This is a genomic window from Bacteroides sp. D55t1_190419_B8 (assembly GCF_015558905.1).
GTDB lineage: Bacteria > Bacteroidota > Bacteroidia > Bacteroidales > Bacteroidaceae > Bacteroides > Bacteroides vicugnae.
In genome coordinates this window covers 1-57,671 of the sequence record NZ_JADMOU010000018.1, presented here as the reverse complement: position 1 = coordinate 57,671, position 57,671 = coordinate 1, and the positions used below count along the sequence as shown (strand labels likewise).

The 57,671-nt window shown below is 41.3% G+C and carries 47 protein-coding genes and 1 pseudogene (1 of these 48 running past the window's edge); 25 read left to right on the top strand and 23 right to left on the bottom strand.

Annotated features, from left to right (window positions below):
- A protein-coding gene (locus I2I13_RS15525) for an aminopeptidase P family protein (protein WP_195649931.1) crosses the window boundary here: on the bottom strand, positions 1-666 show its 5' portion. 708 nt of this gene lie to the left of the window's left edge; 666 of the gene's 1,374 nt are visible here — the first part of the coding sequence; it begins with the start codon at positions 664-666; its stop codon lies beyond the left edge, outside the window.
- Between the two features lie 138 nt (positions 667-804).
- On the opposite strand from I2I13_RS15525, the gene rpoN reads away from it, so the two are divergent.
- The 5 genes from rpoN to I2I13_RS15500 all read left to right on the top strand — a co-directional run bounded on the left by rpoN (position 805) and on the right by I2I13_RS15500 (position 5,946).
- Positions 805-2,292 carry an RNA polymerase factor sigma-54 gene (gene rpoN, locus I2I13_RS15520; protein ID WP_074636450.1) on the top strand — a complete coding sequence of 496 codons (1,488 nt, stop codon included), beginning with the start codon at positions 805-807 and terminating at the stop codon, positions 2,290-2,292.
- A gap of 44 nt (positions 2,293-2,336) precedes the next feature.
- Positions 2,337-3,008, top strand: coding sequence for a phosphatase PAP2 family protein (locus I2I13_RS15515; protein ID WP_074636447.1), 672 nt, complete (start codon positions 2,337-2,339; stop codon positions 3,006-3,008).
- 29 nt (positions 3,009-3,037) lie between these two features.
- Complete coding sequence (gene gcvH / locus I2I13_RS15510; protein ID WP_074636444.1) at positions 3,038-3,418, top strand: glycine cleavage system protein GcvH; 381 nt, start codon at positions 3,038-3,040, stop codon at positions 3,416-3,418.
- A gap of 51 nt (positions 3,419-3,469) precedes the next feature.
- A complete protein-coding gene (gene purE / locus I2I13_RS15505; RefSeq protein ID WP_004296231.1) occupies positions 3,470-3,979 on the top strand; it encodes a 5-(carboxyamino)imidazole ribonucleotide mutase in 510 nt (169 codons plus the stop codon).
- A gap of 122 nt (positions 3,980-4,101) precedes the next feature.
- The gene (locus I2I13_RS15500) at positions 4,102-5,946 is read left to right on the top strand and encodes a 4-hydroxy-3-methylbut-2-en-1-yl diphosphate synthase (RefSeq protein ID WP_195649930.1); all 1,845 of its coding nucleotides are present in this window, start codon (positions 4,102-4,104) and stop codon (positions 5,944-5,946) included.
- 76 nt (positions 5,947-6,022) lie between these two features.
- On the opposite strand, the gene I2I13_RS15495 is transcribed toward I2I13_RS15500, so the two are convergent.
- Complete coding sequence (locus I2I13_RS15495; RefSeq protein ID WP_074636440.1) at positions 6,023-7,345, bottom strand: ATP-binding protein; 1,323 nt, start codon at positions 7,343-7,345, stop codon at positions 6,023-6,025.
- A gap of 1,637 nt (positions 7,346-8,982) precedes the next feature.
- On the opposite strand from I2I13_RS15495, the gene I2I13_RS15490 reads away from it, so the two are divergent.
- From I2I13_RS15490 to I2I13_RS15465, 6 genes are all read left to right on the top strand, one after another.
- Positions 8,983-9,618 (top strand): porin family protein, encoded by a 636-nt coding sequence (locus I2I13_RS15490; RefSeq protein ID WP_148367076.1) that lies wholly within the window; start codon positions 8,983-8,985, stop codon positions 9,616-9,618.
- Between the two features lie 66 nt (positions 9,619-9,684).
- Positions 9,685-11,631: a heavy metal translocating P-type ATPase gene (locus I2I13_RS15485; protein ID WP_195649929.1), complete on the top strand. Its 1,947-nt coding sequence runs from the start codon at positions 9,685-9,687 to the stop codon at positions 11,629-11,631.
- Between the two features lie 7 nt (positions 11,632-11,638).
- Positions 11,639-12,061 (top strand): Fur family transcriptional regulator, encoded by a 423-nt coding sequence (locus I2I13_RS15480; protein ID WP_195646102.1) that lies wholly within the window; start codon positions 11,639-11,641, stop codon positions 12,059-12,061.
- A 251-nt stretch (positions 12,062-12,312) separates the two neighbouring features.
- Entirely contained in the window at positions 12,313-13,557 is a 1,245-nt protein-coding gene (locus tag I2I13_RS15475) for a hypothetical protein (RefSeq protein WP_195649928.1), read from the top strand.
- 98 nt (positions 13,558-13,655) lie between these two features.
- Complete coding sequence (locus tag I2I13_RS15470; RefSeq protein WP_195649927.1) at positions 13,656-15,722, top strand: TonB-dependent siderophore receptor; 2,067 nt, start codon at positions 13,656-13,658, stop codon at positions 15,720-15,722.
- A gap of 2 nt (positions 15,723-15,724) precedes the next feature.
- Positions 15,725-16,603 (top strand): DUF4249 family protein, encoded by an 879-nt coding sequence (locus tag I2I13_RS15465; protein ID WP_195649926.1) that lies wholly within the window; start codon positions 15,725-15,727, stop codon positions 16,601-16,603.
- 104 nt (positions 16,604-16,707) lie between these two features.
- On the opposite strand, the gene I2I13_RS15460 is transcribed toward I2I13_RS15465, so the two are convergent.
- Positions 16,708-17,709 (bottom strand): malate dehydrogenase, encoded by a 1,002-nt coding sequence (locus tag I2I13_RS15460; RefSeq protein WP_195649925.1) that lies wholly within the window; start codon positions 17,707-17,709, stop codon positions 16,708-16,710.
- 185 nt (positions 17,710-17,894) lie between these two features.
- Here I2I13_RS15460 and I2I13_RS15455 point away from each other — a divergent pair, with 185 nt between their 5' ends.
- The 4 genes from I2I13_RS15455 (at position 17,895) to I2I13_RS15440 (ending at position 21,571) form a co-directional block, all read left to right on the top strand.
- On the top strand, positions 17,895-18,734 hold the full coding sequence (locus I2I13_RS15455; RefSeq protein ID WP_195649924.1) for a S1 RNA-binding domain-containing protein: 840 nt from the start codon (positions 17,895-17,897) through the stop codon (positions 18,732-18,734).
- A 115-nt stretch (positions 18,735-18,849) separates the two neighbouring features.
- Complete coding sequence (locus I2I13_RS15450; RefSeq protein WP_195649923.1) at positions 18,850-19,521, top strand: DUF4476 domain-containing protein; 672 nt, start codon at positions 18,850-18,852, stop codon at positions 19,519-19,521.
- A 26-nt stretch (positions 19,522-19,547) separates the two neighbouring features.
- Positions 19,548-20,231 carry a DUF4476 domain-containing protein gene (locus tag I2I13_RS15445; protein ID WP_195649922.1) on the top strand — a complete coding sequence of 228 codons (684 nt, stop codon included), beginning with the start codon at positions 19,548-19,550 and terminating at the stop codon, positions 20,229-20,231.
- 14 nt (positions 20,232-20,245) lie between these two features.
- A complete protein-coding gene (locus tag I2I13_RS15440; protein WP_195649921.1) occupies positions 20,246-21,571 on the top strand; it encodes a hypothetical protein in 1,326 nt (441 codons plus the stop codon).
- A 30-nt stretch (positions 21,572-21,601) separates the two neighbouring features.
- Here I2I13_RS15440 and I2I13_RS15435 read toward each other — a convergent pair whose 3' ends face one another.
- A complete protein-coding gene (locus tag I2I13_RS15435; protein WP_195649920.1) occupies positions 21,602-23,551 on the bottom strand; it encodes a transglycosylase domain-containing protein in 1,950 nt (649 codons plus the stop codon).
- Between the two features lie 360 nt (positions 23,552-23,911).
- On the opposite strand from I2I13_RS15435, the gene I2I13_RS15430 reads away from it, so the two are divergent.
- The gene (locus I2I13_RS15430) at positions 23,912-24,427 is read left to right on the top strand and encodes a DUF3836 domain-containing protein (protein ID WP_195649919.1); all 516 of its coding nucleotides are present in this window, start codon (positions 23,912-23,914) and stop codon (positions 24,425-24,427) included.
- A gap of 138 nt (positions 24,428-24,565) precedes the next feature.
- Here the strand turns inward: I2I13_RS15430 and msrB are convergent, their stop codons facing one another.
- The 6 genes from msrB to I2I13_RS15400 all read right to left on the bottom strand — a co-directional run bounded on the left by msrB (position 24,566) and on the right by I2I13_RS15400 (position 31,571).
- Positions 24,566-25,594, bottom strand: a complete 1,029-nt coding sequence (gene msrB / locus I2I13_RS15425) for a peptide-methionine (R)-S-oxide reductase MsrB (protein ID WP_148367099.1) — start codon at positions 25,592-25,594, stop codon at positions 24,566-24,568.
- Positions 25,595-25,679: 85 nt separating this feature from the next.
- The gene (locus tag I2I13_RS15420; protein WP_195649918.1) at positions 25,680-27,020 is read right to left on the bottom strand and encodes a TolC family protein; all 1,341 of its coding nucleotides are present in this window, start codon (positions 27,018-27,020) and stop codon (positions 25,680-25,682) included.
- Between the two features lie 19 nt (positions 27,021-27,039).
- On the bottom strand, positions 27,040-28,140 hold the full coding sequence (locus I2I13_RS15415) for an efflux RND transporter periplasmic adaptor subunit (protein WP_122136268.1): 1,101 nt from the start codon (positions 28,138-28,140) through the stop codon (positions 27,040-27,042).
- A gap of 129 nt (positions 28,141-28,269) precedes the next feature.
- Positions 28,270-29,511: an ABC transporter permease gene (locus I2I13_RS15410; protein ID WP_195649917.1), complete on the bottom strand. Its 1,242-nt coding sequence runs from the start codon at positions 29,509-29,511 to the stop codon at positions 28,270-28,272.
- 4 nt (positions 29,512-29,515) lie between these two features.
- Complete coding sequence (locus I2I13_RS15405) at positions 29,516-30,775, bottom strand: ABC transporter permease (protein WP_117512777.1); 1,260 nt, start codon at positions 30,773-30,775, stop codon at positions 29,516-29,518.
- A gap of 79 nt (positions 30,776-30,854) precedes the next feature.
- Positions 30,855-31,571 (bottom strand): ABC transporter ATP-binding protein, encoded by a 717-nt coding sequence (locus I2I13_RS15400; protein WP_117512775.1) that lies wholly within the window; start codon positions 31,569-31,571, stop codon positions 30,855-30,857.
- Positions 31,572-31,750: 179 nt separating this feature from the next.
- Between I2I13_RS15400 and I2I13_RS15395 the strand changes: the two genes are divergently transcribed.
- Entirely contained in the window at positions 31,751-32,731 is a 981-nt protein-coding gene (locus tag I2I13_RS15395; protein WP_117512773.1) for an ROK family protein, read from the top strand.
- A 270-nt stretch (positions 32,732-33,001) separates the two neighbouring features.
- Here I2I13_RS15395 and rplS read toward each other — a convergent pair whose 3' ends face one another.
- Positions 33,002-33,355, bottom strand: coding sequence for a 50S ribosomal protein L19 (gene rplS, locus I2I13_RS15390; protein ID WP_022011470.1), 354 nt, complete (start codon positions 33,353-33,355; stop codon positions 33,002-33,004).
- Between the two features lie 155 nt (positions 33,356-33,510).
- Here rplS and I2I13_RS15385 point away from each other — a divergent pair, with 155 nt between their 5' ends.
- From I2I13_RS15385 to I2I13_RS15375, 3 genes are read left to right on the top strand one after another with little or no spacing between them, the layout of a single operon-like run.
- Positions 33,511-34,296: a 5'-nucleotidase C-terminal domain-containing protein gene (locus tag I2I13_RS15385; protein ID WP_148367103.1), complete on the top strand. Its 786-nt coding sequence runs from the start codon at positions 33,511-33,513 to the stop codon at positions 34,294-34,296.
- A 27-nt stretch (positions 34,297-34,323) separates the two neighbouring features.
- Positions 34,324-35,163: a bifunctional UDP-sugar hydrolase/5'-nucleotidase gene (locus I2I13_RS15380; protein WP_148367104.1), complete on the top strand. Its 840-nt coding sequence runs from the start codon at positions 34,324-34,326 to the stop codon at positions 35,161-35,163.
- The gene (locus I2I13_RS15375) at positions 35,160-38,171 is read left to right on the top strand and encodes a glycoside hydrolase family 3 N-terminal domain-containing protein (RefSeq protein WP_195649916.1); all 3,012 of its coding nucleotides are present in this window, start codon (positions 35,160-35,162) and stop codon (positions 38,169-38,171) included. The genes I2I13_RS15380 and I2I13_RS15375 overlap by 4 nt, the downstream gene beginning before the upstream one ends.
- Positions 38,172-38,258: 87 nt before the next feature.
- Here the strand turns inward: I2I13_RS15375 and I2I13_RS15370 are convergent, their stop codons facing one another.
- From I2I13_RS15370 to I2I13_RS15355, 4 genes are all read right to left on the bottom strand, one after another.
- Entirely contained in the window at positions 38,259-38,885 is a 627-nt protein-coding gene (locus I2I13_RS15370) for a porin family protein (RefSeq protein WP_004307005.1), read from the bottom strand.
- Positions 38,886-38,900: 15 nt separating this feature from the next.
- A complete protein-coding gene (locus I2I13_RS15365; protein WP_074558601.1) occupies positions 38,901-39,536 on the bottom strand; it encodes a DUF4136 domain-containing protein in 636 nt (211 codons plus the stop codon).
- Positions 39,537-39,759: 223 nt separating this feature from the next.
- Complete coding sequence (locus tag I2I13_RS15360; RefSeq protein WP_148367106.1) at positions 39,760-40,113, bottom strand: MarR family winged helix-turn-helix transcriptional regulator; 354 nt, start codon at positions 40,111-40,113, stop codon at positions 39,760-39,762.
- Positions 40,114-40,144: 31 nt separating this feature from the next.
- The gene (locus I2I13_RS15355; RefSeq protein ID WP_195649915.1) at positions 40,145-42,652 is read right to left on the bottom strand and encodes an FAD-dependent oxidoreductase; all 2,508 of its coding nucleotides are present in this window, start codon (positions 42,650-42,652) and stop codon (positions 40,145-40,147) included.
- 129 nt (positions 42,653-42,781) lie between these two features.
- Here I2I13_RS15355 and I2I13_RS15350 point away from each other — a divergent pair, with 129 nt between their 5' ends.
- Positions 42,782-44,122 (top strand): sigma-54 dependent transcriptional regulator, encoded by a 1,341-nt coding sequence (locus I2I13_RS15350; protein WP_195649914.1) that lies wholly within the window; start codon positions 42,782-42,784, stop codon positions 44,120-44,122.
- A gap of 36 nt (positions 44,123-44,158) precedes the next feature.
- On the opposite strand, the gene I2I13_RS15345 is transcribed toward I2I13_RS15350, so the two are convergent.
- Complete coding sequence (locus tag I2I13_RS15345) at positions 44,159-45,472, bottom strand: aspartokinase (RefSeq protein WP_195649913.1); 1,314 nt, start codon at positions 45,470-45,472, stop codon at positions 44,159-44,161.
- 215 nt (positions 45,473-45,687) lie between these two features.
- Here I2I13_RS15345 and I2I13_RS15340 point away from each other — a divergent pair.
- Together I2I13_RS15340 and I2I13_RS15335 are read left to right on the top strand one after the other, a co-directional pair.
- Positions 45,688-46,143: pseudogene (locus tag I2I13_RS15340) on the top strand (MATE family efflux transporter); the annotation flags it as partial.
- A 42-nt stretch (positions 46,144-46,185) separates the two neighbouring features.
- The gene (locus I2I13_RS15335; protein ID WP_195649912.1) at positions 46,186-46,893 is read left to right on the top strand and encodes a TIGR02757 family protein; all 708 of its coding nucleotides are present in this window, start codon (positions 46,186-46,188) and stop codon (positions 46,891-46,893) included.
- Between the two features lie 93 nt (positions 46,894-46,986).
- Here I2I13_RS15335 and I2I13_RS15330 read toward each other — a convergent pair whose 3' ends face one another.
- The 3 genes from I2I13_RS15330 to I2I13_RS15320 form a co-directional block, all read right to left on the bottom strand.
- Entirely contained in the window at positions 46,987-48,273 is a 1,287-nt protein-coding gene (locus I2I13_RS15330; RefSeq protein ID WP_195649911.1) for a leucine-rich repeat protein, read from the bottom strand.
- An 11-nt stretch (positions 48,274-48,284) separates the two neighbouring features.
- Complete coding sequence (locus I2I13_RS15325) at positions 48,285-48,689, bottom strand: hypothetical protein (protein WP_195649910.1); 405 nt, start codon at positions 48,687-48,689, stop codon at positions 48,285-48,287.
- 162 nt (positions 48,690-48,851) lie between these two features.
- Entirely contained in the window at positions 48,852-50,507 is a 1,656-nt protein-coding gene (locus I2I13_RS15320; RefSeq protein ID WP_148367112.1) for a hypothetical protein, read from the bottom strand.
- A gap of 264 nt (positions 50,508-50,771) precedes the next feature.
- Between I2I13_RS15320 and I2I13_RS15315 the strand changes: the two genes are divergently transcribed.
- Entirely contained in the window at positions 50,772-52,658 is a 1,887-nt protein-coding gene (locus I2I13_RS15315; protein ID WP_195649909.1) for an McrB family protein, read from the top strand.
- 3 nt (positions 52,659-52,661) lie between these two features.
- Positions 52,662-54,968, top strand: coding sequence for a DUF2357 domain-containing protein (locus I2I13_RS15310; protein WP_195649908.1), 2,307 nt, complete (start codon positions 52,662-52,664; stop codon positions 54,966-54,968).
- A gap of 13 nt (positions 54,969-54,981) precedes the next feature.
- Here I2I13_RS15310 and I2I13_RS15305 read toward each other — a convergent pair whose 3' ends face one another.
- From I2I13_RS15305 to I2I13_RS15290, 4 genes are all read right to left on the bottom strand, one after another.
- Entirely contained in the window at positions 54,982-55,665 is a 684-nt protein-coding gene (locus I2I13_RS15305) for a hypothetical protein (protein ID WP_229128654.1), read from the bottom strand.
- A 12-nt stretch (positions 55,666-55,677) separates the two neighbouring features.
- Complete coding sequence (locus tag I2I13_RS15300; RefSeq protein WP_195649906.1) at positions 55,678-56,511, bottom strand: hypothetical protein; 834 nt, start codon at positions 56,509-56,511, stop codon at positions 55,678-55,680.
- The gene (locus I2I13_RS15295) at positions 56,471-56,728 is read right to left on the bottom strand and encodes a DUF1653 domain-containing protein (RefSeq protein WP_009000142.1); all 258 of its coding nucleotides are present in this window, start codon (positions 56,726-56,728) and stop codon (positions 56,471-56,473) included. Before I2I13_RS15295 ends, I2I13_RS15300 begins: the two co-directional genes overlap by 41 nt.
- Before the next feature lie 122 nt (positions 56,729-56,850).
- Positions 56,851-57,360 (bottom strand): hypothetical protein, encoded by a 510-nt coding sequence (locus I2I13_RS15290; RefSeq protein WP_195649905.1) that lies wholly within the window; start codon positions 57,358-57,360, stop codon positions 56,851-56,853.
- Between the last annotated feature and the right edge of the window lie 311 nt (positions 57,361-57,671).

Here is a 57,671-nt window from a genome sequence, read left to right as displayed (position 1 = left end):
AGTGGCGATGGTGGCGAATGAAAGTTGGCAGTTGTTAGATTCGGCCACCCGGTTCATTTCAGCTACCACTTCATATTCATACATACCCGGACGAAGTACCTTCATGGCTGTAATATGCATATCGGCAGTAACATCGCAAGCCTTTTCTATCTCTGCGATTTCTTCTGCAGATTTATAGTTGCGTTGAGCGATCACGGCACGGATGAATGGAACAGAACCTTCCTGATGTGCGGGAGGAATACCCAGCCAGTCCATCAGCTTCAGCTTATGTTCGGGGCGGTAAGGAGGCAGATAGTGAACTGCTTTCCCTTTCTGTACACACTGATGGAGATAGCTTACAATGTCAGCAGACGGCATCAGATTTTTTACGCCTACACGTTCGCATTTTTCGTGCAATGTCGGTTGTGACCCCATCCATACGATTGCGTCGATAGACAACTCATCACCAAAGATGATTTCTTTGTCTTCATCTATATCGATAATAGCCGAAAGTCCGGCACATGAAAGTCCGAAATAATAAAGGAAAGTGGAATCCTGACGATAACGGAACGTGTTATCTTCGTAATTCAGTCCGCACTCGTCATTTCCGAGAAATAACAACACTCCGGAGCCTAAGTTCTTTTTCAGCAGGGCTCTCCGCTGCATATACGTTTCTTTGGCAAACATATGGTCCTAGTTTTTAAGTTCGTGCAACAAAGATAACGAATTTTGTGTTATAGGATTAAAAATTATCTCCCTAATCTGTGTAATCTCTCGTTAAAAAGTTACTTTTGTAGCGAGAAACAGTAGAAAGCAAAAACGAATATGGCACAAGGTTCCCGTCAAATACAATCTCAGGCGCAACAGCAGGTACAGACGCTCTCGCCCCAGCAGATTCTGGTCGTGAAACTGTTGGAGCTTCCCGCAGTAGAGCTGGAAGACCGTATCCATGCTGAACTGCTTGAAAATCCGGCACTTGAAGAAGGTAAAGAAGAGAATGCTACGGATGATGAATATTCTGATACCGACAATGCAGAGGATGGCATGGATAGCGATGCCAACGACTATGATTCTTTGAGTGACTATCTGACAGAAGATGATATTCCCGATTATAAATTGCAAGAGAACAACCGTTCGAAAGATGAACAGGCGGAGGATATTCCATTTTCCGACTCCACCTCTTTTTATGAAATCCTGAAAGAACAGTTGCGTGAACGTAACCTGACAGAGCACCAGTGTGACTTGGTGGAATATCTGATCGGTTCATTGGATGATGACGGATTGCTTCGCAAATCTTTGGAAAGTATCTGCGACGAACTGGCGATTTATGCCGGTATCGAATCGACCGAGGAGGAACTGGAAGAAGCATTGAGCATCTTACAGGACTTCGATCCGGCAGGTATCGGTGCGCGTAGTCTTCAGGAATGTCTGTTGATACAGATTTGCCGGAAAAAAGAAGAAGAGAAAACTCCCAGTCCTATCTTGAATCTGGAAGAAAGGATTATCAGAGAATGTTACGAAGAATTCACCCGTAAACATTGGGAGAAGATTATAAAGAAACTGGATATTGATGAAGAGACTTTCCGGGAAGCCATTACTGAAATAACCAAACTGAATCCACGTCCGGGTGCTTCTTTGGGAGAAGCAATCGGCAGGAATCTCCAACAAATAGTTCCCGACTTTATGGTGGAAACGTATGATGACGGAACCATTAATGTAAGCCTCAATAACCGCAATGTTCCCGAACTCCGTATGAGTCGTGATTTCACGGAAATGGTGGAGGAGCATACAAAAAACAGGGCCAACCAGTCTAAGGAATCTAAAGAAGCGATGATGTTTCTGAAACAGAAAATGGATGCGGCACAAGGATTTATCGATGCTGTCCGTCAGCGTCAGAATACCTTGATGACTACCATGCAGGCGATTATCGACCTGCAACGTCCTTTCTTTTTGGAAGGAGATGAATCGCTGTTAAAACCGATGATTCTGAAAGACGTGGCGGAACGTACGGGATTGGATATTTCGACCATCTCCCGTGTGAGTAACAGTAAATATGTACAGACGAATTACGGTATCTATCCGCTCAAATACTTTTTCAGCGACGGATATACTACAGAGGATGGCGAAGAGATGTCTGTCCGTGAGATTCGTAAGATTCTGAAAGAGTGTATTGAAGGCGAGGACAAGAAGAAACCCCTGACCGATGATGAATTGGCGGATATATTGAAGGAGAAAGGGTATCCCATTGCCCGCAGGACAGTAGCCAAATACCGTCAACAGCTGAATATCCCCGTAGCACGACTGCGGAAATGAGAGTTTTTTAAGTATTAAGTATAAAGTATTAAGTATTAGTGCTGATGGACAGAGAGAGAGAACATATCATAGCGGATAAGACGATGTTGCAGGTGGCGAGAGTCACTTCGATGGTCTTTACTCCATTTTCTATTCCGTTTTTATCGTTTCTGGTGTTATTCCTGTTTTCTTATCTTCGTATCATGCCGATACAATATAAGTTGATAGTGTTGGGAATCGTTTACTGCTTCACCATACTGACACCTACTATTACCATTTTCCTGTTTCGTAAAATCAATGGATTCGCCCGTCAGGAGTTGAGTGAACGTAAGAAACGTTATGTGCCTATCCTGCTGACCATCATCTCGTATGTGTTCTGCCTGCTGATGATGCGCAAGCTGAATCTCCCGTGGTATATGACCGGTATCATTCTTGCTTCTCTGGTAGTGTCCATCATTTGCATTGCGGTAAACCTGAAATGGAAGTTGAGCGAACACATGGCAGGAATGGGCGGAGTGATCGGGGGATTGATTTCTTTCAGCGCCTTGTTCGGTTACAATCCGGTCGCATGGCTATGCCTGTTTATTTTGATTGCCGGTATATTAGGTTCTGCGCGCATTGTGTTGGGGCATCACACGCTGGGTGAGGTTCTTTCCGGTTTTGCTGTCGGTCTGATATGTGCCCTTTTGGTACTTCATCCGGTGAGTAACATCTTATTTCGAGTATTTTTATTTTAAAACAGTATAAATCCTAAAAACTAATCATTATGAATTTTCCACAGAATTTGAAGTACACGAACGAACACGAATGGATTCGCGTTGAAGGAGACATTGCATACGTTGGTATCACCGATTATGCACAGGAACAATTGGGCGATATTGTGTTCGTAGATATCCCGACTGTTGGTGAAACGTTGGAAGCCGGTGAAACTTTCGGAACGATTGAAGTAGTGAAAACTATTTCCGATCTTTTCCTGCCTGTAGCAGGTGAGGTGCTCGAACAAAATGAAGCATTGGAAGAAAACCCGGAACTGGTAAATAAAGATCCTTATGGCGAAGGTTGGCTGATTAAAGTGAAACCGGCCGATGTAAAAGCGGTAGAAGATTTGCTGGATGCCGAAGCCTATAAAGCTGTGGTAAACGGATAATTCTTACCGTACTTAAATTGTAAATAGTAAATTGTAAAATAGTAAATTGAAATGACTCCAATTGTAAGTATTATCATGGGCAGCACGTCCGACCTTCCTGTTATGGAGAAGGCTGCACAGCTGCTGAATGATATGCATGTACCGTTCGAAATGAACGCTCTTTCTGCTCACCGCACGCCAGAGGCTGTGGAAGAGTTTGCGAAGAATGCCCGCAACCGTGGCATTAAAGTAATTATCGCTGCTGCCGGAATGGCTGCCGCCCTTCCCGGTGTGATTGCGGCTAATACTACATTGCCGGTGATCGGAGTACCTGTAAAAGGTTCCGTGCTCGATGGAGTGGACGCACTTTATTCTATCATTCAGATGCCTCCGGGCATTCCTGTAGCAACGGTTGCCATTAACGGAGCGATGAATGCCGCTATCCTTGCCATCCAGATGCTGGCATTGAGCGATGAGAAACTGGCAGAAGCTTTTGCTGCTTACAAGGAAGGACTGAAAAAGAAAATCGTAAAAGCAAACGAAGAACTGAAAGAAGTGAAGTTTGAATATAAAACAAACTAATGTGATTTACGATTTGACAATTTACGATTTACGATTGAAATATCTTCGTGAATCGTTTATTGTCTGCACATTTGTTATACTCAAAGTGCTTTTAATCGTAAATCGTTAAATCGTAAATTAAAATGGTTGATCTATTCAATTATTTTCGAAGAGAAACCACAGAAGTAAATATTGGGGCTGTGCCGTTGGGCGGCCCCAATTCTATTCGTGTCCAGTCGATGACAAACACGTCTACGCAGGATACACAGGCTTGTGTGGAACAGGCGAAACGTATTGTTGATGCAGGTGGAGAGTATGTCCGCCTCACAACCCAGGGCATCAAAGAAGCCGAGAACCTGATGAACATTAATATCGGACTGCGTAGCCAGGGATATATGGTTCCGTTGGTTGCCGATGTGCATTTCAATCCGAAAGTGGCGGACGTGGCTGCTCAATATGCGGAAAAGGTGCGAATCAATCCGGGAAATTATGTAGATGCTGCGCGTACTTTTAAGAAACTGGAATATACAGACGAGGAGTATGCGCAGGAAATACAGAAAATCCATAACCGGTTTGTCCCGTTCCTGAATATCTGTAAAGAGAATCACACGGCTATCCGGATCGGAGTAAATCATGGCTCTCTGTCCGACCGTATCATGTCCCGTTATGGCGATACCCCCGCAGGAATGGTGGAGTCCTGCATGGAGTTTCTCCGTATCTGTGTAGAGGAAAACTTCACAGATGTGGTGATTTCCATCAAGGCCTCCAATACGGTGGTCATGGTAAAAACCGTCCGTCTGTTGGTAGACGTCATGGAGAAAGAAGGGATGGCTTTCCCGTTACACCTCGGAGTGACAGAAGCCGGAGACGGAGAGGATGGGCGTATCAAGTCCGCCCTTGGCATCGGTGCATTGTTGAGTGACGGATTGGGAGATACCATTCGGGTATCTTTGAGTGAAGCTCCTGAAGCTGAAATCCCGGTGGCCCGCAAATTGGTGAATTATGTTCTGTTGAGGCAGGACCATCCTTATATCCCGGGATTGGAAGCGCCGGAATTTAATTATTTGTCTCCCGAACGCCGCAAGACAAAAGCTGTCCGTAATATCGGAGGTGAACATGTGCCTGTGGTTATTGCCGACCGCATGGACGGGAAGACAGAGGTAAACCCGCAATTCACACCGGACTATATTTATGCCGGAAGAGCTTTGCCCGATCAACGGGAAGACGAAGTGGAATATATTCTTGATGCGGATGTATGGCAGGGAGAAGACGGAACTTGGCCTGCATTCAATCATGCACAGTTGCCGTTAATGGGAGAATGCAATGCGGAGCTTAAATTCCTGTTTATGCCCTATATGGCACAAACGGACGAAGTGATAGCCTGCCTGAAACATCATCCGGAAGTGGTGGTGGTTTCCCAAAGCAATCATCCGAACCGTTTGGGTGAGCACCGTGCACTGGTTCATCAACTAATGACGGAAGGTTTGCAAAATCCGGTTGTCTTCTTCCAGCATTATTCGGAAGATGATGCGGAGAATTTGCAGATAAAGTCCGCAGCCGATATGGGAGCCTTGATTTTTGACGGTCTTTGTGATGGCATCTTCCTGTTCAATCAGGGTAACTTGAGCCATGCCGTCGTTGATGCTACTGCTTTCGGAATCTTGCAGGCCGGACGTACCCGTACCTCCAAAACGGAATATATATCTTGTCCCGGTTGCGGCCGTACACTTTACGACTTGGAAAAGACCATTGCCCGTATCAAGGCAGCCACTTCACATTTGAAGGGACTGAAGATCGGTATCATGGGATGCATCGTGAATGGTCCCGGTGAGATGGCAGATGCAGACTACGGCTATGTAGGAGCAGGACGGGGGAAAATCAGTCTCTATAAAGGTAAGGTGTGCGTAGAGAAAAATATTCCTGAAGAAGAGGCGGTGGAACGACTTCTGGAGTTTATCCGGACAGATCGGGAAGAAAACCAACAATGATATTATATTGGGCACGGAATGCAGGTGATGAGGTACTGATCTCATAGAAAACCTGTAATCCGTGCCTGACTAAGTACTACATATCTTCCAACGACAAACACATTGTTTCAATGGTATAACGAGGCAGTAGCTTTTTCTTCAAATGTTCAACTTTCTGTTCCAGCAACTCCGGCTTAAAGTTTTTACGTTGGCGTTTTACTTCAGCAACTACTGCTTTGTTTTTTTCAAGACAGAGTGCAACAATATCTATCTCGTTTTGATTCCCTTTGGCTTCCCACCATGACCCGATAGCACGGAATTGATAACTTTCAGCGAATTTCTGTTTGAAGTAAAGTTCTAATATCTTTCCGCTGTAGGTTGGATAATCAGCTTCTATGATATTACGCAGCCCTACAAAGTTTTTAATTTCTATCAATGAACGGTTACGGTCGAAGTAATTGAACCAAAACCTAATAAAATTATCGCATATTTCATATCGGACAGTTGTTGAGCTTTCTTTAGCTAAAATGGGACGTTGGCGTATGATAATATTATAATCGTCTATCAAGCGTTTCAGATAGCCGCCTACGCTTTTTTCTCCTAGTGTTGCCTCAATTTCTGCTTGTGTATTTCTACCTCCGGCAATTGCACTTAAAATAGAAAAGTAGGTCCCGTAATTTTTCCCAAATTCTTCTATCAACAGATTTTTTCCTTCTTCGGTAAAGGGAGAATTGTCGCGAGCCATAAAATGGATCATGCTTTCCACGTGGAGCGTATGGTTGTCACAAAAAAGTTCCACGTATTTAGGTACCCCGCCAGTAAAAGTATAAAGTGCTAAAAGATCATCATTCGAATGTGCCGGGGCATATTCACACATGATTTCTTTCAGAACAGAGAGCTTGAATGCTGACAGCTTGATTATGTTATCAGCTCTTCCGAAGAGCGGCTCTTTATTGTCTTGGAAAATTCTCTGCATCAGAGAATAGATGGAACCACTGACGATCAAATTCATGTGTGAGGACTTCCGATATTGGTCCCAAATATTTTGCATATCGCTGAATATGGATTCATTAATAGTATAGAATTCCTGAAATTCATCAATAACCAGATTGAAAGTCCGTTGAGTCGAAAGCTGCATTAGGTATTGGAATAAGTTTCGGAAACTTCTGATTTCTGTCGGAACAAAGATTTGCAGGGCTTGTGCGATAAGTGGGATGAATTCTTCGCACAAGGTTGCCTCATTTTTACGTCCTATAAATAGATAGACAGTGGGAGTCTGTTCAACAGCTTTCATGATGAGGCTTGTCTTCCCAATTCTACGGCGACCGGTAACGACTGTCATTCTTGAACTTTCCTCAAATGCCAATTTCTGAATTCGTTTTAACTCTTTTAGTTCTTCTTCTCTATTATAAAACCTCATAGTCTGTGAATTGTATTAGTAACCGTGGTTACTGTAACCACGGTTACAAAGATATTTATTCTTAAGAGAACGGCAAACTTTTTCTTTCTTTTTATAAATTCTTTGCCCTTCCCTATTAAAAACTTTATGATTATCTCTATTGATTTATACCTGTTTTATTGTCAAACTGTCAGGATGATATTTAAGTGTATGAATATCAGTATTATATCACCTGACAATAGATGCTGATAATAGGCTGACAATAAAATATATCTACTTTTACTGTCAGCCTGTTTTTATCTCTTATGCTACCTTTAATAACTTGATAAACAATAGCTTTATGGGCACCTTTCGAAATAATACCACATTTTTATAACAGCTTTCCAAAGTGATATCCTTTCATTAATATACCTGTATAGTTCCGCTAACACGCCAGTATAGTTCCTCTAAAGTGTTAGTATTGTTCCACTAAAGCACCGGTATCTTTAGTTCGTCACAGCCGTGGTAACTTCTTCTCACGGCCGTGACAAATTCCTACCACAGCCGTGGGAAGATCTCGTCACGGCCGTGGGGAGTTAACAATACCGACACTTTAATGAAACAATACCTGCTTGGTAAGTGAAAGATACCGGCTATATAGCATTCATTTAATAGGGGCATACTCATTTTATAAAGCGTATGTGTTTCTTATGTCGATGATATTGTTACTGTAGACAATGATAGTCTTCAGTAGTTTATAACATGGATCAAGCTGGGAATTAAGTCAGAGTATATCGACACATTGGAACGAATCCCATAATCTTGCCCCAAAGGGGTCAAAGAACAGGCTGACAATAAAAGTTCTAATTTTTTATTGTCAGCCTATTGTCATGGCTTATTGTCAGCATGTAAACCGATGATAATCATTATACTATCGGGAAAAAACTTTGGTTGACAATAAGAATCATTAATTTTATATGTAAATCTGATATCTGTCTTTCCAATAGTACACATCTTTACAAAAATAGAGGGGAACTCCTGGATGAATCCATTTGTTCCCCTTGCAGGTGTAGCTAGCCTCTGTCTCTTATATTTTTAAAGGCAAGTAGCAACATATAGATGTTACGTTTTCGACTTTGCAGTCGTTCAAGTGCCGCTCCACTCGAATTGACTTGCCTTTGTAATTATTACTAATTTGTTGTTTGTATCTATTGCAGCAAATTTATAGGCACAAAAAAAGCGGAGAGCATTTGCCTATCCGCCAGTGAGGGAGTCCAAGCCCTAAACACACAAACAGGAAACACTCCCCGCATATTGCAAGGAGCATTTATCTGCTTCTCTGTGTGTTTGGAATTTTTGGACTTTTCACTAGCACAGAAATCAGCTAAACGCTTTTTTTCTTAAAACAAACAATACAGTCGCGCTACGACTGATTGTGCAAAGATAACAATTAATTAAGTTATACAGTCTTTCATTCTTTGTTTTTTCTCTGTACGGAGTGTTTTTGTTCTATATCTCGTAAAATCGTTTGAAATAGTCCGGTTCCCTTGCTATGACTATACCTCATAAGATTCATATCGTTTATTTTTTATATTTTCACCAAATCTCTCGGAGTTATGCGAATTATTGTTATTTTTGCCTCACATAATTTCTAAACAATAATTAAATTATTTATTCGTATGAAAAAGGCCTTATTATTATTCGCTTTAGTAGCGATAAGTGCGGTGAGTATCAATGCTCAAGATAATCTGAAATGGGGTGTGATGGCAGGTATGAATGTTAGTAAATACACCATTACAGGTTTTGACAGCAGGATAGGTTTTCACGCAGGTGTTAAAGCAGAGTTGGGATTGTCTCAGGATGCGAATGGTAGTGGTGCCTATATGGACTTCGCTGCATTGCTTACATTGAAAGGTGCTAAAATTGATGGAGGATCACTTGCGAGCATAAAATTTAATCCATACTATTTAGAAGTACCGGTACGTGTCGGGTATAAATATGCTGTCAATGATGATTTTTCGTTATTTGGTAGTGTCGGTCCTTATATGGCTGTCGGTCTGTTTGGAAAAGCAAAATTGAAAGTGGACGGTGATATTGCAGATATTGCGGAATTAGGAGATAACTCCATGTCTGAAGATATATTTGGAGATGATGGTCTGAAACGATTCGATTTCGGTCTTGGACTGAAAGCCGGAGTTGAGTTCAGTAAGAAATATCAAATTGCCATAAGCTATGATTTCGGACTTGTTGAAGTGGCAAAAGATTTAGGAATGAAGAACAGAAACCTGATGATCTCATTGGGATATATGTTCTAAAACCGATTTTGCAACTTTGTTGCATGAATCATTTGCTACCTTTGCATCAACTAAATGATGAATGTTATGGGACATTGTAGTTGTGGCGCTCATTCATGCGCAGCAGAAAAAAAGGTTGATGCAAAGGTTTCGGTATTTCATGAATATGGGAAAGTGATATTCTCTCTCCTGCTTCTGGCAGGTGGAATAATTATGAATGCTCTCGATTTAGCATTCTTCCGTGAAGGATCTGTTGCTTTGATATGGTATATCGTGGCCTATCTTCCGGTAGGAATACCGGTGATGAAAGAAGCCTGGGAAAGTATCAGGGAAAAAGACTATTTCAGTGAGTTCACTCTAATGATTATAGCTACTTTGGGAGCTTTTTATATTGGTGAATATCCGGAAGGAGTAGCCGTGATGTTATTCTATACAGTAGGAGAACTGTTTCAGGATAAAGCGGTAGATAAGGCCAGGCGTAATATCGGAGCCTTATTGGACGTAAGACCTGAAAAAACATTAGTGTTCCGGGAAGGCAATCTTGTTATTGAAAGCCCTAAAAAGATAAAAGTCGGTGAAATCATAGAAATAAAGGCAGGCGGACGGGTACCATTGGACGGAGCCATGCAGAATGAAGTGGCTGCCTTTAATACAGCCGCATTAACGGGCGAAAGCGTTCCTCGTAATATTCGGAAAGGTGAAGAAGTGCTTGCCGGAATGATTGTAACTGACAAGGTTATCCGGATCAAGGTAACGAGACCTTTTGATAAGAGTGCACTTGCCCGAATATTGGAACTTGTTCAGAATGCCTCCGAACGTAAGGCTCCGGCTGAATTGTTTATTCGTAAGTTTGCACGCATTTACACACCTATTGTTATAGTGCTTGCAGTATTAATTGTGTTGTGTCCATTTGTCTATTCACTTATTAATCCTCCATTTGTATTTGCATTTAATGACTGGCTATACAGGGCTTTGGTCTTTCTCGTGATTTCGTGTCCCTGTGCGTTGGTGGTTAGTATTCCGTTAGGCTACTTTGGGGGGATTGGAGCAGCATCCCGATTGGGTATTTTATTCAAGGGTGGTAATTATCTGGATGCTATCACCAAGATCAATACGGTGGTATTCGATAAAACAGGAACCCTGACAAAAGGAACCTTTGAAGTACAGGCTTGTAAAAGTGCAGGTGAGATTTCTGAAGAAAAATTAGTGAAACTGGTTGCTTCGGTAGAAAGTGATAGCACACATCCGATTGCCAAGGCTGTTGTGAATTATGCGAAAGAACAAAATATTGAATGTGTAGCTGTTACCGGTACGAAAGAATTTGCCGGCTATGGTCTGGAGGCGACGATAAACGGGACTACGGTTCTGGTCGGTAACTGCCGGTTACTTTCTAAGTTTGATATATCCTACCCGGAAGAACTGTTGGAAATAACGGATACCATCGTAGTCTGTGCCGTTGGAAACCGTTATGCAGGTTATCTGCTGTTGGCTGATGCCCTGAAAGAGGATGCAAAGGCAGCTATTGACAATTTAAAAGCTTTAAATATTGAAAACATCCAGATACTATCCGGTGATAAACAGAGTATTGTTACTAACTTTGCAGAGAAGCTCGGTATATCGGAAGCTTATGGCGACTTGTTGCCGGAAGGAAAAGTGAATCATCTGGAAGAATTGCGGCGGGATGAGGCAAACCGGATCGCGTTTGTCGGTGATGGAATGAACGACGCACCGGTGCTCGCTCTAAGTCATGTCGGCATTGCTATGGGAGGACTGGGTAGTGATGCGGCTATTGAAACAGCCGATGTCGTGATACAGACAGACCAACCGTCGAAAGTAGCCGAAGCTATCAAAGTTGGAAGGCTGACACGAAGAATCATTTGGCAGAATGTATCACTGGCATTTGGAGTGAAATTGCTTGTATTGATTTTGGGAGCCGGTGGAATCGCTACTCTTTGGGAAGCTGTCTTCGCAGATGTAGGCGTTGCGTTACTTGCCATAATGAACGCCGTCAGAATACAGAAAATGATAAAATAGGAGAAAGATGGAAGAAGATATTTATTTGGATAAACTGGTCAGAAGAGACATCAAGCCAACTGCAATAAGGCTTTTGGTGATAAAAGAGATGATGCAGGCAGAGCGTGCAGTGTCATTGCTTGACCTCGAAACATTGCTCGACACAGTCGATAAATCGACCATATCCCGTACTATTGCTCTCTTCTTGTCTCATCACCTCATACATAGCATAGACGATGGAAGCGGCTCGTTGAAGTATGCCGTTTGCGACAACTCTTGCAATTGTGTGGTACAGGATTTACATTCGCATTTTTATTGTGAGAAATGTCATCGTACATTCTGCCTGGAAGGCACCCATATCCCGGTGATTGATTTGCCTGAAGGATTTACTTTGCACAGCATTAATTATGTCCTTAAAGGGATTTGTCAGGAATGTTCTTCTCCAAAATAAGAAAACTTCTATGATGATGTAGCAGAAAGCCTGGAGCTATTTATTAATTTGGACATAATAATCACTGTTTTATATGACTTAAGCGCCTAAAATGTCTATATAGGCACTTTCTTTGTTTTAATCATTTTTTTATTCTATAAAATATTCTCACCTTTGCGAAGTAATTGGGGAAGCCGATGTTCTATATGAAAAATATGAATAATAAAACGGCAATAAAAAATGCAAACATAACATTTTAAATCCATTAAAATATGACTAGAAAATTGTATTATTTAATTCCTTGCCTGATAATGGCAATGATAACATTCACGGGGTGTGGTGACGATAATAATGATGGACCGACAGGCGGTGATGTATTATCAGCCGAGAAGAGTAAAGAGAAGTTGAGTGAAATTGGACAGAACTTAATCAATCTGGTAAATGCTGACGATCAGAAACAGTTGGCACAAGTAGGGAATTACTTCTCGGAAATCGTAGGCTCTTTGGAAATTCAGGAAAAAGCAAATGTACAGCAAATGGTACATTCTTTAGTAGCTGCTTCACAGGGTGATATGGCTAAAGTGTACGCTATGGCGGCTGTCAACAATGAAATGTATCAGGCCAGTGACTATTATGGTGTTTATACCTATAATGACAGCAAAGACAAGTGGGAACGTACCGATTCTGATTCTGAACTCGCATTGAAGTTTGGTTGTGAGGGTCAAACAGCTGAAATCAAGATTGCAGCTACCGGCAATACAACAGATTTTACTTATGATGGCGTTATAGTGAAAGTTCCGGCTAAACTTACTTCTACTATTAAACTAGGAACAACTATTTTGACTTCTCTTGAGATTGCTACAGCAAACGTAAGCAGCTCTCCAAGAAAAGCAGATATTACAGTAAATATAGATGCCAACGGTTACAAAGTATCTACTTCAGTAAGCGCAACACCGCAAGTTGTGAAAGCTAACTATTCAATCAACATAAAAGGAACAGAAGCCGTAAAAGGTGAAGCTTATCTGAATGGTAGCAACATGACAGCAGACGAAGGCGCAAACGAGAATGTTGGAGACCGTTTTAAAGATGCGCGTATAGAGGCAAATATTATGGGTGAAGCTGCTGTGCTTATGCAATGTAGCAGTTACAAGGATTTAGCTCGTGAACTGGAACAAGTGGATGACCAGTATGATAATGCTACTGGAATGTGGGGTGAATCTCATGAAGCTGCACAAGCTACTGCAAATGTATTTAAGAAGTATCTTAGTGGAAGCCTGACATTCGGAGGAAGCAATGAAGCGTCTGCTACTTTGACATTCCAACCTTATATTGACTATTCATACATAGATTCTCAGGGAGTGAAGCATGAATACTGGTATACAGAGCCTCTGTTACAGTTTGAAGATGAATCTCTGATTAGCTTTGAAGACTATTTTGATACTGCTTCCGGACCATTCAAATCATTAGCTGACAGCTTCGATGCATTGGTTAGAAGTTTTGAAGGATTCATAGAATAAGCATGGGGTATAGATAAATGTGAGTAAATTGACGAGGACCGAGGAAGGGAATAATTCTCTTCTTCGGCTTTCTTTTTTATAGGTAAAGTGAATTGAATGTGATAAGATACATATTGGTGCTGTTTGCGGTATTGGGAAATATAAGTGTATATGCCCAAACGGAAACGCGTGACGATGATACGATTCGAACCGATTCTATTTGGAGGATTCAGGAGGTGGAAGTGGTGGCGTCCAAGAAATCTCCTGCGTTGCAGCGTAGTGCAAAAGGTGATTGGAAGCTTGATCCGAATGTGGTAAACTTCATGCCGCGTATGCTGGGAGACAGCGATCCGATCAAGACTTTTCAGTTGCTGCCGGGAGTGACTACTGCCGGCGAATTGAATGGGGGACTTTATGTACATGGCAGCGAACCGGGACATAACCTGATATGTATAGACGGGGTGCCTGTGTACAACTCTTCACATCTGCTGGGCTTTTTTTCTATATTCAATAATGATCATTTTTCTTCTTTTTCACTCAATAAGTCTTACCAACCGGCAGACCGCGGCGGAAGATTGGCGGCGGTAGTAGAAATGACTCCTCGTGATTCGGTGGTGCAGCGGGTAAGCGTGTCCGGTAATGTTGGTATATTGGCTTCGAGAATTACCGGTGCAATACCGGTTACTCAAAATAGTGCTATTTATCTATCCGCGAGAGTCACTTATGTAAATCCGATAATCTCCTTGATAGAAGGGGGATTTGAGGATAACACAAGGCTTCGTTACGGTTTTCAGGATTATAACCTTACTTATGTGTGGAAGCCGAACCCTAAAAACAAAATAGTACTGAACAGCTATGTCGGCAATGATTTGTTGAAACTGAAAGAACATCAGTATCAGGTAGATTTCAATATGCAGTGGCTCAACGGAATTGCTTCTTTGAAGTGGGAACGCAGCTGCAACGAAAAGACGTTGTTGACACAAAGAATCTATATGACGCATTACCGTACCAATCTACGAGCAAACCAGAATACACTACGTATGAAAATGCCTTCCCGATTGACCGATTTCGGATATATGGGAAATGTAGACTGGCGGTTGGGGACATGGAAGATGAAGACAGACGGAAATTTCATTCATCATATACTTCATCCGCAATACCCTGAATCTGTGAACATTTTCGAAGGTATCAATGCCGGAAATCCCGGTAGATATGAAATGGAAGAGTTTGCTGTGTATACCGAAGCGGAGAAAAAATGGGGGAAATGGACGATGAATATGGGATTGCGTTATAGTGGCAGCATACAGGGTGATTATTATAATGGAGGAGCCGAACCACGTATTCGTTTGGAATACGAATTACCGGGGAACAGGACATTGAGCTTTTCCTACCAATTGAACAGGCAATATATGAATCAGATTACGGTATCGAGTGCCGGATTGCCTATTGATTTTTGGATGCCTTCGACGAAAGATATATCAGGGCAGAAAGTTCATTCATTAGATGTCTCTTTCTCACAGCCGCTTCGGAATGGAGATTATGAATTGTTGGTGGAAGGGTACTATCGGAAACTGTCTCATCAAACGATATTCAACGGTGGATTGTTAGATATGTTTAATCAGACATACCGGATAGAAGACCATGTACTGACAGGAGAAGGGCGGAATTACGGTGTAGAACTGATGTTGCGGAAAAGCAGAGGACGATGGAATGGCTGGATTGGCTATACGCTTGCCTGGGCTGATCGGCAATTTCCGGAATTGAGAAAAGGAAATATATTTCCTGCCAAATATGACCGTAGACATAATTTGAACGCGATGATTCATTATACGTTGGATAATCATTGGGATTTTGCGATGGCATTTGTGTATGCTTCGGGTAATGCGGTAACATATCCGAGGGCCATGTATATGATAGGCGAGAATGCGGTTTGTGTATACGATGAGTATAACAGCAGCCGCATGCCGGCTTATCACAGAATGGACTTGTCGGTGAACTACTGGCTGGGGCATACAAAAAAGAATTGCATCAATTTGTCGCTTTATAATGCTTATATGAGACATAATCCGGTTTTTGTGCAAGTAGGCGTCAAGCCTTCAGAAGATAAATCCGGTTTGCTGATTAAGAAGAAAAATATGTCTCTTTATAGTTTGTTGCCTTCAGTCAGTTATATATTTAAATTTTGAAGATGTTGAAAGCTTTTTTATATAGTTGGATAGTGATGCTGGTTGCAGCTTTTACCTCCTGTGAGCCGGATTGGGATTTTGACAGTGACTATGAATCGGAAGTTGTGGTGGAAGGTGGTATTACGGCAGACGGATTTGCAAAGGTTTACCTTTCACAAAGTAAAATCCTGAATAGTACATGGGATAGTATAGCACTTTCCAAACTGCCTGTTATGAGTGCTAAGGTAACTGTGAGTGATGGGAGTCAGACCGAAATTCTGGTGGGCAGAATAGATAAAGGCAGATTGCCTTATTTTGTCTATACCGGTTCACAAATCAGGGGAGAAGTGGGCAAGGTGTATATGTTGACTGTCATGTATCGCGGGAAAGAAATAACAGCACGTACTACCATTCCTGAACCGATCCTACTGGATAGCATACGCTTACAGCCAACCGAAGGGTGTGATACGCTTTATCAGGCTACTGCGTATTTTAATGACCCGAAGGGGGAAGCTAACTATTATAAAATATTCACTCAGGTAGAAGAAAAAGATGAGGACTATTATAATGCGTTTATGGGTACGTTTTCTGATGAAATATTAGTATCTCCTGTCGCAACAGCAGAGATTTACCGGGGATTCCGGCATACGGAACTCAACAAGTATACTCCTTTTTTTACTCCTGGTGAAAAGGTGAATATTTGTTTCTCACAAATAACGGAAGAAGGGTTCCGCTTTTGGAGTCAATATGAAAATGAAGTAATCAACAGTGGTAATCCTGTGTTTCCCAATACGACTAATCTATCTGGTAATATAGATGGAGGATTGGGCATTTGGATGGGGTATGGAACTGCCGTTTATCATGTTGAAGTGAAGAATACCTGTTATCATTACAAGCATTGATGAATTGTTTTATTTTCCCTGGAATGGAATAAAAAAAGGCCGAAACCTGACGATCTTTTCATCGTTCCAGGTTTCGGCCTTCTGCTTTCGCTAATATTGTTTGATTAGTCAATATTGGGATTCAATGCATGCCAGTCTTTAATGGCTGGGATAATCCCCATTTCAATCACTTCGTCACGAAGTTTGCATAAATGCTCGTAGCTCTTTTCCAATTCTTCCTGTTCGGCAGGAGTTCCGGCTACTTCTTTATAAGTAACGCCGTCTTTAGTAATTGAAGTTTCCATCGCCATCATGATATGGTCGAATTTGCCATTAGAAACATACGTTCCGGCAGGCCAGCGGAAAGGTTGTCCACCCATAGCAGCGGCAATCATTTCGATAGAAAGATAAGCCGGGCTTTGGAAAGAAGAACGACCGCGCAGGTCGATAATATGCTTACCACCTTGGATGACACGTACTTTCAGTGCTTCCCAATCTGCCAATGGAAGGCGGGTAGTGCCGATGAAATCGGTCAAAGGTTCTCCTTTTATTTTGGTTGTAGAGGCGAATACAGCCATTTGTTCGCCATGACCACCATACGTACGGCAATTCTGAATGTCGGAAGCCGGGATATGGAAGAATTTCACCAGTTCGTTTTGCAGGCGGGTGCTGTCCAGGGCAGCCAGTGTAGAAACTTGAGAGGGTTTCAAACCTGAATACAACAAAGTTATCAGTCCGGTGATGTCCGCCGGATTAAAGATCACAACGATATGTTTTACGTTCGGGCAATATTGATGAACATCTTTACCGAATTGAGCGGCAATTTCTGCATTTCCCTTCAGCAAATCTTCGCGGGTCATACCTGCTTTACGGGCAGCTCCACCGGAAGAGACAATGTAAGAAGCTCCTGTCAGTGCTTCTTTGATATCGGAAGTAAATGTAAGGTTGACACCTTCAAAACCGCAGTGATACAATTCTTCAGCTACTCCTTCCAGAGCCGGGGCAAATGGATCATACAGGCAAATATTCGGAGTGAGTTTCATCATCATGGCTGTTTGTGCCATATTGGAGCCGATCATTCCGGCAGCTCCTACAATCGTAAGTTTCTCGTTGGTTAGAAATTCCATAAGTTTATATGTTTAAAGGTGAATAATTTACTTTTTCTTTTTGTCGCTACAAAGTTAACATATTAGATAGCGGATTGTTCATTGCAAATAGTTTTGCCCGATAACGAAAAGTTATGGCTGACTGTTTGAGGGATCTATTCAAAATAGATTATCTTTGTGTTTTATTACAATAAATAGATAAGAATATGAGCATCGAATTAGGAAAGTTCAATCAGCTTGAAGTCGTGAAAGAAGTAGATTTCGGCGTATATCTCGATGGTGAGGAAGAAGGTGAGATTTTGTTGCCTACCCGTTATGTGCCTGAGGACTGTAAGATAGGAGATTTTTTGAATGTGTTTCTCTATCTGGATATGGATGAGAGATTGATTGCTACGACACTGACTCCGTTGGTGCAGGTAGGTCAGTTTGCTTGTCTGGAAGTCTCCTGGGTAAATCAATATGGAGCTTTTCTGAACTGGGGATTGATGAAAGACCTGTTCGTTCCATTCAGTGAGCAGAAGATGAAAATGCAGGTTGGGCGGAAATATGTGGTTCATGCGCATTTGGATGAAGAGAGTTATCGTATTGTGGCTTCAGCAAAGGTGGAACGTTATCTGTCGAAAGAAAAGCCGGAATATGCTCCGGAAGCAGAAGTGAATATCCTTATCTGGCAGAAGACGGATTTGGGCTTTAAAGCGATTATAGATAATAAGTATAGCGGTTTGCTGTATGAAAATGAAATATTCTGCCCGTTGGAAACTGGGATGGAGATGAAAGCTTTTGTGAAACAGGTGCGTGAAGATGGTAAGGTAGACCTGATTCTTCAGAAACCCGGTTTTGAAAAGATTGACGATTTTTCGAAAACGCTGCTCGACTATATCAAAGCGCATGGAGGGCGAATCTACTTGAATGATAAAAGCCCTGCGGAAGATATTTATGACACGTTTGGTGTCAGCAAGAAAACCTTTAAGAAAGGAGTGGGCGACTTGTATAAGAAACGTCTGATTACCTTGCATGAGGATGGCATTGCTTTGGCGGATTCCTAAACAGAATAGGGATTTCCCTACATACGAATAGAGAGAATCATTGGGGTGGGGAGTTTCCTCACCCTATTTTTGTGCTATCAGATTAAAGATATAAATAATAAAAACTAGATAAGCTATGCGTAAGATTATAATAAGTTTCTGCATCCTGTTCGCTGCCCTCTCTTTACAAGCGCAGTCTGTTAACGGAATCCGTATCGATGGCGGGAATACTCCGATTCTTGTTTACCTGGGAGGGAACCAGATATGTTTACCCACTACTACCTGCTTTATAGCCAATTTAAATCCCGGACATTATACTGTTGAAGTGTTTGCCACCCGCTTTACCCGTGCGGGAGAGCGAGTATGGAAAGGAGAAAAATTATATAAAGATTTCGTTTATTTTGATGGGAGGGGAGTGAAAGAAATATGGGTGGACGGACGTGATAACATACGCCCGGAAAGACCCGGCCGTCCAGACCAGGGAGAACATCGTCCGGGATATGGTCACAACAGGGTGATGAACGATCAGCTCTTCCAAACGTTTTATAAAGAGATGAAGAATGAGCCTTTTAAAGATGATCGTATGAAGTTGCTCAATGCTGCATTGGCTGGTTCTGATTTCACATCTGCCCAATGTCTCCAACTGACCAAACTGTATACATTCGACGATGACCGGATGGAGATTATGAAGATCATGTATCCCCGGATTGTAGATAAGGAAGCTTTCTTTACGGTGATTAATACCTTGACATTTAGCTCCAGCAAGGAAAAGATGAAGGATTTTATGATAGGGTACGGTAAACGTTGATACTATTAACTAAAAACGATACGGTTATGAAAAAGATACATATTATGCTGTGTTTGGCGTTGGGAATATTGGTCAGTGGCTGTTTTACCAGCTATGTATCTACCAAACAGATGATGGGTATAAATCAGGGAATGACTCAATCGCAGGTAGAGTCCGTTTTAGGAAAACCTGATTTCCGGCGTTTTGACGGTGATATGGAAGAATGGGAATTCCATCGTGATAACGGTACGCCTGTACTTACTTCGGAACCTGTGACGATAATCGTTCAGTTTGTAAATAGAGAGGTGGTTAGTATGGATACGTTCAAAGGTTATGGCAGACCTTCACCGCATCCGGTCGTTATTCCTCCACCAGTCAGTAATACTGTTCAGGTCTTTCCCGACAATAATGAGCCGGTCAAGGAAATACGTTTAATGACTGATAGTGAGTTTAAAAGCTTCATAGATAAGCTGAAATTTACGATTCCGAGGGATGACCAAAAGGCGTTGATTAATAGTATGCTGGAAAACCATGATGTCAATTCAACTCAATGTGTGGCGATAGTAAAAGAATTTTCTTATACTCCCGATCAAGTGGAGGTGATGAAGAAGTTGTATCCGTATGTTAGGGATAAGCAGAATTTTAACAAGGTGATTGATATCTTATTCACTAACATATATAAAGACGAGGTGCACAAGTTTATCAGAGAATATCATCAGAATAATAAATGATAGGAGATTGAATTATGAAACGAATACTGTTTTTACTCTTTGCTGTCGGTCTGACTGCCAATATGACCGTAATGGCTGGAATGAGCACTAGCAAGGTACGTAAGGAGACGCGTTTTCTTACCGATAAGATGGCATATGAATTGAGCTTGAGTACACAGCAATATAATGATGCGTATGAGATTAATTACGACTTTATTTATTCTGTCCGTAATATCATGGATTACGTAGCACGTGGTTACGAATGGGCATTGGATGATTATTATGAAGCGCTGGATATCCGTAACGACGATCTTCGTTGGGTATTGAGTGATGCACAGTATCGCCGGTTCCTCGATGCCGAGTATTTCTATCGGCCGATCTACGTAACCGGAGGGAAATGGAGTTTCAGGGTTTATGTCAATTACCCGAATCGTAGTTTGTTTTATTTTGGTGTGCCTTACCATTACCGTACTTATTGTGGAGCACATTATCGTCCGCACTTTCACCATGTGAGTTATTATCGGGGCAGATATACTAATTTCAACCATTATTCTGCACCGCATCGGGTGAGAGATCAGCGAGTATTCCACTCGTATCGTCGTTCGGATTTCGGTTCTGTCCGGTTCCGTCCGAATACTTCCACTCGTCCGCATAATGCACCGACACGTCCGGGTAATTCTTCCCGTCCGGGTTCATCGACAACACGTCCTGGTACATCTCGCCCAAGTACCTCTACTCGCCCCGGAACGACAACAAGACCTGGTACGTCAACACGTCCCCGTCCGGAATCTGGAGCAGATCGGCCTTCGACTTCTGTCAGACCATCTACACCGTCCGGAAGTGGAAGACCTGGTAACAATGTTGCTCCTGATAAAAATGGGAATACGAATAGAGTAGAAAGTGATCGTAATTCTGGTCGTCGTCCGGAAACGGGTTCCGGTTCTTCAAGCTCTAATCGCAGACCAACAAGCGGAAGTTCAACTGGTTCCAGTTCCTCCAATCGTGAAAGTGGAAAAACAAGTAGCAGTTCGAGAGAAAGTTCAAGTAGACGAAACGATAGTAGTTCCTATAATAGAAATAACAGCTCTTCCAGTTCCAGCCGCGGTAGTTCCAGTCGTAGTAGCTCCAGTCGCAGTGATTCTGGTCGCAGTAGCGGTAGTACTACCAGTCGTAGCAGCAGTGCCACTTCTAACCGGAGTAGCGGTAGCTCGAGTTCTACTCGAAGCAGCGGTAGCTCTACCCGGAGCAATGTCTCTAGCGGACAAACAGAAAGACGCTCTTCTTCCGGAAGTACGAGAAGCAATAGCACTAAAAGCTCTTCCCGTTCCTCTGAAAGAAACAGCAGCAGTTCAAGAAGATAACCTATTCCTTTATTATTTATATCAATCTCATTACTCCTCAGCGGAAGGAGAACTAGACTCCGGGTTTTCACCGGCTAGACTATTCCGGGCAGCGCCCGTAACTTGGATATCGGGGCGGATACTATCCGCCTCGATTTCACTTATTATTCCTTTCTGTGCAAGCCGCTTGGCAATCAACTTATAATAGCCTTCCATATTCTCCTTTAACTGTCCGCCTTCTGCAAAAGAGCTGCGGAAATGCTTGGGCTTCGGGATAATGGAAGCCAGGAAAATACTTTCTTCCGTGTTCAGTTGTGAAGGGCGTTTATTGAAATAATAAATAGAAGCTTCCTGAATACCATAAACGAGCGGCCCCCATTCAACAATGTTCAGATATACTTCGTACATGCGTTCTTTAGAAGTTAATCTTTCATTCTCTATTAACCATACAATCAATGCCTCTTCCAATTTACGTGCAAAGTTCTTATTACGGTTCAGGAATACATTCTTTACGAGTTGCATGGTGATCGTGCTTCCTCCACGAGCAAAGCGTTTCACTTGCAGGTCGTAAATCAATGCTTCCCGTAGGGCGTCGGGCAGGAAACCGCGATGGTAAAAGAATGCTCCGTCCTCACTTTGCATAACGGACATTCTTAGGATGGGGGAAATGCTATCCAATGGTGTAAAGTGTTCGCACGAAGGGCCAATAGGAAAAGTCCGCACCGGTATTCCGTTCTCATAAGCTGTATAAATGAACTCGTCGGACATTTTGGAGAGTGAAGTGGCCCCATAGCTTGTGATGCGGAAGTCTTTCTCTTTCAGTTCGGATTCCAGTTTGAGACTATCCAGTTGTGCAAAATCAATATCTAATAGAAAATGATAGGCTAGCTCGCCACTTGTCTTGATGCCTTCCAGATTGCTGAATAATCCTTTGGGGAGAGAGCTGAACAGATCATCTGCCGGAAACCAGGATTTGTTGACCGCAACAGTGAAATGCCAGTTTCCTTTCTCTTTCTCGGCTCGCAAATAAGGATGAAACTGGAGTTTGTTGAAATCAACAATGGTCGTACTATCCAGCTCGAGTGAGTGCCCGCTTATGTTCATCTCGTAACAGAGTTGTCCACGATCGAGATGAATTACTTCAGGAGAGAGGGCTTTATGAAATACGTCAAGTCCGTTCACTCTCGCTTTTCCTTTGAGGAGCAGTTGATTGGATGCACGCTTATCTTTAGTCATATTATAAGATAGGGTGTCGAAAGTGACTTCTGCTCCAAAACGGCGGGTTATATAAGGTAGTGAGATTTTTCTTTTTTCCGGGGCAAAGAGAGATGCTTTTAATGTATAGTCTCTTCTGTTCAGTTCGCCTGCCGTTTCCCATAGTTGTTGAGGCAGTGTATCTTCTTTTATCTGAATGGTTGATTGGAAATGATTGTTCTCAATAATAAAAGAAGGAATGTTGACTGCAACGAAATTACTATCTTTACGTTCGGTTATATTGATTTGACTGAGTTGCCCGTTTTCAGGCAGGAAACCGTAAATGAGGTTTAATATCCGGTCAATACGGTTGGCATAGTCACTTTCTATGACAGGTTTGGGGGCTGCTTCTTGTTGCCGTTTAAAGAACAGGAAATCGTAGTTAGCTATGCTGTCATGCTTGATGAAGTTGATTGCCAGCCCGTTCATAAGTACATTCCGTACTTCGATTTCTCCTTTTAGCAATTCCCAAAAACTTAGTTTTACATTGACGGATTGTAATGTCAGGAGGGTATCCCGTTGGTTGGGAACAATAGAAAGTCCTTGTAAAGCCACTTCATTGCAGCCTTTCATTCGTAACTCCTGATAATGAATTTGCAGACCGTATGTTTGTTCGGCACGTGTAGTTCGTTTGTCAACGATATGGCATAAAATGACATTGCGGAATGCAAAGAGACAAATGAGGCTGGTAAGCAAGATACCGATAGCCGATAGAATGATAATTCTTTTTTTGCTGGACGTTTCCATCTTCTTTTTCTTGATGTGATAATCGCTGCAAAGGTAGATAATAATTCGGGCAACAGGCGGAGTATTTTCCTCTTTTTTAGAGTTATATCCATCAGTAGAAAAAAGAAAATACGAAAAAATGGTTGGTTGTTCGCTTTTGAGCGTACAACTGTCCGTTTTCGTACACCGTTCTGTTTTGTGATTCCGTTGATTATTAGTTGGTTATCTTTTTGGCACGCTCGTTGCATCTCTATAGTCGCAAGCGGACAACGAAGAAAAATGAGAAAAACTTCAGAAGGTTGCAACCGTTTGAGACGCTTGATCCGTCTAATAAACAGAAGAATAAAAACAGAATGTTGAACAAATAAAAAATATACAATTATGAAGACTACAGTATTATTCAGAATGATCGTTTTAGTTGCTATGGTATTTGCAGGAATCGCTAATGCAACAGTGAAGGCACAGGGTAATAACTTCATTACTAATGAAGAAAAAGTAGATGATCTCGTAGTATCGAAAGTGATTTACAGACTCGATGGTTCTCTCTATCGCCACATGAAATATGATTTTACTTATGACGATCAGAAGAGAATATCCTCCAAAGAAGCTTTCAAATGGGATGCTTCTATTGAAAAATGGATACCGTACTTCAAGATTGATTATACTTATTCATCTAATGAAATCACTTTGGTATACGCACGTTGGAATGACTCTCACAGAGCTTACGACGCATCTGTTGAAAAGAGTGTTTATGAACTGAACGACGCTAATATGCCGGTTGCTTATATGAACTACAAATGGAATGATAAATGGATTGAAGAATCCGGTTCCAGCTGGGCTATGAATGTGTCTGCTCCGGCAACTAATGAAGCAACTCTGCTGACTGCCAGCAGATAAAAATAAATCGGAGTTGTGAAACTCCTTCTCTCTCTTTTAATTTAACTACATTAAAAACGGTGGATTTCCTTATGGGATAATCCACCGTTCTGTTTATCTGATGAACAGTTATGATTAGCTTTTGTAACTCTTCAATATTTATTTAACGAGTGGTAGATATTCTCCATAACCTTCCTCTTTCATTTTATCTTTCGGGATAAAACGAAGTGAAGCGCTATTGATGCAATAACGTAATCCACCTTTCTCTTTCGGCCCATCTGTGAATACGTGTCCCAAATGAGCATCTCCGGTTTTACTGCGTACTTCCGTACGTATCATGCCGTGCGAAGTATCTTTCTTTTCTGCGATCAGATCTTTTTGAATTGGTTGGGAAAAGCTTGGCCACCCGCAACCTGAATCGAACTTGTCAGTAGAAACAAACAGAGGTTCTCCGGTAGTAATATCTACATAAATGCCGGGACGATGCTCATTCCAGTATTCATTGTGGAAAGCTGGTTCGGTGGCATTCTTTTGGGTTACGGCATATTGTTCCGCCGAGAGTTTCTTACGAAGGGTTGCATCATCCGCTTTTTGATACACTTTAGCTTTCGGCGCATTCGCTTTGCGTGCCATTTCGAATAAAGCAGGATTGATATGGCAGTATCCACCCGGATTTTTATCCAGATAGTCCTGGTGGTAAGTCTCTGCCGGATAGAAATTAGTCAATGGCTTTACTTCTAGGACAATAGGAGTTTTATATTGTGCGGATAATAATTGAATTGCCTGCTTGATGACAGGGAGATCTTCTTTATCTACATAATAAATTCCGGTTCTATACTGTGTTCCCCGGTCATTACCTTGCCGGTTGAGGCTGGTAGGATCTATTGTCTTGAAATATAGATCGAGCAGTAAATTCAAATCTACCGTTTTCGGATCATAAACCACCTTTACTGTTTCGGCAGCATTGGTTTTTCCGGAACAAACCTGTTCATAACTCGGATTGGCAACATTACTGTTGGCATATCCTACCTGAGTACTTTCTACTCCTCGAATTTGTTTCAGGAAATGTTCTGTTCCCCAGAAACATCCTCCCGCAAAATAGATTTCTGCTTGATTCTTCATTGGTTTAGCAACTCCTAAAAATATATTACTAATCATTATAATCACTATGACGATAAAATACTTCATATCCGTTAGTTCTTTCTATAATAACGAATGAACCAACGGATATGTTTTAAGGAACTACTATACTAAACTCAACTTTATTTCTTTTTTATTCAATGACCTGTCCTTTGTAGAAGTCCAGAATTTTAGTCCGGAACAGATAGTCGTATTTTGCCTGCAACTTATCCGAAAGAGCTTTCGTCAGATTAAGTTTGGCTTCATTGTATTCCACAAAGGTAGCTTTGCCATTATTAAACTTTTCGTTCATGAGTCGGAAAGACTCTTCGCTGGCTTTCACTGCCACTTCACTGGAATTGTATTTGCTTTCTGCAGCTAAAGCATTGTACCAAGCCTGCTGAATCTCTTTATAAAGAACCTTTTTGGCATTATCCAGTTTCAGATTCTGATTGAAGTGTTGTAAACGTGCTGTACGAACGCGGTTCCGAGTAGCGAACCGATTGAATAAAGGTACACTGAGACTGAAAGCAATGCTTTTGTTTCGATTCTCTCGCATTTGAGTTCCGAAATTATTTTTTAAATCAGAAGAGAATCCCGTTCCCCAATTTCCCCCTAGATTGAGTTGCGGATAGAAACCGCTTTGTGCAATACGGATACTTTTTTCACTCCCCAATAATCTGTATTGTGCTGCTTGAATCTCCGGTTTGTTGGTAACTGCATATTGGTAAATTTCATCTGGAGGCGTCAGCAGGGTAGTGACAAATGTGGTGTCAGCCTTCTGTATGGAGAGAAGGTGCGGATTACTTAATTCTAGTAGTTGGCTTAGGTCGAGGAGTGCTAGTTGGTAATCATTATCGGACTGCGTTACACTTAATTCGTCTTGAGCAACACGGGATTTCGCTTCCGCTACTTCTGAAGGCGAAGCTTTGCCTACTTCAAAAAGCCGGACGATTCGGTTGGACTGCTCTTTGCTGAGTTCAACCTGGTTGATTGCTACTTGTTTCAGTTCCTGAGTTAACAGAACTTTTAAATACGCAGAAGCAACCTGAATCGCTATATCTTCTTTCGCTTTCTCCAAATCGGCTGTGGCTGCTTTGAAATTTAGTTTGGCTAGTGCATATTGATTGGGTATCTCAAAACCAGTGAAAAGCGGAATTTCTGTCGAAAGAGATGCGTTAGTTCCATAATTATATGTGTTCTTATAAACTTGATATTGATTTCCATCTTTATCAGTCTCTGTCACACTGTTACGTCCCCAGCGCCAATTTTGTCCGGCAGAGCCGTTAAGGTTTGGCAAGCGTGCCCACTTGGCGGTACTTATATCAACGGCACTTTGTTCTACATTATTGGCAGATTGGCGAACGGTGATATTATGACTGATGGCGTAGTCAATACATTGACGTAGCGAATAGTTGTGTAACGGAACTTCAGATTCTTGAGCGGAGCAAGTGATTGCTCCCACAAGGCATATGATTGCTGTTTTTATTCTCATTGTTATAGGTCAAACTAAATTATTTATCTTTTTTCTCTGCACCACGTATTTTGTCCTGAACGGTTACCCCTTTCTTGATTTCTATCTTGATTCCATCACTCATACCGGCAGTCACCTGTGTACGCTGGAACTTTTGTTCGGGCACTGAATCTGTCATGATGTACACAAATGTAGAGTCACCACTAAATTCAACAGTGCTTTCGGGCACTGCCAAAACCTGATTGGCTCTTTGTAACACGATTTCCGCATTAGCCGAATATCCGGAACGAATCTGAACAGAATCCGGAATGGTAATCGCAGCCTTGATTTCAAACTGGTTGGCTCCATTGGTTTCCACCCCTTTCGGAGAGATATATTCCAGAATGGCGTTGAATGTCAGATTCTGTAAAGCTCCGATGGTCAGCTTGATCGGCATTTGTTCGTGGATACGTCCCACTTCTGTTTCATCAATATTACCACGGAAAATCATGTCGTTCATGTTGGCTACCGTAGCAATCGTGGTTCCATCATTGAACGTGTTACTCATAATCACGGAATTACCCGCTTTTACAGGTACGTCCAGAATTAACCCGTCAATGGTAGAGCGAATCATCGTGCTACTGAAGGAGGCACTGTTTTTGGTAATTCCTTCTTTTACGATTTCCAGATTGTCTTTGGCCGTCTGTCTTTCTTCGCGAGCCTGCTTCAAAGCCACTTCACTTTTCTCGTATTCCTCCCGGCTGATTAACTGACCGTCATACAACTTCTTCACACGGGCGAAATCCGTTTCTGCCTGTGTTGCATTAATTTCTGCCAGGCGCACACGACTTTCTGCAGAATTCAGTTGTCCGAGTTCAGGGATTACTTTTACTTTGGCAATAACTTCCCCTTTTCTTACGGCTTGTCCGGCTTCTTTATATACTTCGTCGATAATGCCCGAAATTTGCGGTTTGATTAAAATTTCGTCTCTCGGTTCCACCTTTCCGGTAGCTACTGTCGTTTTTTGGAGGTCAGTCATTTCCGGTCTTACTGTTTCGTAAGTGATTACCTTAGGCTTGGATTTCTGATAAAGGAATACGAATGTTCCGACAAGAATGATAGCAACGACTACCAATAATGTGATTTTCAGATACTTTTTCATGATTTTATTTATGATTTTATTATTTACGGTTGATGATTGAAATCTCTACGTCTCTAAACAATTGAACAACACCCGCTCTACAATGATTTCTCAATCGTAAATCGTAAATTGTCCAATCGTCCAATCTCCTTATTCATCCCGGATTGCTTCAATCGGTTTGATAGCCATGGCCCGGTAAGCAGGTGCCAGACCTGCCAACATGCCCAGTGCAATCAGAAGCGCACAAGTGCCGATTGCCAGTCCGAAAGTAACTTGAAAACGGACATCCCCTCCGTCAGCATTTGCTCCCATCTCAACCAGTTGCAATACCATGACGGCAAAGGAAATTCCACACATTCCCGCAATGGTAGTAAGTACCATACTTTCCGATAGAATTTGCTGCAGGATATCTTTCGGTCGTGCGCCGATCGCCCGGCGGATACCGATTTCGGTGGTACGTTCTTTGACGGTCACCATCATAATATTGGATACGCCGATGGCACCTGCCAGCAAAGTTCCCAATCCTACCATCCAAACCAGTATGTTGATACCGGTAAACAAGTTATCGACCATAGAGAACATGGCTTCGGCATTCAGGCACATGACAGCTTGTTTGTCATCCGGAGAGATATAATGTGCGGCTTTAATGACCTGTTCCATTTGGGGTTGTACTTCAGACACTTTGACTCCATGCTTCGCGGTGAAACAGATCACATCGATTTGTCCTCCCATGTTGTAAGTCTGCTGCATCGTAGTGAAAGGAAGAGTGACGGCTTCTGACGCCCGCCCCTGTATATTCATATCACCTTCGGAAGAAGACATGCCAATCACTTGATAATAAATGCCATCTACTCTTACATATTTGCCACACGGGTCTTCTCCCGGTTTGAAAAGACTTTCATAAATTCGTTTTCCGATGACACATACTTTGCGTGCTTCCTTTATATCCACCTCATTGATGAACCTGCCGTATGCCATTTCCTGCGATTCAATGTGGAGATAATCCGGATACAGTCCTTTCACGCTACAATCATATTTCTTATCTTCATATACGGCTTTGGAACCCCAACGGGCTACGGACGGAGTAATGATCTCCACCTCTTTCACTTGGGAGCGAAGACGGTCGATGTCGGTAGATTCCAGATTCCACCATCTCCCTTTGCGGAAGCCTTTGTAAGCCTCACCCGTTCTTTGCGAGGCAAGGAAACCGGAATTGGTGGCAAATCCTTCAAAGTTCTTTTTCATCATGTCTTCCAATCCTTGTCCGCCGCCGATGAGGGCGACGAGCATGAAGATTCCCCAGAAAACACCGAATGCAGTCAGCAGGCTTCTCGTCTTATTTCTTGTAATGGTGATGAGGATTTCCTCACACGTATCCATGTCTATTCTCATAGTCTTAATCTGCTCTAAGTGCTTCGATTGGCCGGATGCTGACTGCTTTTCGGGCAGGGAATAATCCGGCTAACGTACCAGCTATTATTAATGTGAGTGTAGCCTGTATGGCGATTCTTATATCTACTGTCGGGTTCAGGAAAACAGTTTCCGTCCACATTCCGGTATCCATTGTCTGATTGCCGAAGGCACTGTTCATCCATTCGGTCACTCCGATACCGGCTACCATGCCGATGTATCCGAATATGGTGGTGATGGTGACACTCTCTACGATAATCAACCAGAGAATGGAAAGCGGCTTGGCTCCCAAAGCCTTACGAATACCAAATTCGCGGGTACGTTCTTTTACGGTAATCAGCATAATGTTGGAAACTCCTACGATTCCGCTTAGCAATGTGAAGATACCGATTACCCAAATAGCAATACGTAGCATATTCGAGCCTTGCTGCTGTTGCAAATAGTTGGTAAAACGATTCCAGATCCAGATAGCGCTGTGGTCTGTCGGGTCAAAACGATGATTGGCTCCCAATACTTTGCGGTAATGGGCTTCAAAAGCCTCATTGGCCTCAATTGTTTCCAGATTTTTGGTAGTCATGACCAGGTTATTCAGCTTGTCTCCTTTGTTATAAATCGTTTGAAGAGTGGTAAAAGGAATGTATGCATCGCTGTCACCGCTATCTCCTTTATCATTGTAGAGACCTACTACCTGATAAACCACATTACCGGCATTGACAAACTGTCCGATTGGTTCGGTATGGGTTTTATCAAAAAGAATTTCTGCTGTCTTTTTATGGAGCACAATTACTTTCCGGCGCTCTTTAATATCAATCTCATTGATAAAACGTCCTTTGAAGAGTTTCACCACTTCTACCTCTGTATGGTTGGGATATACGCCGGAAAGGCTCAAACTGACGTATTCTTGCCCGAAGCTAAGATTTACATCTCCCTGCCATACGGTTGCTCCGGCCTTGATGACATGATTCGGGAAATAATGACTGGTAGCATCCATGTCTTTATTGTCCAGTTGCACCCGTCTTCCTTCTTTCAGTCCGTCGTATGATTTGCTGGTCCATCCCGGAAAAATCTTGATGGAGTTCATGGCACGTTCGGAAGCCGATTGCTCGAATGCGTGGATCAGTCCGTTGCCTGCACCTAGCAGGACGATAAGCATAAAGATTCCCCATGCCACGGCAAATCCTGTGAGAAAAGTCCTAAGCTTGTTACGTTTGATGGTACTATATATTTCTTGCCAGATGTCAATCATTTTTTTAAGTATTAAGTAATGAGTATCAAGTATTAAGTATTAGGCTGCGCTGTGGCCGCATGGAATTAATACTTAATACTTATTTCATAATCCCGTCTTTTCCGAAAGGAGAAGCGTCATGGTCGATATTATCTTCAATACGTTCGATGATTCCGTCTTTGATATGTATAATCTTGTCTGTCTGGTTGGCGACTCCACTTTCGTGGGTGACAACGACAATCGTCATTCCCTGTTTATGAAGATCTTTCAGAATCTGCATTACTTCTACAGAAGTTTTACTATCCAAAGCTCCTGTTGGCTCATCTGCCAGAATGATTTGTGGTTGAGTGATTAAAGCCCGTGCGATGGCCACACGTTGTTTCTGACCGCCACTCATTTCGTTCGGCATGTGATGCGCCCAGTCTTTTAAACCCAGGCGGTCGAGATATTCCAAGGCAAGTGCATTCCGTTTTTTGCGACTTATTCCTTGATAGAATAAAGGAAGTGCTACATTCTCTACGGCATTTTTAAAGGAAATCAGATTGAATGACTGGAAGATAAATCCGATCATACGGTTGCGATATTCGGCAGCTTTGGTCTCGCTCAAGTTCTTGATGAGTACGTTGTTCAGATAATAATCTCCGGTATCGTAGTTGTCGAGGATTCCCAATATGTTGAGTAAAGTTGATTTTCCAGACCCGGATGCTCCCATGATAGAAACAAATTCTCCCTGTTCGATATTGAGATTGATACCTTTAAGTACATGGAGAGGCGCTCCGTTGTTGTAGGTCTTGTTGATATTCGTTAGTTGTATCACAATTTTCTTTATTTAGTTTCTGTTTTCTGATAATTTTCTACTATTAGACGTGTGAAAGATACGAAAAGTTGCAAACAGGTTGAACTTTTTTCAAAAAACATTTTGTAGACTCAATCTTCTTTACGTAATTTGTGTGCAGTAAACTTAATGATTAACTAACCCTTTTAAATAGAAGTATCATGAATTCAAACATGGAAAAACCCTACGTAGTAGGTATTGACATAGGCGGAACGAATACCGTCTTTGGAATTGTAGACGCACGCGGAACTATTATTGCCAGCAGTTCAATCAAAACATCCGGTTACCCTACAGTGGAAGAATACGCTGATGAAGTGTGTAAAAGTCTGCTTCCATTGATTATTGCTAATGGTGGTGTTGATAAAATCAGAGGTATCGGTATCGGTGCTCCGAATGGTAACTACTATACGGGAACGATTGAATTTGCTCCGAACCTGCCTTGGAAGGGAATTCTTCCGTTGGCAGCCATGTTTGAGGAAAGACTGGGTATTCCCACTGCTTTGACAAACGACGCAAACGCTGCTGCTATCGGTGAAATGACTTACGGTGCTGCCCGTGGTATGAAAGACTTTATCATGATTACACTGGGTACTGGTGTGGGTAGCGGTATCGTTATCAACGGTCAGATGGTGTATGGTCATGACGGTTTTGCTGGTGAATTGGGACACGTTATCGCCCGTCGCGATGGTCGTCTTTGCGGTTGCGGTCGTAAGGGATGTCTGGAAACCTACTGCTCGGCTACCGGTGTAGCTCGTACAGCCCGCGAATTCCTCGCTGCCCGTACGGATGCTAGCTTGCTTCGTAACATTCCTGCAGAAAACATCACTTCAAAAGATGTGTATGATGCAGCTGTACAAGGTGATAAACTGGCACAGGAAATCTTTAGCTTTACAGGTAACATCTTGGGTGAAGCACTGGCAGATGCTATTGCATTCTCCAGTCCTGAAGCAATTGTATTGTTCGGTGGTTTGGCTAAGTCCGGTGACTATATCATGAAACCAATTCAGAAATCAATTGATGATAATATTCTGAATATCTATAAAGGCAAGACTAAATTGCTCGTTTCCGAATTGAAGGATTCTGATGCTGCTGTATTGGGCGCCAGTGCATTGGCTTGGGAACTGAAAGATTTGAAAGAATAACATTTCATTATTATAATAAAGGTAATGAAGCCTCGGGAGTTTATGACTTTCGGGGCTTTGTTTTATTTGGTCCTTTCTGACGTATACGGCTTATTCAGACAAAGGGTTATTCTCACCGTAGTGAGAAAATATTCTCATACCTATGAGAAATTATTCTCATTGCAATGAGTATTTTTTCTCATAGGCATGAGAATGTTTGAGAAAATGCACAATAAAAAAGGGAACCTCATAATGAAGTTCCCTTTTTTATTTCGAATCGAAAAGTTCGGCTTATCCGTTAACTCTTTTTTCTTTGATTCTAGCTTTCTTACCAGTAAGAGCACGCAGGTAGTACAATTTAGCGCGACGAACTTTACCTACCTTGTTCACTTCGATGCTATCGATAGCCGGTGATTCGATTGGGAAAATTCTTTCTACGCCTACAGTTCCTGACATTTTACGTACAGTAAAACGTTTTTTGTCTCCGTGACCGGCGATTTTGATAACAACACCACGGTACAACTGTACACGTTCTTTGTTACCTTCAATAATACGATATGCTACTGTTACAGTGTCTCCTGCTTTGAAGCTCGGGTGCTGTTTTCCGGTAGCGAATGCTTCTTCTGCAATTTTAATTAAATCCATTGTTGTTATTATTAAATTGTTTCATCGTTACAACGCAACATACCAAGTATCTCTTCTCTTGACAGCGATTGCGCGAAAGCGGTGCAAAGTAACGAATTATTTGCCAGATAGCCAAATGTTTTTGTATATTTGTAGCATATCTAAAAATAGCGAACATGAAACAGACTTATGCAAAGTATCTGATGGTGGCAGCGTTGGCAGGAGGCTTCCTGTTTACTTCCTGCCGGACCGCACGCGAGACTACGGCTCAGTACGAAGTAACTAAAGTAGAGGGTAGCATGATAACGATTGATTCCGTTTGGGACACCCATCCCAACGCGAAAGCTGCCGAAATATTAAAGCCTTATAAGGAAAAGGTGGACGCGATGATGTATGAAGTCATCGGTACCAGTGCGATGAAAATGGAAAAAGGAGCTCCTGAAAGCTTGCTTTCCAACCTTGTTGCAGGTGTTTTACAACAAGCGGCGGTTCAGGTGTTGGGGAAACCTGCCGATATGGGATTGGTAAACATGGGCGGCTTGCGAAATATTTTGCCTGCAGGAGATATCACAGTGGGAGATGTTTTTGAAATTCTTCCTTTTGAGAACTCCCTTTGCGTGCTGACTATGAAAGGGACGGACTTGAGACGTCTTTTTGAAGCGATTGCATCTTTACATGGGGAAGGAGTGAGCGGTATCCGCCTTGAAATTACCAAAGATGGAAAGTTGCTGAACGCCTTTGTCGGTGAAAAGCCACTAAAGGATGACCTGCTTTACACGGTGGCTACTATCGACTATCTGGCAGATGGAAACGGACGGATGGATGCTTTTCTGCAGGCAGAAAAGAGAGTATGCCCTGAAAATGCAACCTTGCGCGGACTATTTCTTGATTATGTACGCAAACAGACTGCCGAAGGCAAAGCGGTTACCTCCAAACTGGATGGACGTATTACCATAAAATAAAAAGGAGAATCTAAAAATATATTGAATATGAAAAGATTTCAGATATTATTCCTGTTATGTCTTGCATTGGGCTTTACTTTCTCAATCTTTGCGCAAGATAAGGATACCAAAGAAGTGATTATTTTACAAACAAGCGATGTGCATAGCCGTATCGAACCTGTCAACCAGAAGGGGGACGAATACTATAACAAAGGCGGTTTTCTTCGTAGGGCTGCTTTTCTCGAACAATTCCGCAAGGAGCATAAGAATGTGCTGCTTTTCGATTGCGGAGATATTTCTCAGGGAACACCTTATTATAATATGTTCCGCGGAGAAGTGGAAGTTAAACTAATGAATGAAATGGGTTATGATGCTATGACTATCGGTAACCATGAGTTTGATTTCGATGTGGATAATATGGAACGCATTTTCAAGATGGCTAATTTCCCGGTTGTTTGTGCCAACTATAATCTGGATGCTACGGTATTGAAAGATATAGTTAAACCCTACGTCGTTCTTGAGAAATATGGTTTGAGAATTGGTGTGTTTGGCCTTGGAACCCAACCGGAAGGGATGATCCAGGCTAATAAATGCGAAGGAGTCGTTTATGAAGATCCTATCCGCGTATCCAACGAAATTGCTGCTTTGTTGAAAGACGAAGAAGGTTGTGATTTGGTAGTATGCCTGTCTCATCTGGGCATTCAAATGGATGAACATCTGGTTGCCGGGACACGCAATATCGACGTGATTCTGGGCGGGCACTCTCATACATTTATGAAAGGCCCCAAAACATACTTGAATATGGACGGAAAAGAGGTGCCTGTTATGCACACGGGAAAAAATGGTGTTCGTGTAGGCCGTCTCGATTTGACTTTGAAACATAAATGAAGATAATCCCCTCAATAGTAACGCTTTTATTCTTTATCGCAGCCGGCACGGTTTCAAGTCCGGCGCAAAATGCTACAACCGTTGAACCTCTGCTGGTGTATAAAGCCCTTCAGGACAAGGACTGCCGGCACTGGGTTGATTCGGTTATGGATAAGCTTTCCTTTAAAGAAAAGGTAGGGCAGTTGTTCATCTATACCATTGCCCCGGTAGATACCAAACGAAACCTGGAACTGTTGCGCGAAGTGATCGACACCTATAAAGTGGGCGGACTTCTCTTTTCCGGTGGGAAGATGCAAAATCAGGTTGAACTGACAAACCGGGCGCAACGTCAGGCAAAAGTCCCTTTGATGATTACCTTTGATGGAGAATGGGGACTGGCCATGCGTCTGCGTGGCATGCCTGTTTTTCCACGGAATATGGTATTGGGATGTATCCGTGACAACCGGCTGCTCTATGAATACGGGCGTGAAGTTGCCCGTCAATGCCGGCAGATTGGAGTACAGGTCAACTTTGCTCCGGTGGCGGACGTGAATATAAATCCTAAAAATCCCGTTATCAATACCCGTTCTTTTGGAGAAGATCCGATACAGGTGGCTGACAAGGTAATCGCTTATGCTTCCGGTTTGGAAAGCGGAGGGGTTTTATCTGTGTGCAAACACTTTCCCGGACATGGAGATACCGATGTCGATTCGCATAAGGCGCTTCCGGTACTTCCTTTCACTCGTGAGCGTCTGGACAGTGTGGAACTTTATCCTTTTAAAGAAGCTATCCGTGCCGGATTGGGCGGTATGATGGTAGGACATTTGCAGGTTCCGGTGATAGAACCGATTGGTGGACTTCCGTCTTCCTTGTCCCGCAATGTCGTATACGATTTGCTGACAGATGAACTGGCGTTCAAAGGACTGATATTTACCGATGCGCTTGCCATGAAAGGAGTGGCGGGAAATGGAAATGTCAGTTTGCAGGCTTTGAAAGCAGGTAATGACATGGTATTGTCTCCCCGAAACTTGAAGGAAGAGATACCGGCCGTATTGGAAGCCATTGAAAAAGGGGAGTTGACCCGCGAAGATATTGAAAGCAAATGCCGCAAGGTCTTGACTTATAAATATGTGTTGGGACTCAAGAAAAAGTCGTATGTACAATTATCCGGTCTGGAACAACGGATCAACAGTCCGCAAACGCGTGATTTGGTTCGTCGGTTGAATTTTGCGGCAATAACAGTTCTGAACAACAAGAATCATATTCTCCCTCTGCATACAGACAAAGAGCAGACGATTGCATTGCTCGAGGTAGGAGATCCCGGAGAAACTGATGCGTTGGCGAAACAACTTTCCCGCTATACGTCTTTGGCTCGTTTTTCCCTTCGTGCCAATCAACCGGAAGGGGTAAATCAGCGGTTGCGTGATTCTCTGTCTACCTATAAACGGATCATTGTAGCCGTCAGCGAACAGCGGCTGGCTTCTTATCAGTCTTTTTTTGCGAAATTTGTTCCTGAAAGCCCGGTCATTTATCTGTTTTTTACTCCCGGGAAGATGATGTTGCAGATTCAGCGGGCGGTGGCTCATGCTTCGGCGGTGGTGCTGGGACATAGTTATAATAGTGACGTGCAGCGTCAGGTGGCAGATGTGTTATTTGCCAAGGCATCCGCAGACGGACAGTTATCGGCAAGTCTGGGAGAACTGTTCCCAACGGGAGCAGGAGTGACTATTACCCCTAAAACACCGTTGCATTTCGTTCCGGAAGAATACGGGCTTTCTTCTGTTCATCTAAAACGGATTGATTCCATTGCACTGGATGGTGTCCGTCAGGGAGCTTATCCCGGTTGCCAGGTGGTGGTGCTGAAAAACGGTCATATTATGTTCGATAAGGCTTTCGGTACTTATACGGGCAAAGGAAGTCCTCGTGTCGAATCTACGAGTATCTACGATTTGGCTTCCCTTTCAAAAACGACGGGCACCTTGCTTGCCATTATGAAACTCTACGATAAGGGACGTTTTAATCTGACAGATAAGATTTCGGATCATTTGCCGTTCTTGCAACGTACTGATAAGAAAGATATAACGATTCAGGAAATTCTGTATCATCAATCCGGTTTACCCTCTTGGATTCCTTTCTACCAGGAAGCTATTGACAAGGATAGCTATGATGGAAGGTTATTCAGTGCACGAAAAGATGCACACCATCCGTTACAGTTGGGGACCACCTCATGGGCGAATCCGAAATTCAAGTTCAAGAGTGAATATGTCTCTTCCGTTAAAACCGGTGATTATATTGTTCAGATCTGTGACAGCTTGTGGTTAAACCGTTCTTTCCGGAAGGTGATAGAAGAGAAAATAGCAGAAGCTCCGTTAAAGCAGAAACGCTATGTATATAGTGATGTAGGATTTATATTGTTGGGAATGTTGGTGGAACAACTGGCCGGTATGTCTATGGAAGCCTATTTGCAACGTGAGTTTTATGAACCGATGGGGTTGGAGCATACTGGTTATTTGCCTTTACGCCGTTTTGCCAAGTCGGAAATTGTTCCTTCTAATAAAGACCGTTTCTTGCGTAAAGAAATTTTGCAGGGATTTGTGCATGATGAGGCTTCCGCTTTCTTTGGCGGATTGGCTGGAAATGCCGGACTTTTCTCTACTGCCCGTGATGTAGCCCGCGTTTATCAGATGTTGCTGAATGGAGGGGAAATAGACGGTCAACGCTATCTGAGTAAGGAAACCTGTCAGTTGTTTACTACTGAAACATCGAAGATCAGCCGGCGTGGTTTAGGCTTTGACAAGCCCGATGCAGATGATCCGAAGAAAGGGAATTGTGCTCCTGCCGTACCTGCCGAAGTGTATGGCCATACCGGATTTACCGGTACATGTGCATGGGTGGACCCGGTGAATGAACTGGTTTATGTATTCCTTAGCAACCGGATTTATCCGGACGTAACGAACCGCAAATTGAACCAGCTGCACATTCGTGAGCGAATACAGGGAGCTATTTATGATGCGATGAAGAAAAAATAAAAAAAGAAAGGTAAAAGGTGCCTATATTAAAAGCTACCTTTTACCTTTTTTATTATTAACGTAATATTCTGATAGTTGCAGTTCTTTTTAGAACGATACACCCAAGCGGAAACCGAAGTTGCTCAATCCGTCTACACTGTAATGCAGTACGTCAGCCTTGTTGGTACCATAGCTGTAGTACAAAGCAAAGTGCAAGCCCGGTCCGTAAACCCATGGGAATACATTGATACCTACTTCAGGAGAAGCGTAGAATCCCCAGCTGTTTTCTCTTGCTTCCAGCATATTGAAGTTAGAGCGGACTTTTGCATATTCAGCACCTAATTTAGCACTGACATAAGGTTGGAAAGACCCGCCACGATTCCACTGGTAACGTGCAGCAGCACCGAAAGGCAATTGGAAAATAGTATGCTGTTGGTCGGTAGTAACTTCACCGGCACCCATTTGGAAGGTTTCGCGGCCTACATATTCGTGGTTGCTGTGATAGTTCAGGAAAAGACCCAAGCCAATGTTAGGAGTAACGAAATAACCACCTTCGAAGTTCATACCCCAACCGCTTGCTTTATCTGCAAAGTGATTACTTAATGGAGCGTTGAACTGCCAGTCTATATTCGCATATCCGTTGTCTGATAACTGTGCCTTAGCCGGCATAGCGAAGGCGATGGCAATAGCCGCCAAGGCTACTACCTTGAAGTATATATTTTTTCTTGTTTTCATAACAGTTGTAGTTGTTTATTTGTTAGTAAGATAAGGTGACTGAGTGAATGATTGGTTGACAGCTTCTACTGCGAGAGTGCGGTTGATAGCTTTGGAACCAGTCTCAAATCCGGTCAGATAACTTGTCCATACAACAGGCAGTTTTTTACTGTCCCCTTGTTCAGCTTTCAAGTTCACCATTTCTGTCAGGAAGGAGTTAGTACTATAACTGTAAGTTACAGCGTACGGGTAGTACCATCCGCCACCCCAGTTGCCACCCCAGTAGCCAGGTCCCCAGTATCCGGGATAACCCCACCACCATTCAGGTTGTGCGTAGCTGGTGAAATAATAAGTACTTGCGATGTAGCTCACTTGGATACCAAGATCTGCACTTTCCTGGTCGGCTGCCGCTTCGTAACCTCTAGCTTCCATATTGTCTGTATAAGCAGCCAGAATTTGTTCTGCGCCTTCGCCTTCGAGATATTCCGGTTCTTTACTGTCACTAATCACCAGAATCTGGGGTGCCAGATAGAATGTAGGAACTTTGAAATCGGCTTTCTTGTCGTAGTTAGTGTATACCAGATAATTGTCATCCAGCTTACCCATGTCCGGGTCTTTTTCACATGAAGCGAGTGCAAAGACCGCCAATAAAATAGGAATTAATTTCTTCATATCTTTTATAATGTTTAGGTTATATAAAAATCGCGCCCAGGTACCTTGGGCTTTTGATAGAAACAACAAGAAAGGTGGAAAAAGGTTCAGATGGAAATTTCTTTTGCCGGAAAATTAACATATATCTTTTGCCCTGTTTAAAGAAAAACGGTGAGCACTCTGCCCCATTATCAGGGAGTTTGCTCACCGTTCATTATTTACAGATAATTGTTTGAAAATCCGTTTATTTAAACAGGGGTTTAAGTAGATCGGGTATCTCTACCTTATCAAGTTCCAGTTCATTTACTCGTTGCTTGCCCGTATGGGTCAGGTGGAAGTACATCTGTCTCCGGTCTTCACTTCCGAGCGACCGGATGATCAGCCCTTTTTCCTCCAGTATTCGCAGCATTTTGGATGTGTGTGAGGGGCTTAGCTCGGTTTGCTTGGACAGATTGGTAGCCGTCACTTTCTCCGATGCCTCTTTGAGGGCACACAATATCATTGCTTCATTTAGCGTTATCTGGTACATTTTTTCAAATGCTGTTTCAAAGTTTCCCATTGCTTTGAATACATCACGCATTGCACATATTGTTTTCATACCTTATTTGAATATTTTATTAGTTCATTTTTTAAATAAATAGATTAACGTTTGCGTTATCCGCCCGTTCCATATACGTTGCTACGCCGCCAATGGTCACCTCATCCAGAAGTTCTTCTTGTTTTACTCCCATCACATCCATTGACATCTGGCAAGCGATAAATTCCACACCGTTTTCCAAAGCTTGCCGGCGCAAAGATTCCAGTGAATCAATCCCTTTCTTGTTCATGATATACCGCATCATTTTTCCGCCCATTCCGCCCATGCTCATCTTAGAAAGTTTCAGTTTCTTGGAGCTGGAAGGCAGCATCATACCAAACATTTTTCCGAAAATATCCTTTTCGGTTTCCGGTTTGTGCAACTTCTTGATAACGTTCAGTCCCCAGAAAGTAAAGAAGATGGTGACTTTTTGTCCTGTAGCCGCTGCGCCGTTTGCCAGTACAAAAGTAGCCAAGGCTTTATCCAAATCATCACTGAACATGATGAAGGTTTTTCCTTTGCCCTCACATGAAGTAACAATATTGCACGATTTTGGTTCTCCTTTTTCTATGACAACAATAGATTTTCCTCCGGAGGTATCTTTCGAAATCAGTTGATTACCCGTCGAACTGCACCATGCGGCGGCGTCGCGCGGAAAACCGGGATCGGTAGAGGTGATTTCCACCCGTTCGCCTGAAACCAGTGTATCCATTGTTTTCTTCATTTTCAGAATCGGACCGGGACATTGTAACCCGCAGGCATCCACCCGGACTGTTTTGGCGGGGGTAGCGGAAACATCAGTTGCAGCAGTAGTGACGGGAGCTGTAGAAACGTTGGGCTGACTGGCTTGGGAAGAAGTTTCCTGCTGTATGGGTGATTCGTCTGTTTCGTTTCCATTTTCTTCCCGTATGATGATGGGAGCAGTGGCAGCCCGATAAGTCTTTAACCCTCCCGAGAGATTACGTACCTTGTCAAATCCGTGTTGTGTCAGTATACGGTAAGCAAGATAGCCCCGTAGCCCCACCGCACAGAATGTATAAATCATTTTATCTTTCGGCAATTCTGCCAACCGGTCGCGAAGTTCATCCAACGGAATATTCACGGCACCCGGTAAGCTACCCAATGAGAATTCATCCGGGGTGCGGACATCCAGCAGGAATTTATTTTCCATTTCAATGTCCCGCAGTTCTCTCCAGTATACAGGATTGGTTCTACCTGTGATTATGTCTTCAGCTACATATCCTGCCAGTGCTACCGGATCTTTGGCCGAAGAGAACGGAGGAGCATACGCTTGTTCAACTTTCATCAGATCGTAGATTGTTCCCTCGTGCTTGATGACAAGTGCGAGTTCGTCAATCCGTTTGTCCACCCCATCGTAACCGACGATTTGTCCGCCATATAATCTTCCTGTCTTTTTATCGAAAGTGATTTTAATGCTCATCGGCATGGCATCCGGATAGTAGCCGGCATGGGAAGCGGGATGAATGGTAGACGACATATAGTCTATCTCTTCCTGACGCAGACGCTTGCCGGGTAAGCCGGTTGAAGCAACGGTCATGTCGAAAACCTTTGCGATTGAAGTACCGATAGAGCCTTCGTAAGGAATCTTTGCTCCGAGGACATTGTCCGCAACGATACGTCCCTGACGGTTGGCAGGTCCGGCGAGATAGTTGAGCCAGGGTTTGCCCGTGATCGGGTGGCGGAACTCGATCGCGTCACCGATAGCATAAATAGACTCGTCAGAGGTTTGCAGGTAATCGTTTACGGCGATACCTCCTGCAGGGCCGATAGTCAGTTCGGCAGCCCGTGCCAGATTAGTTTCCGGGCGGACGCCGATAGATAGAATAACGATGTCGGCAGAAATTGACAGGCCATTCTTGAAAGTTACTTTCAATCCTCTTCCATCCCGGCTAAAAGAGGCGACAGCTTGTTCCAAGTAGAGGTTTACTCCTTTATCCATCAGATGTTGGTGAACAAGTGATGCCATCGAAAAGTCGATAGGGGCCATCACTTGATTGCCCATTTCCACAATCGATACTTTCGCTCCCTGTGCCTGTAAGTTTTCCGCCATTTCAAGGCCGATAAATCCGGCTCCTACGACAACAGCTTTTCGTGGGGCGTGGTTCTTGATATATTCTTTGATCCGATCTGTGTCGGTGACATTCCTTAGTGTGAAGATTCCACTTAGGTCGATTCCGGGAAGAGGGGGGCGTACCGGAGAGGCTCCGGTAGATATGACTAACTTATCATAGCTCTCTTCATAAGTATCTTCACTGCTTTGGCGGACAGTCACTGTTTTTCTTTTCCGGTCAATGAAAATCACTTCATTTTCTGTGCGTACATCTACGCGGAAGCGTGTAGAAAAGGCTTCGGGTGTTTGCACGAACAATTTATCCCGTTCCTCTATCACTCCTCCTATATAATAGGGTAGGCCACAATTGGCATATGATATGTACTTTCCTTTTTCTAAAAGGACAATTTCAGCTGTTTCATCTACTCGTCTGATTCGGGCAGCAGTGGTGGCTCCTCCTGCAACTCCCCCAATAATAATTATTTTCATCTGTTTATAGCGTAAATAGTTTCCTGCGGAAATAACAAACTGTATCGAAGAAATGTTCATGGATTCAGATAAAAAAACTATATTTGCGCACCCTGTTTTTCATTCTTCTATTTAATGTAGATAAATTGTATGAGTAAAATTCTTATTATTGACGATGAAGTCCAGATTCGCAGTCTTTTAGCTCGTATGCTGGAACTTGAGGGCTATGAAGTGTGTCAGGCAGGTGATTGCAAAGCTGCCATCAAACAACTGGAAATTCAATCGCCCGACGTAGCTTTATGCGATGTTTTTCTTCCTGATGGAAACGGAGTGGATCTGGTGTTGAACATCAAGAAAATAGCTCCCAATGTAGAGGTGATTCTTCTTACTGCTCACGGCAATATTCCCGACGGGGTGCAGGCTATTAAAAACGGTGCATTTGATTATATAACAAAAGGAGATGATAATAACAAGATTATCCCTTTAATCAGCCGTGCCGTGGAGAAAGCAAAGATGAATGTCCGTTTGGAAAAACTGGAAAAGAAAGTCGGGCAGATGTACTCGTTCGATTCTATTCTGGGTGAGTCAAAGGTGTTGAAAGAGGCTGTATCTCTGGCGCAGAAGGTATCTGTGACAGATGTTCCCGTATTACTGACGGGGGAAACAGGAACAGGAAAGGAAGTTTTTGCGCAAGCTATACATTATAGTAGTAAACGGAGCAAACAGAATTTTGTGGCAGTCAACTGTTCGTCTTTCAGCAAAGAATTGCTCGAAAGCGAGATGTTCGGACATAAGGCTGGCTCGTTTACCGGTGCGCTGAAGGATAAGAAAGGACTTTTTGAAGAAGCTAATAACGGAACGATCTTTCTGGATGAAATCGGAGAGATGGCTTTCGAACTGCAGGCAAAGTTACTGCGTATCCTTGAAACGGGAGAATATATAAAGATCGGTGATACCAAGCCGACAAGAGTCAATGTGCGTATCATTGCTGCTACCAACCGCAACCTGCAGGAGGAGATCAAAGCAGGACATTTCCGTGAAGACTTGTTTTATCGTCTTTCGGTTTTTCAGGTGCATCTTCCTTCGCTCCGTGAACGTACCGGTGATATCCGGATTCTTGCAACTGCTTTCGCCAAGAGTTTCTCCGAAAAACTTTCGTATGCCATCAATGAGATGACTCCCGCTTTTCTGGAAGCTCTGGAACAACAGCCGTGGAAAGGGAACATCCGTGAATTGAGAAATGTGATTGAGCGTAGCCTGATTGTATGCGAAGGGGGACGGCTGGATATCTGCGACCTTCCTTTGGAAATCCAGAACACTCATTATGAATGTTCGGACGATAGTGTAGGCTGTTTTGAGTTGGCCGCAATGGAACGCAGACATATTGCACGTGTGTTGGAATATACGAAAGGGAATAAAACGGAAGCTGCCCGTTTGTTGAAAATCGGACTTACCACCCTGTACCGGAAGATAGAGGAATATAAAATCTAAGCATACATTTCCGGTTTCTTTTTATCCGGCTTTGAGTCAGGCTGCGCACTGACTCTCGAAAAATTGTCTGGACAGTGAACTAATCAGTCTGTTTTTATCTGTGGTATGTACAGATAGTGTGAAACAATGATCGCTTCCTCCATAAGAAATGAGAGATATGGGGATATCTTTGATAGTATCCATAATATGACTTTCTACTTGTGTGCGTTCCCAATGAAGGGAGCCGATGATATGTATCACAGACATATTTTCGTCCATAACCATTTCGGCATATTTATGTAGTTCCCTTTGAATGATTCGCAGGGTGTCCCGGCTGGCTGTCAGCATCATCGAGATGGATACATTGGATGAGGCCATTGAGATGACATTGATTTGATATTTGTTGATAACTTCCAATATCTTACCCATAAACAAATATCCGGGCAATACATTTAATGAGGTAAAACGTACAAAGGTAGCCGAATCCTGTGAGAGGATGGCCTTGACACTGTTGCCTGTGTCATGGGAAGATATATAGAGGCGTTCTGTTGACAGATCGTGTGTATCGGTTAGGCGGATAACTATATTAGAGCGTGCCGCAAGGGTGATACAATCTGCGTAGAGCAGGTGTACTCCGCTGTTAATCAGTTGTTCGGCTTCTATGTAAGTTAGTGAATGTTGTTCTCGCAGGCAATTCCGGTTTGCGTAGATATGATTGATAGGGGTGGATAACAGTATTTCGTCCGCTTTGAATAGGGTGGCAAGCACTGTTGCATAGTAATCGTTGCGTTGTTCGCTCATGAAGTCTATTTCACCATACACATTCCTGCAAATGGAAAGTGGGGCGATAAAAATATCTACATTCCGGTTCTCGTCAATGTATTGTTGGATAGATTCCTGAATATATGGGATATCCGGCTTTCTTTCCAGATTGATCTGTATAAGTTTGCCGGTATCTAATGTTTGGGCACGAAGACCCTGTTGATGTAAGCAATAAGTGAATAAATCACTGGATAATCCGTATACTTCCGCTTTTATCATTTTATCAATCAGTAAATCTGTTTTGTCTTCTACAAGTATATGTATTTTCTTTATGCATTCCAGAATCCGGTTTTTAATTTCCTGATTTAGGTGCGAATCTGTAATGAGATGATTGGCAAGGGCACAGCAATATGTTTCGATGGCATTGACTGTGGCATGAGAAGCTTCATCTTCTTCGTGAAACCAACTGATGGAAATAGCCTGTAACCACTCCTGTAATTGTGCCAATATAGGGACTACAGCTACATAAGGATGTTCTTTCTGAATACAATTGATTACTTGCTTCATTTCATCCTCATCTTTAATTTTCTCGAATTTACAAACTTTCATTGTTATCTGGTTATTTATTGGTTACTACTCTTTTCAAAATGATATGCCCTTTTTCAAAAGAGAAAGATATTTAAGAATCATTCTTTAGCTTTAGAATATAGTATATCTCTATAAATCAATCTGTTAATATTGTAATCAATGTTTTTAATACATCTCTTTACTATAAGTAATCTGCTAATACCGTACCACATTGTGATATAAAGTAAGATTTATTATCTTTGGTATCCACTACGGGAGCGTTAGTCAGTAATTTGATTGGAGCAGGAGCGGGGAAAGAACTTTTTCCTGTTTGTCGTAAAGTTCTTAAGCTGGGCTATGTGGTGGGACTTCCGTTGATAGGGATAGCTCTTTGGAGCAATCAATGGATTGTCGGATTTTATACGAATAACGATAATCTGGTGAGATTAGCTTTCTATCCTTTTATAGTTATGCTGTTGAATTATACTTTTGCACTGCCCGGATATGTTTATATTAATGCTGTTACCGGTACAGGAAAGACGCAGCTCGCTTTTATCTTCCAGTTAATCACTATTCTGGTATATTTGATTTATCTGTATCTGTTAAGTGAATGTTTTCATGCTTCTCTGACTGTGTATATGACGGCAGAATATCTGTTTGTTATTTTATTAGGGATACGATCCGTCATTTACTTAAAGAGGAAATCCAACTAGAATATGTACTTTTGTGCTTTCAATACTTGATACTTTCTCAAAATGACTGAAGATATAAAGAATAAACTTTTGATGTGTGCGGAGATTTATCATCGTGCTGACTTTATTATAAGTGATCCGGTGCAGTTCCCTCATCGATATACGTTGAAACAGGATATTGAAATCAGTGGTCTGTTGACGGCAATTATGAGTTTTGGCAATCGCAAACAGATATTGAAGAAGGCGGACGAACTGCATAGATTAATGGGAGATTCACCTTATCAATATGTATTGTCCCGCCAGTGGGAGAAGGATTTTCCTTCGGGAGCGACCAATAGCTTTTATCGGATGTTGTCGTATGCTGATTTTTATGGATACTTTCGGCGATTATATACAGCTTATACACAGTTTGAAAGTCTGGAGGAAGCTTTGATGTTATATCCCGGAATACCAATGGAAAAGTTATGTGCATTTCTTGAAGTCTCTGCCAAAAGTCCTCAAAAGAAACTGAATATGTTTTTGCGTTGGATGATTCGTCGGGATTCGGAGGTCGATTTGGGGATTTGGGAAAGTTTTGATCGCAGAGATTTGATTGTTCCTTTAGATACACATGTCTGCCGGGTAGCGCATTATTTCAAGTTGACAGATACGGAAACTTTTTCTTTGAAAAATGCCCGTCAGATAACGATGGCATTGGGTGAGGTCTTTCCGGAGGATCCTTGTTTGGGCGATTTTGCCCTGTTTGGATTGGGAGTGAATGGGGAGATTTAATATATGTCCTAATAAAATGAATTTTTCGATTATAATCGGAAAAGTGGATGTTAAACCAACTTTTGGGATTATAATCGAAAAAATAGAGAACTGTTAAAACGTTGTTATTTTGTTTGTGAAATCCCTCCAACCATTTGCATTCTTGTATTTTTCCACAGATCCGGCAGGAACACGAATGACAGTAATATCGTCCGGGAATCCGTACCATATTTTTTCAAATACCTGCGGAGGTGTTATCCCTTCTACCTTTACTTCTTTAATACCTGTATTATTGAAAGCTGAAAAATTAATCTGTGCGACGTTTGACGGAATGGTTAGTTGAGTCATTTTTCTATTACCACCCAGTAATCCCTGCCCCAATATACGAATACTTTTAGGGATTTCGAAGTGAGCTAATTTCGGACATCCTTCAAGGCAGTAGGCGTGAATCATAGCCTCGGGATCATCATTGAAAACGGTTCCGTAGGTTGTCACTTCCGTTAATTCCGGACAGTAATAAAAGGCTCTTTGAGCTATAGTTGTAATACCATTCGGCAGCTTCACGGTCGTAATACCACTTTCCCGAAATGCTTCCAAACCTATTGTTCTTACATTTTCCGGAATCTCAATCGTTTTCAGTTGGGAAGTATTAAGAAATGCCTGCGCATCGATTTCCTTCAGTGTCACAGGTAACAGCACTTCTTCAACGCCTGCATATACAAAAGTGCTGGCGGGAAGTTTGGTGAGCTTAGTCCGGCTCAAATCTGCTTTTCTCAGATTCCGGCAATAATAGAATATGTTTTCTTCAAGTTGTTCCAGAGTCGTCGGAAATACAATTTCCTGAACGGTTGAATTAAAGAAAGCCATATCTCCAATAGATCGCAATCCTTCGTTGAGTACCACCTTGTTTATTTGACTACCTCTGAAAGCAGCCTTAGGAATTGACTTCACACTATTGGGAAGTGTGATTTCATTATGTCCTTTCAAAACTTCCGTCAATACTCCATTTTCTACACGGACGGGTGAAATCTGAACGGAAAAGCTTTTCTGTTTTCCTTCTATTGTGATGGTTACTTCCTGTTTTTCGACAGGCGCAGATGAAGAGAAACCACTAAGCTGTTCCGGAGAAACTTTCACAGGTCGTTGTTTCCCGTCATCATATTTTCCTGTCACGTTAAGGCCGGTTAAGTCTATATTCTCTCCTAATGCATAAATTGTTTTTGCGGGCAATTGTTCTATGGAGAAATCCTCAAGTAAGGCTCCGGTGGATTCAGAAGGATTTTCAGCCGAAGGTGAATCTTTCTTGTATTCATCATTTTCGGTGCTGCAACTTAATAATACAGCTCCTAAAATTATTTGCAAACAAGATGCCACAACTATATAGAGTCTAGTTTGTTTCATGTGCTAAAAGTTTAGTTAGGGAATTGGGTTAAACGTATTTCAATTTTTATGACTTTTCCGGCTTCTACAGTTTTGCCGGCAGACCATATCTGGTAGTTGTCGGGACCGCCTCCTTTTTGTACCACGAATGTCAGTAACCGTTGCGATTGTGTTGCGAACCATTCTTCGCGTGGTAGTACAAAGGTTGCTATACCACTTTCATTTGTTTGGATGACTGCAGTAGGTCGGGTTAAATTATCTTTTTCAAAAATCCTATAATCTTTTTCATTATACATTTTCACGGGAACATCCGTTATAATTTTTCCATTCTCATCATAAACGGCTACTATTACCTTAGCTTCTCTCACTTCTTCATTTCCTTTTTCGCATGCTACCATGAAAAGCATGGTGCATAGTAGAATAACAATCTTTCTCATAATCTTTTCTTTTTTCATTTTTTCGAATGCAAAAATAGTAAGATCGCATCAATTTTGAGTTATGAAGTAATCTGATAAATCTAACACTTTGTTTTTGAATATGTTGGTATTCAGTGTATTAGTTAAACTGTGTTTTGGGGATTTCTAACACTGGTCTAACACCTATCCGAAAAGTGCTAAAAACAGGTCTTTATTAGTGGATTCTGCCGATTTGATACGTGATTTGAGTCGTGATTTACGGGCATATACATTAGCAACGGTATCTTTCATAAACAAACTGATTACTTGTGGAGAAAAACCTACGAAAATATAGCAGAGCAACCGGATGTCAGCTTCTTTCATTGCCGGAAAATCATTCCGTAGTTTTTCCATAGCATTGTCATGGCAGGTGTTCACGATAAGTTCCAGCTCTTGCAGCATTTCATTGTTCTCTGCAAAATCAGTGATAATCTGTTTCACTTCGTGGAACATGGCTGCCTGTTGCGATGCAGTATTCTCTCGCTCGTAGTAAGTTTTTCCCAGTTTGTCAATGATGTCAAAGCGTGAAGCTACCAAACCTTTTAAATGATTTTCCGCATTCTGCTGTCCTTCCATGTATTCTGTCAAGGTTTTGTATTGAGAGTTGGCTTCTTCTGCCAATAGCAGATAGCGGTCGGTACGTTCGCGTTGCAAGCGCAGACGTTGGCGGATGATGTAGTATGCTACCCCTATTATCAGAAGAATTACGGTTGCTACGGCAATCTCCCAAATAGTACGGTTCTTCATCCGGTATTCGGCAAATTTGGATCGTTCCTTGAAATAATCACGTTCCACCATACCGGCAGAGAATTGCATATTCGAACGTGTCAGTGAGTCAGTCAGATAGATATAATGATGTATCTTCTCCGTCGCTTTCTCGAAGTTCCTGGCCTGTGCTTCAATCCGATAAGCGGTATATTGCAGGTCTGCCATATCACGAATATCGGTTGTGTGTGCTTCTGCGAGTGCCAGATAGTAGCGTGCGCTGTCTATACGGTTCTTTAGAAGATTCACATCTACTAATGTATGATATCCGTATAACGTATCTTGTCGGGCAGAGAGTTCGATACGTTGCAGCAGGTCATGAGGAATCTGTTTTTTGCTTGACACCACATAAAGAGAGGCAAGATTGGTGAGACTGGCTTTGGCTAACTTATCGTACTTGTGCTCATCAGCTAAATCAAGGGCGGCAGAATAGAGCCGCATAGCTTTCTCTATATCTTTCGAATGAAAAGTTGCGGCTGCCATATCAAGAGTTGATTCTGTTTCTTCGCGAGTGTTATCAGATTGTCGGAAGTTATTGCGAGCTTCGCGAAAATAATGATAAGCCCGGCTATAGTTCATCTGTTCATAATACACTTCACCGATCTGCCTGTATAAAAGCCCTGCATAATAAGGTTCATTGGTATCTTTCAATTTCTCTTCAACTTTCAGGAAAAGGCGTAACGCTCCCGGCTTGTCTCCTGCGCGCAGTTTGACTTTTCCCCAATAATAGAGAGTTTTGCATTGACTGCGTAAATCTTTGGGATGATGTTTGTAATACTCCCAAGCCCGACGAATCAGCGAATCATTTGTTGCTTTGATATGATTTTTGTCTAAAGCTTCGGAATAAAGCAACGCATATCTGGCCTGTTCAGCCTGACTGCCTTCTGATTTGAGTTGTTGTAATATTGTTAAGGCACTATCCGGCTTATTTTGTAACAGTGCTTCCGCCTCGTCGAGCCGGGAAATCTGTTCTCTGTTATAGCATCCTGTAAAAAAGAGAATAGCTAATAGTATGAGTATAATTCTGCATTTCATGCTGTGAATGTAACAAAAATATTTTGAATGTAGTTTGGAATCGTCATATCTTTTTTGAGAACTATCGTGTACATGCATCTAAATATAGGCTATATGTGATTTTATATTGGAATTATTTCTGTATATATTGTGGATTATGTGTATTTGAAAACAATTCTCTTAAATAATAATTGTGATTTATCCGTTTTTGGTTTGATTTATATAAATAATTTGTACTTTTACGATGATTTAGTTAGGATATTTAAAAGTGTAAATAACTTTATTATGAAAGAATTACCTAGAAACATAAAACGTGATGATATTCTTCAGGGTATCCGTAAAATAGAAGAAGAAGGTATTCCACCTCAAGCTCATTCGTCCACTTATGATCTGTTATACAATGGAAAAAGGTTTCCACCTAAATTGGTTTTGGCTTATGCTAATATTTTTGCAAATGGAGAAGAATTAGATCGTAATGAATTTGAAGGCGGAAAAGGTACTACTTGTTTTAAGATATTGAAAGATAATGGTTTTAAAATAGTTTTGAAGAGCGAATCCAATTCTATATCGGAAACATTAGTAAAGTTTTTGGAACAAGCTAAAGGTAATAGTTTGAAAACCAAAGATTATATAAGGTATTTTGATGATTTACAAGTGAAAGTAAGTTTTGGAATGGCCAGTTTAGCACGTGTACCATGGATTTCTTTTTTAGCACAGGGACAAAAAACAAGTAATGGAATATATCCTGTATATCTCTTTTATAAAAAATATAATATTTTGGTATTGGCTTATGGTGTCAGCGAAGGGACTGTGCCAGTTGTTACCTGGAATTTAGATACTAATGTAGAAACGATTAATTCCTATTTAAAAAAAAGAAATATAATACCGGATAGATATGGAGATTCTTATGTTTATGCGGTGTACGATACAACCAAACCTTTGAATTATACTTTAATTGAAGAAGACTTGAAAAGAATAATAGCCCAGTATAAGAGCATAGTAACTTCAGATAAAAACTCGTTGATTGCTTTATCAGGTCAAAGTAAAAAGTACGACGAAAAAGATTTTGAGCCTGAATCATTTATGAGTGATTTAAATTCTACAGGGCTTGTTTTCTCATCAGAGTTTGTTTCTCGTTTTATTTTGTCATTGTTGACAAAACCTTTTGTTATTTTAAGTGGTTTAGCTGGTTCTGGTAAGACACAATTAGCTATGATGTTTGCAAAGTGGATTTGTGAAGATATAGATAAACAGGTTTGTATGATTCCTGTTGGAGCAGATTGGACAAATCGAGAATTCTTGATTGGATATCCCAATGCACTGGAAAAAGGGGCTTATGTAAAACCAGATAATGGAGCATTGGATCTTATAATAGAAGCAAACAAGAATCCAAGAAAGCCATATTTCTTAATTCTTGATGAAATGAATCTAAGTTATGTTGAACGTTACTTTTCTGATTTTTTGAGTGTAATGGAGTCAGAAGAAGGGATTCCTTTAATGAAGAATTGTGTAGATAAAGAAATTACTTCTATTATAAAATTGCCTCGTAACTTATTTATTATAGGAACGATTAATGTAGATGAAACGACTTATATGTTTAGCCCTAAGGTTTTAGACCGTGCTAATGTCTTAGAATTTCGTATTATGGAGAAGGACATGAAAGATTTCTTGCAGAAGCTTCAGCCTATTCATAAAGATATTATCAATAATAAAGGCGTTGAGCAAGCAACTTCCTTTGTGAATATGGCAGTTAATTCTTGGGACTTGCAAATTCCTGAAGAACGTAAAGCGTCTATTATTGCTTCTTTAGAATGTTTCTTTTATGAGTTGAAAAAGATACATGCAGAATTTGGGTATCGCACAGCCTGTGAGATTTTTCGATTTATGGCTTTAGCAGAGAAAGTTAACACAAAGTTGGAAGGTGATGCTATTGTTGATGCCGCAATTATACAAAAATTGTTGCCAAAACTACATGGTTCTCGTAAGAAAGTGGAACCTGTACTAAAAGCATTATGGAATCTTTGCCTTGTTAAGGGCTCCGAGTTAACCCTGGAAAATACAATAGAGTTTGTTCACAATGACCAATTTAAATATCCGCTGTCTGCAGAAAAAATATGGCGTATGTATTGTGTAGCGTTGGATAATGGTTTTACTAGTTTTGCTGAAGCATGATGTATGGATGAGTTATCAATACATATTGCTTTAAATAATGGTGATTGTATAACCTTATATGTTTTTGCTAGGCGAAAGAATACTTTGTTTAAAAGTGAGGATGCCAAAGAATATGGAGAATCTCCTTTTCAATTACAAGAAGGTTGTATGTATGATTTTGAGCTTGATAAGAATAGCTACTATTTACAAGAAGATAGAGATATTTTAACTAATAGCAAAAGTCGCCAAGCGATTAGTCGTGGATGTATATCTACAGGAATTTATGTGGGTACATATAGTATTGATGTTTTACAAAAAAAAGATAATAAAAAGGTAGGTGAGGTTGTTTTTGAGATTCGTTCTGCCAAAGTCGGTTATCGTGATGACTACCGTAGAATGTTAGAGGATATCACAGAGTTTTGTACAGAACTACTTATGCAGCAAAGTTCCCCTGTGATACAACGTTATGAGGTAGATATAACTAAAGATCCTAGATCAGATTATCAGCGTTTTGCTTTTGTTCGTTCGCTTGTTGATAGCGACTCTTTTGCAGATGCGATGTATCAGATTCAATTGTCTCCAGTTAAGAGATGGATTGATTCAGAAGAAGAAAGACAACTTTGTAATGTAAAACGTTGGGGGCAACATACGCTAAGGCAACTTGCTCATGCAACTAATAGAGTTTCTTTGTCTAATCAACATCCTTTGAAAGATCGTTTCGATACATTGCCACGCTGTGTACCTGTTGCTTTTAGAAAAGAAACTGCCGATATTCCAGAAAATCGTTTTATAAAGCATGTATTGTGTTCATTTTTAACATTTTGTTCTTCTATACAACATCATTCTAAGGCTAGACAACGATTAAAACAGGAAGCTTCTTTAGTTTGTGAGAAGTTGTTACAGTATCTGTCATATCCTTTGTTCCGCAATATTTCAGAAATAAATGTACTGCCTTTAAATAGTCCAATTTTACAAAGAAAAGAAGGGTATCGGGAAATCTTTCAGAAATGGTTAATGTTTGATATGGCTGCTCGACTTACTTGGCAAGGTGGTGAAGATGTGTATGGAGCAGGAAAAAAGGATGTTGCCAGATTGTACGAGTATTGGCTTTTCTTCAAATTATTAGATGTTTTGAGCCAGAAGTTTCACATTCCCTCAAAAAGTAAAGAAGAGCTCATTGATTGTAGTAATGAGTTAAACCTAACCTTAAAGCAAGGTAAAATGATTATGTTGAGTGGCATATATGAGACAGATAGTCGTAAATTAAATATATGTTTTTCTTATAATCGAACTTTTAGTTATACAGATAACTATCAATTATCAGGAAGCTGGACTCGGAATTTTCGTCCCGACTATACATTGACAATATGGCCAGGAGACATAACTAGTGAAGAAGCTGAACGAGAAGAGTTGATTACGCATATACATTTTGATGCGAAATATAGAATAGAACAATTATTTCTTCGTGACAATACAAATAAGAATAATGATGAAGTATCCGATGACTTATCGGAGATGAAGCGAGAGGAAGAGCGAGGAACTTATAAGCGCGCTGATTTATTAAAAATGCATGCCTATAAAGATGCTATTCGAAGAACAGGAGGAGCTTATATCCTTTATCCAGGAACAGAAAATCAAGTTATTCATGGCTTTCATGAAATCATTCCTGGGCTAGGAGCCTTTGCTATTTCGCCTAAGGATTATGATAAGAGTATACAGGCTTTTCTAACTTTTTTTGATGATGTAGCTGATAATTTCTTAAATCGCACCTCTTTACGTGAGAAGCTAGCTTATCATACATATTCTATATTGAGTAAAAATAATAGTCGTAGTTTACGTGAGCCTTTACCGGAACCTTATGGGAAAAATCGTGATTTATTACCTGATGAGACATACGTCTTAATTGGGTATTATAAAAATGAACAACAATTAGATTGGATTCTAAAAAGAAAATTATATAATACTCGTACTGGTAGTGCTAATGGTTCTTTACATTTGAGTAAAGAGGTTATATCTGCGCGTTATTTATTGTTACATGGAGAAGGAGAATTATTGACTGGAAGATTATATAAATTGCTTCCTAAAGGGCCTCGGATCTTTTCGAAAGAGAAGTTGGAAAAAATAGGGTATAAAGAACCTTCGGGAGATTACTATTTAATTTATAATATAGAAGGAATACCTGAACCTGAATTTGAAGGCATGAAATGGGATATAAGGCTTTTAGATGGATATAAGAAAGGAAATTTGTCAGCAAGTGCTTTTGCTGTTTCGTTGGCTGATTTGATGAAAGTTAAAGTTTTTAATAAATACGAGTATACTAATGAAATTTAATTTCCCTGTTTTGTTATAGCGCCATTCGTTCCTTGACAAGATTGGGTATATATCTATTTTTTTCATGTATATCACCTAATCCGAGTTTGGGGTATATCATTCCACCAACTCCGGGTAATACACTTCCTTGCGCATCTTTGGATGTATCGATAGCAAATGTCAGAAATTCGAATTTATTGCTTATAGATTCAGGAAACTCTTTTTGCAAGTTCTTTTGAGCATCCTTATACATTACTGGAGATAATATATAAATATTAAGCGGGTTCATTTTTTCCACCAATCTGGTTAGTTGTGTTTTTACCACACAGGAACTGCTTATAATTGATTTTACAACAATTAGAGTTTGACACTCTTCAATCGGTTCTATATAAGATTTTACAATCGGACTATATTCCAATTTTGTTGTTTCATCCAAAGTGATTCTCTGATTCCAAAAAACGGCTAATGCAACATTTTTCTGTGAAATAGAGCTTAAAACACCTTGTGCCAACCAGTCAGCATCTTCTGATGCACATGCCAGCATGGTATTTCCATACCTGCTATGTTTCTTTTCATCCAGCAAAGCTCCTAGTGCTTTGCCTAGTTTGTAGAAGGTATTACGATAAATTTCAATTGAGGTACTGGGATTGGATAAGATATGCATCAATTGAATAATATCTCTGTTCTTTTCGTATGTTATATTGGTATAAGTTCTCATATTCATTTTATTTCAACTTAATAATTCCATTAAATCCCAAATATTTGCAGGATTGGCTTTCTGTAACTTTTGTTCAATTTCGCTTGTCCAGACAACCTCTCCATTCATGTTGTGATAGTTCCAGTATACAGTAGTCCCTTTTTCAAGAAAACTGATTCCAAACTGATTTAAGAGAATCTTGCATTTTTCTGATATTTCAACGTTTGGATATGTTTTTATGTTCACATACCCTTTACCTATTGAATGTACAATATCCAAAATCTGTTGTAGAGATACACTTTCTTGTTCAACAGAATTCCATGCTCCTAAAATAGCAGCTGCAATTCCAAATAATTCATCATTTTCTGCTTGTTGTGATACCGTTATTTGCTGGATTGCTTCCTTAAATATAGGATGTGATAGAATTAATTGGTTGATACTAGAACAAGAAGGAAAATATTCTGATGTTGTATACGAACTAATTTCAGAAGGAATAGTAGATACTGAACTATTAGGATTTGAATAAATTAGTTTCAGTTTGAAGTTCTCGTTTCTTTCTGACGAAATCTCTGTTTGTCTTTTAAAATCATATTTTAACTTACTAGTTTCCCATGTTAAATCTTTCACATCTTTTAGTTGATGATAGGTTTTATGAGCATTAGGTTCTTCAATAAAAAGATCATCAACAAAGGCGTCATGTAGTTGTGTCGTTAGGTGGACGTTACTTAATTGGGTAATATATTGATTCATAAATGAAACAATTTGGTAAGTTGTGTAGTAGCTTTCATAGATAGCTCCTTTGCTATTATTTTTCCCACCTTTGTGTTTATTCTTCAGATATTTCTTTTCTTTCTGGGTAATAGGCATATATTTCTTTTTCTGTTATTTCTTTAAAACGATCTATTTTAATACCATTTCGTACTATCTTATCAAAAAACATAGTTTTAGGACGAACCCATATTTCATGCTTACCATATAGTGCCTGATAAACAACCATCTCTTCAAGTGTCTCACTATGCTGGGCAATACCCAGCATTTTATACAGTCCACCTTTAAAATGAATGAAATATCGTTCTTTTTCCATAATACTACCATTGTTCTTATGCAGGTATAAAAGTAGTAAATTCTTAGAAAATAAGAGCCGGTTGTTTCTGATATTTTTTTTTTTAACGTTGTATAACCTGTCGTTGTTAAATGATATCGCTATTAAATAAGGTATGATTTCTTCGTAGCGTCATTTTTCATTTTCTTCCTCCACCTCTGAAACCCTCTCATCAAACTTTCCTCTTCCACTGATTCCACCATATCGTACTTCACCACGAACTCATGCATTGACTTTATATACATCACCCCATTTTTGAACTTATTTTCTAGTAGGAATGAATAAAGCTCCGCTTTCATTTCCACCTCAATTTCCTTTTCAATAATAAAGATACTGTCCTGACCGAAATAATTATAAACTTCCGGATTCTTTCCTTGCCTTGGGCTGGGAAGAACAAAAGTGATATTTCCTGTTTCTTTCCAGGAGAGGCCTTGCGGATGGGGAACGGATAATTGATGTAAGAAGTGATAAATGGGAGTGAGGTGGGAGAGGTGGATTGGAATAGGGAGCCTTGAAGGCGGATTGTTGTGCGATAGAGGTTCTGAACTTAGTCCGTACCGGACATACATATACTTCGCCAGATATGGCTTAATGGCAAACGTAACTGTAACCATGGGATTTGAATTTTGAATTGTTGAAATTTCTTGTATGCTAATTGCCGCTTGAGTCGGCAGATTCCGTCGTGTTTGTTAGAGAAAATTCCATGGGTACGGGGACGGAATTTTAATTTAGTAAGAAGTTGAAATTCAAATGGTTACAAATGATGGCTTTCCTTTAAAACCAACGGGTCGTTCCTTTAAAAGGAACGACCCGTTGCACACCGAGGAATGACCTCTTCCTTTTAAAGGAACGAAATAGGGCTTCGTGTGCCCCTTAGGGCATATGGAGCCTTTGTTGTACGTTTTCTATTTTTTATGGGGGTTAC

What these genes read in the sequence shown, in the direction of transcription:
- I2I13_RS15395 (WP_117512773.1), top strand. Translation starts at nt 31,751, where the DNA reads ATGAATTCAAACATGGAAAAACCCTACGTAGTAGGTATTGACATAGGC.
- I2I13_RS15430 (WP_195649919.1), top strand. Translation starts at nt 23,912, where the DNA reads ATGAAGACTACAGTATTATTCAGAATGATCGTTTTAGTTGCTATGGTA.
- I2I13_RS15300 (WP_195649906.1), bottom strand. Translation starts at nt 56,511, where the DNA reads ATGCCTATTACCCAGAAAGAAAAGAAATATCTGAAGAATAAACACAAA.
- purE (WP_004296231.1), top strand. Translation starts at nt 3,470, where the DNA reads ATGACTCCAATTGTAAGTATTATCATGGGCAGCACGTCCGACCTTCCT.
- I2I13_RS15460 (WP_195649925.1), bottom strand. Translation starts at nt 17,709, where the DNA reads ATGGAATTTCTAACCAACGAGAAACTTACGATTGTAGGAGCTGCCGGA.
- I2I13_RS15455 (WP_195649924.1), top strand. Translation starts at nt 17,895, where the DNA reads ATGAGCATCGAATTAGGAAAGTTCAATCAGCTTGAAGTCGTGAAAGAA.
- I2I13_RS15385 (WP_148367103.1), top strand. Translation starts at nt 33,511, where the DNA reads ATGAAACAGACTTATGCAAAGTATCTGATGGTGGCAGCGTTGGCAGGA.
- rplS (WP_022011470.1), bottom strand. Translation starts at nt 33,355, where the DNA reads ATGGATTTAATTAAAATTGCAGAAGAAGCATTCGCTACCGGAAAACAG.
- gcvH (WP_074636444.1), top strand. Translation starts at nt 3,038, where the DNA reads ATGAATTTTCCACAGAATTTGAAGTACACGAACGAACACGAATGGATT.
- I2I13_RS15495 (WP_074636440.1), bottom strand. Translation starts at nt 7,345, where the DNA reads ATGAGGTTTTATAATAGAGAAGAAGAACTAAAAGAGTTAAAACGAATT.
- I2I13_RS15375 (WP_195649916.1), top strand. Translation starts at nt 35,160, where the DNA reads ATGAAGATAATCCCCTCAATAGTAACGCTTTTATTCTTTATCGCAGCC.
- I2I13_RS15500 (WP_195649930.1), top strand. Translation starts at nt 4,102, where the DNA reads ATGGTTGATCTATTCAATTATTTTCGAAGAGAAACCACAGAAGTAAAT.
- I2I13_RS15435 (WP_195649920.1), bottom strand. Translation starts at nt 23,551, where the DNA reads ATGGAAACGTCCAGCAAAAAAAGAATTATCATTCTATCGGCTATCGGT.
- I2I13_RS15440 (WP_195649921.1), top strand. Translation starts at nt 20,246, where the DNA reads ATGAAACGAATACTGTTTTTACTCTTTGCTGTCGGTCTGACTGCCAAT.
- I2I13_RS15345 (WP_195649913.1), bottom strand. Translation starts at nt 45,472, where the DNA reads ATGAAAGTTTGTAAATTCGAGAAAATTAAAGATGAGGATGAAATGAAG.
- I2I13_RS15305 (WP_229128654.1), bottom strand. Translation starts at nt 55,665, where the DNA reads ATGAGAACTTATACCAATATAACATACGAAAAGAACAGAGATATTATT.
- I2I13_RS15515 (WP_074636447.1), top strand. Translation starts at nt 2,337, where the DNA reads ATGGACAGAGAGAGAGAACATATCATAGCGGATAAGACGATGTTGCAG.
- I2I13_RS15465 (WP_195649926.1), top strand. Translation starts at nt 15,725, where the DNA reads ATGTTGAAAGCTTTTTTATATAGTTGGATAGTGATGCTGGTTGCAGCT.
- I2I13_RS15380 (WP_148367104.1), top strand. Translation starts at nt 34,324, where the DNA reads ATGAAAAGATTTCAGATATTATTCCTGTTATGTCTTGCATTGGGCTTT.
- I2I13_RS15415 (WP_122136268.1), bottom strand. Translation starts at nt 28,140, where the DNA reads ATGAAAAAGTATCTGAAAATCACATTATTGGTAGTCGTTGCTATCATT.
- I2I13_RS15290 (WP_195649905.1), bottom strand. Translation starts at nt 57,360, where the DNA reads ATGGTTACAGTTACGTTTGCCATTAAGCCATATCTGGCGAAGTATATG.
- I2I13_RS15350 (WP_195649914.1), top strand. Translation starts at nt 42,782, where the DNA reads ATGAGTAAAATTCTTATTATTGACGATGAAGTCCAGATTCGCAGTCTT.
- I2I13_RS15295 (WP_009000142.1), bottom strand. Translation starts at nt 56,728, where the DNA reads ATGGAAAAAGAACGATATTTCATTCATTTTAAAGGTGGACTGTATAAA.
- I2I13_RS15490 (WP_148367076.1), top strand. Translation starts at nt 8,983, where the DNA reads ATGAAAAAGGCCTTATTATTATTCGCTTTAGTAGCGATAAGTGCGGTG.
- msrB (WP_148367099.1), bottom strand. Translation starts at nt 25,594, where the DNA reads ATGAAGTATTTTATCGTCATAGTGATTATAATGATTAGTAATATATTT.
- I2I13_RS15450 (WP_195649923.1), top strand. Translation starts at nt 18,850, where the DNA reads ATGCGTAAGATTATAATAAGTTTCTGCATCCTGTTCGCTGCCCTCTCT.
- I2I13_RS15360 (WP_148367106.1), bottom strand. Translation starts at nt 40,113, where the DNA reads ATGAAAACAATATGTGCAATGCGTGATGTATTCAAAGCAATGGGAAAC.
- I2I13_RS15365 (WP_074558601.1), bottom strand. Translation starts at nt 39,536, where the DNA reads ATGAAGAAATTAATTCCTATTTTATTGGCGGTCTTTGCACTCGCTTCA.
- I2I13_RS15480 (WP_195646102.1), top strand. Translation starts at nt 11,639, where the DNA reads ATGGAAGAAGATATTTATTTGGATAAACTGGTCAGAAGAGACATCAAG.
- I2I13_RS15335 (WP_195649912.1), top strand. Translation starts at nt 46,186, where the DNA reads ATGACTGAAGATATAAAGAATAAACTTTTGATGTGTGCGGAGATTTAT.
- I2I13_RS15315 (WP_195649909.1), top strand. Translation starts at nt 50,772, where the DNA reads ATGAAAGAATTACCTAGAAACATAAAACGTGATGATATTCTTCAGGGT.
- I2I13_RS15355 (WP_195649915.1), bottom strand. Translation starts at nt 42,652, where the DNA reads ATGAAAATAATTATTATTGGGGGAGTTGCAGGAGGAGCCACCACTGCT.
- I2I13_RS15410 (WP_195649917.1), bottom strand. Translation starts at nt 29,511, where the DNA reads ATGAGAATAGACATGGATACGTGTGAGGAAATCCTCATCACCATTACA.
- I2I13_RS15325 (WP_195649910.1), bottom strand. Translation starts at nt 48,689, where the DNA reads ATGAGAAAGATTGTTATTCTACTATGCACCATGCTTTTCATGGTAGCA.
- I2I13_RS15370 (WP_004307005.1), bottom strand. Translation starts at nt 38,885, where the DNA reads ATGAAAACAAGAAAAAATATATACTTCAAGGTAGTAGCCTTGGCGGCT.
- I2I13_RS15405 (WP_117512777.1), bottom strand. Translation starts at nt 30,775, where the DNA reads ATGATTGACATCTGGCAAGAAATATATAGTACCATCAAACGTAACAAG.
- I2I13_RS15420 (WP_195649918.1), bottom strand. Translation starts at nt 27,020, where the DNA reads ATGAGAATAAAAACAGCAATCATATGCCTTGTGGGAGCAATCACTTGC.
- rpoN (WP_074636450.1), top strand. Translation starts at nt 805, where the DNA reads ATGGCACAAGGTTCCCGTCAAATACAATCTCAGGCGCAACAGCAGGTA.
- I2I13_RS15310 (WP_195649908.1), top strand. Translation starts at nt 52,662, where the DNA reads ATGGATGAGTTATCAATACATATTGCTTTAAATAATGGTGATTGTATA.
- I2I13_RS15330 (WP_195649911.1), bottom strand. Translation starts at nt 48,273, where the DNA reads ATGAAACAAACTAGACTCTATATAGTTGTGGCATCTTGTTTGCAAATA.
- I2I13_RS15475 (WP_195649928.1), top strand. Translation starts at nt 12,313, where the DNA reads ATGACTAGAAAATTGTATTATTTAATTCCTTGCCTGATAATGGCAATG.
- I2I13_RS15320 (WP_148367112.1), bottom strand. Translation starts at nt 50,507, where the DNA reads ATGAAATGCAGAATTATACTCATACTATTAGCTATTCTCTTTTTTACA.
- I2I13_RS15485 (WP_195649929.1), top strand. Translation starts at nt 9,685, where the DNA reads ATGGGACATTGTAGTTGTGGCGCTCATTCATGCGCAGCAGAAAAAAAG.
- I2I13_RS15445 (WP_195649922.1), top strand. Translation starts at nt 19,548, where the DNA reads ATGAAAAAGATACATATTATGCTGTGTTTGGCGTTGGGAATATTGGTC.